The 57457-nt window shown below is 68.6% G+C and carries 49 protein-coding genes, 7 tRNA genes and 1 pseudogene (2 of these 57 cut by a window edge); 39 read left to right on the top strand and 18 right to left on the bottom strand.

Annotated features, from left to right (window positions below):
* On the bottom strand, window positions 1-976 hold the 5' portion of the coding sequence (locus PA27867_RS09760; RefSeq protein ID WP_066595825.1) for a trans-sulfuration enzyme family protein. The gene continues 227 nt to the left of window position 1, outside the view; only the first 976 of its 1203 coding nucleotides appear in the window; the start codon lies at window positions 974-976; the stop codon falls past the left edge of the window.
* Window positions 977-1061: 85 nt separating this feature from the next.
* Here PA27867_RS09760 and PA27867_RS09755 point away from each other — a divergent pair, with 85 nt between their 5' ends.
* From PA27867_RS09755 to PA27867_RS09725, 7 genes are all read left to right on the top strand, one after another.
* A complete protein-coding gene (locus PA27867_RS09755) occupies window positions 1062-2747 on the top strand; it encodes an ABC-F family ATP-binding cassette domain-containing protein (RefSeq protein WP_066595822.1) in 1686 nt (561 codons plus the stop codon).
* 154 nt (window positions 2748-2901) lie between these two features.
* Window positions 2902-3936 (top strand): LLM class flavin-dependent oxidoreductase, encoded by a 1035-nt coding sequence (locus PA27867_RS09750; protein WP_066595817.1) that lies wholly within the window; start codon window positions 2902-2904, stop codon window positions 3934-3936.
* A 118-nt stretch (window positions 3937-4054) separates the two neighbouring features.
* Window positions 4055-6283 (top strand): glycogen debranching protein GlgX, encoded by a 2229-nt coding sequence (gene glgX / locus PA27867_RS09745; protein WP_066595816.1) that lies wholly within the window; start codon window positions 4055-4057, stop codon window positions 6281-6283.
* 5 nt (window positions 6284-6288) lie between these two features.
* Entirely contained in the window at window positions 6289-8634 is a 2346-nt protein-coding gene (gene treY, locus PA27867_RS09740) for a malto-oligosyltrehalose synthase (RefSeq protein WP_066595812.1), read from the top strand.
* Complete coding sequence (gene treZ, locus PA27867_RS09735) at window positions 8631-10418, top strand: malto-oligosyltrehalose trehalohydrolase (RefSeq protein WP_066595808.1); 1788 nt, start codon at window positions 8631-8633, stop codon at window positions 10416-10418. Before treY ends, treZ begins: the two co-directional genes overlap by 4 nt.
* A gap of 44 nt (window positions 10419-10462) precedes the next feature.
* Window positions 10463-11023, top strand: a complete 561-nt coding sequence (locus PA27867_RS09730; RefSeq protein WP_066595807.1) for a hypothetical protein — start codon at window positions 10463-10465, stop codon at window positions 11021-11023.
* A gap of 21 nt (window positions 11024-11044) precedes the next feature.
* Entirely contained in the window at window positions 11045-11617 is a 573-nt protein-coding gene (locus PA27867_RS09725) for a hypothetical protein (RefSeq protein WP_066595806.1), read from the top strand.
* Between the two features lie 24 nt (window positions 11618-11641).
* On the opposite strand, the gene PA27867_RS09720 is transcribed toward PA27867_RS09725, so the two are convergent.
* The gene (locus PA27867_RS09720) at window positions 11642-12529 is read right to left on the bottom strand and encodes an oxygenase MpaB family protein (protein WP_066595804.1); all 888 of its coding nucleotides are present in this window, start codon (window positions 12527-12529) and stop codon (window positions 11642-11644) included.
* Between the two features lie 195 nt (window positions 12530-12724).
* On the opposite strand from PA27867_RS09720, the gene PA27867_RS09715 reads away from it, so the two are divergent.
* Complete coding sequence (locus tag PA27867_RS09715; RefSeq protein WP_066595801.1) at window positions 12725-13285, top strand: YceI family protein; 561 nt, start codon at window positions 12725-12727, stop codon at window positions 13283-13285.
* Window positions 13286-13421: 136 nt separating this feature from the next.
* On the opposite strand, the gene PA27867_RS09710 is transcribed toward PA27867_RS09715, so the two are convergent.
* The 4 genes from PA27867_RS09710 to sepH all read right to left on the bottom strand — a co-directional run bounded on the left by PA27867_RS09710 (window position 13422) and on the right by sepH (window position 17705).
* Complete coding sequence (locus PA27867_RS09710) at window positions 13422-14069, bottom strand: TMEM175 family protein (RefSeq protein WP_066595798.1); 648 nt, start codon at window positions 14067-14069, stop codon at window positions 13422-13424.
* A gap of 105 nt (window positions 14070-14174) precedes the next feature.
* Complete coding sequence (locus PA27867_RS09705; RefSeq protein ID WP_335582752.1) at window positions 14175-15218, bottom strand: FUSC family protein; 1044 nt, start codon at window positions 15216-15218, stop codon at window positions 14175-14177.
* A 41-nt stretch (window positions 15219-15259) separates the two neighbouring features.
* The gene (locus PA27867_RS09700; RefSeq protein ID WP_084020941.1) at window positions 15260-16453 is read right to left on the bottom strand and encodes a winged helix DNA-binding domain-containing protein; all 1194 of its coding nucleotides are present in this window, start codon (window positions 16451-16453) and stop codon (window positions 15260-15262) included.
* Between the two features lie 109 nt (window positions 16454-16562).
* Complete coding sequence (gene sepH, locus PA27867_RS09695) at window positions 16563-17705, bottom strand: septation protein SepH (RefSeq protein ID WP_066595794.1); 1143 nt, start codon at window positions 17703-17705, stop codon at window positions 16563-16565.
* Between the two features lie 196 nt (window positions 17706-17901).
* Between sepH and PA27867_RS09690 the strand changes: the two genes are divergently transcribed.
* Window positions 17902-18195: a DUF4193 domain-containing protein gene (locus tag PA27867_RS09690; protein ID WP_066599570.1), complete on the top strand. Its 294-nt coding sequence runs from the start codon at window positions 17902-17904 to the stop codon at window positions 18193-18195.
* A gap of 6 nt (window positions 18196-18201) precedes the next feature.
* Here the strand turns inward: PA27867_RS09690 and PA27867_RS09685 are convergent, their stop codons facing one another.
* Entirely contained in the window at window positions 18202-18657 is a 456-nt protein-coding gene (locus PA27867_RS09685; RefSeq protein WP_066595788.1) for a DUF3093 domain-containing protein, read from the bottom strand.
* A gap of 38 nt (window positions 18658-18695) precedes the next feature.
* Between PA27867_RS09685 and dut the strand changes: the two genes are divergently transcribed.
* The 5 genes from dut to dxs all read left to right on the top strand — a co-directional run bounded on the left by dut (window position 18696) and on the right by dxs (window position 25976).
* Entirely contained in the window at window positions 18696-19205 is a 510-nt protein-coding gene (gene dut, locus PA27867_RS09680; RefSeq protein ID WP_066595781.1) for a dUTP diphosphatase, read from the top strand.
* A gap of 101 nt (window positions 19206-19306) precedes the next feature.
* Window positions 19307-19927 (top strand): DUF3710 domain-containing protein, encoded by a 621-nt coding sequence (locus PA27867_RS09675; protein WP_066599567.1) that lies wholly within the window; start codon window positions 19307-19309, stop codon window positions 19925-19927.
* Window positions 19928-20000: 73 nt separating this feature from the next.
* A complete protein-coding gene (locus PA27867_RS09670) occupies window positions 20001-20798 on the top strand; it encodes a DUF3159 domain-containing protein (protein ID WP_066599564.1) in 798 nt (265 codons plus the stop codon).
* A gap of 251 nt (window positions 20799-21049) precedes the next feature.
* Window positions 21050-23869 carry an aconitate hydratase AcnA gene (acnA, locus tag PA27867_RS09665; protein WP_066595774.1) on the top strand — a complete coding sequence of 940 codons (2820 nt, stop codon included), beginning with the start codon at window positions 21050-21052 and terminating at the stop codon, window positions 23867-23869.
* 121 nt (window positions 23870-23990) lie between these two features.
* On the top strand, window positions 23991-25976 hold the full coding sequence (gene dxs, locus PA27867_RS09660) for a 1-deoxy-D-xylulose-5-phosphate synthase (protein WP_066595772.1): 1986 nt from the start codon (window positions 23991-23993) through the stop codon (window positions 25974-25976).
* A 114-nt stretch (window positions 25977-26090) separates the two neighbouring features.
* On the opposite strand, the gene PA27867_RS09655 is transcribed toward dxs, so the two are convergent.
* The 4 genes and pseudogenes from PA27867_RS09655 to PA27867_RS09640 all read right to left on the bottom strand — a co-directional run.
* Window positions 26091-28271, bottom strand: coding sequence for a 3-hydroxyacyl-CoA dehydrogenase NAD-binding domain-containing protein (locus PA27867_RS09655; RefSeq protein WP_066595767.1), 2181 nt, complete (start codon window positions 28269-28271; stop codon window positions 26091-26093).
* Window positions 28268-29473, bottom strand: a complete 1206-nt coding sequence (locus PA27867_RS09650; protein ID WP_066595766.1) for a thiolase family protein — start codon at window positions 29471-29473, stop codon at window positions 28268-28270. Before PA27867_RS09650 ends, PA27867_RS09655 begins: the two co-directional genes overlap by 4 nt.
* A 77-nt stretch (window positions 29474-29550) precedes the next feature.
* Window positions 29551-30747: an HRDC domain-containing protein gene (locus PA27867_RS09645; RefSeq protein ID WP_066599561.1), complete on the bottom strand. Its 1197-nt coding sequence runs from the start codon at window positions 30745-30747 to the stop codon at window positions 29551-29553.
* Window positions 30748-31345: 598 nt separating this feature from the next.
* Window positions 31346-31900 (bottom strand): annotated as a pseudogene (locus tag PA27867_RS09640) (DUF3000 domain-containing protein); the annotation flags it as partial.
* Between the two features lie 169 nt (window positions 31901-32069).
* On the opposite strand from PA27867_RS09640, the gene PA27867_RS09635 reads away from it, so the two are divergent.
* Complete coding sequence (locus PA27867_RS09635) at window positions 32070-33266, top strand: alpha/beta hydrolase family protein (RefSeq protein WP_066595763.1); 1197 nt, start codon at window positions 32070-32072, stop codon at window positions 33264-33266.
* A 20-nt stretch (window positions 33267-33286) separates the two neighbouring features.
* Here the strand turns inward: PA27867_RS09635 and PA27867_RS09630 are convergent, their stop codons facing one another.
* A complete protein-coding gene (locus PA27867_RS09630) occupies window positions 33287-33736 on the bottom strand; it encodes a SufE family protein (protein WP_066595761.1) in 450 nt (149 codons plus the stop codon).
* Window positions 33737-33773: 37 nt separating this feature from the next.
* Complete coding sequence (locus tag PA27867_RS09625; protein WP_066595759.1) at window positions 33774-34676, bottom strand: sulfurtransferase; 903 nt, start codon at window positions 34674-34676, stop codon at window positions 33774-33776.
* A gap of 252 nt (window positions 34677-34928) precedes the next feature.
* On the opposite strand from PA27867_RS09625, the gene zapE reads away from it, so the two are divergent.
* From zapE to PA27867_RS09590, 7 genes are all read left to right on the top strand, one after another.
* Window positions 34929-35975, top strand: a complete 1047-nt coding sequence (gene zapE / locus PA27867_RS09620) for a cell division protein ZapE (protein ID WP_066595756.1) — start codon at window positions 34929-34931, stop codon at window positions 35973-35975.
* A 281-nt stretch (window positions 35976-36256) separates the two neighbouring features.
* On the top strand, window positions 36257-37477 hold the full coding sequence (locus PA27867_RS09615) for an ammonium transporter (protein ID WP_066595753.1): 1221 nt from the start codon (window positions 36257-36259) through the stop codon (window positions 37475-37477).
* 359 nt (window positions 37478-37836) lie between these two features.
* Window positions 37837-40644, top strand: coding sequence for a LuxR C-terminal-related transcriptional regulator (locus PA27867_RS09610; RefSeq protein ID WP_066595749.1), 2808 nt, complete (start codon window positions 37837-37839; stop codon window positions 40642-40644).
* A gap of 82 nt (window positions 40645-40726) precedes the next feature.
* Window positions 40727-41149, top strand: a complete 423-nt coding sequence (locus PA27867_RS09605; RefSeq protein ID WP_066595748.1) for a DUF6325 family protein — start codon at window positions 40727-40729, stop codon at window positions 41147-41149.
* Window positions 41150-41211: 62 nt separating this feature from the next.
* Entirely contained in the window at window positions 41212-41541 is a 330-nt protein-coding gene (locus PA27867_RS09600; RefSeq protein ID WP_236900675.1) for an SHOCT domain-containing protein, read from the top strand.
* A 124-nt stretch (window positions 41542-41665) separates the two neighbouring features.
* A complete protein-coding gene (locus tag PA27867_RS09595; RefSeq protein ID WP_066595740.1) occupies window positions 41666-43111 on the top strand; it encodes a flotillin family protein in 1446 nt (481 codons plus the stop codon).
* Window positions 43112-43150: 39 nt separating this feature from the next.
* On the top strand, window positions 43151-43894 hold the full coding sequence (locus PA27867_RS09590) for a YqjF family protein (RefSeq protein ID WP_084020936.1): 744 nt from the start codon (window positions 43151-43153) through the stop codon (window positions 43892-43894).
* Window positions 43895-43927: 33 nt separating this feature from the next.
* On the opposite strand, the gene PA27867_RS09585 is transcribed toward PA27867_RS09590, so the two are convergent.
* The 3 genes from PA27867_RS09585 to PA27867_RS09575 all read right to left on the bottom strand — a co-directional run bounded on the left by PA27867_RS09585 (window position 43928) and on the right by PA27867_RS09575 (window position 46276).
* On the bottom strand, window positions 43928-44593 hold the full coding sequence (locus PA27867_RS09585) for a class I SAM-dependent methyltransferase (protein ID WP_066595739.1): 666 nt from the start codon (window positions 44591-44593) through the stop codon (window positions 43928-43930).
* The gene (locus PA27867_RS09580) at window positions 44590-45828 is read right to left on the bottom strand and encodes an NAD(P)/FAD-dependent oxidoreductase (RefSeq protein WP_084020934.1); all 1239 of its coding nucleotides are present in this window, start codon (window positions 45826-45828) and stop codon (window positions 44590-44592) included. Before PA27867_RS09580 ends, PA27867_RS09585 begins: the two co-directional genes overlap by 4 nt.
* A 157-nt stretch (window positions 45829-45985) precedes the next feature.
* Window positions 45986-46276 (bottom strand): antibiotic biosynthesis monooxygenase family protein, encoded by a 291-nt coding sequence (locus PA27867_RS09575; protein ID WP_066595737.1) that lies wholly within the window; start codon window positions 46274-46276, stop codon window positions 45986-45988.
* 146 nt (window positions 46277-46422) lie between these two features.
* On the opposite strand from PA27867_RS09575, the gene glpX reads away from it, so the two are divergent.
* Window positions 46423-47307 (top strand): class II fructose-bisphosphatase, encoded by an 885-nt coding sequence (gene glpX, locus PA27867_RS09570; protein WP_066595735.1) that lies wholly within the window; start codon window positions 46423-46425, stop codon window positions 47305-47307.
* A 91-nt stretch (window positions 47308-47398) separates the two neighbouring features.
* Here the strand turns inward: glpX and PA27867_RS09565 are convergent.
* Window positions 47399-47471 (bottom strand) — tRNA-Val (locus PA27867_RS09565).
* 159 nt (window positions 47472-47630) lie between these two features.
* Here PA27867_RS09565 and PA27867_RS09560 point away from each other — a divergent pair.
* The 6 genes from PA27867_RS09560 to PA27867_RS09535 all read left to right on the top strand — a co-directional run bounded on the left by PA27867_RS09560 (window position 47631) and on the right by PA27867_RS09535 (window position 48449).
* Window positions 47631-47702, top strand: a tRNA-Gly gene (locus tag PA27867_RS09560).
* 83 nt (window positions 47703-47785) lie between these two features.
* Window positions 47786-47859 (top strand) — tRNA-Cys (locus PA27867_RS09555).
* Window positions 47860-47896: 37 nt separating this feature from the next.
* A tRNA-Val gene (locus tag PA27867_RS09550) sits at window positions 47897-47968 on the top strand.
* A gap of 182 nt (window positions 47969-48150) precedes the next feature.
* Window positions 48151-48222 (top strand) — tRNA-Gly (locus PA27867_RS09545).
* 56 nt (window positions 48223-48278) lie between these two features.
* Window positions 48279-48352: transfer RNA gene (locus PA27867_RS09540), tRNA-Cys, on the top strand.
* A 25-nt stretch (window positions 48353-48377) separates the two neighbouring features.
* Window positions 48378-48449: transfer RNA gene (locus PA27867_RS09535), tRNA-Val, on the top strand.
* Between the two features lie 117 nt (window positions 48450-48566).
* On the opposite strand, the gene PA27867_RS09530 is transcribed toward PA27867_RS09535, so the two are convergent.
* Window positions 48567-49211, bottom strand: coding sequence for a hypothetical protein (locus PA27867_RS09530; protein WP_167550832.1), 645 nt, complete (start codon window positions 49209-49211; stop codon window positions 48567-48569).
* A 185-nt stretch (window positions 49212-49396) separates the two neighbouring features.
* Here PA27867_RS09530 and PA27867_RS09525 point away from each other — a divergent pair, with 185 nt between their 5' ends.
* The 10 genes from PA27867_RS09525 to ruvA form a co-directional block, all read left to right on the top strand.
* On the top strand, window positions 49397-50128 hold the full coding sequence (locus PA27867_RS09525; RefSeq protein ID WP_208857247.1) for an RNA polymerase sigma factor: 732 nt from the start codon (window positions 49397-49399) through the stop codon (window positions 50126-50128).
* On the top strand, window positions 50115-50723 hold the full coding sequence (locus tag PA27867_RS09520) for a hypothetical protein (protein WP_066595733.1): 609 nt from the start codon (window positions 50115-50117) through the stop codon (window positions 50721-50723). The genes PA27867_RS09525 and PA27867_RS09520 overlap by 14 nt, the downstream gene beginning before the upstream one ends.
* Window positions 50724-50867: 144 nt before the next feature.
* Complete coding sequence (thrS, locus tag PA27867_RS09515) at window positions 50868-52901, top strand: threonine--tRNA ligase (RefSeq protein ID WP_066595732.1); 2034 nt, start codon at window positions 50868-50870, stop codon at window positions 52899-52901.
* A 2-nt stretch (window positions 52902-52903) separates the two neighbouring features.
* Window positions 52904-53524, top strand: coding sequence for an HIT family protein (locus PA27867_RS09510; RefSeq protein ID WP_084020932.1), 621 nt, complete (start codon window positions 52904-52906; stop codon window positions 53522-53524).
* Window positions 53525-53615: 91 nt separating this feature from the next.
* The gene (gene pdxS, locus PA27867_RS09505) at window positions 53616-54518 is read left to right on the top strand and encodes a pyridoxal 5'-phosphate synthase lyase subunit PdxS (RefSeq protein ID WP_066595731.1); all 903 of its coding nucleotides are present in this window, start codon (window positions 53616-53618) and stop codon (window positions 54516-54518) included.
* A 10-nt stretch (window positions 54519-54528) separates the two neighbouring features.
* Window positions 54529-55122 (top strand): pyridoxal 5'-phosphate synthase glutaminase subunit PdxT, encoded by a 594-nt coding sequence (gene pdxT / locus PA27867_RS09500; RefSeq protein WP_066595730.1) that lies wholly within the window; start codon window positions 54529-54531, stop codon window positions 55120-55122.
* 31 nt (window positions 55123-55153) lie between these two features.
* Window positions 55154-55738, top strand: coding sequence for a DUF1697 domain-containing protein (locus PA27867_RS09495; protein WP_066595727.1), 585 nt, complete (start codon window positions 55154-55156; stop codon window positions 55736-55738).
* 144 nt (window positions 55739-55882) lie between these two features.
* Window positions 55883-56647, top strand: coding sequence for a YebC/PmpR family DNA-binding transcriptional regulator (locus tag PA27867_RS09490; protein WP_066595725.1), 765 nt, complete (start codon window positions 55883-55885; stop codon window positions 56645-56647).
* A gap of 7 nt (window positions 56648-56654) precedes the next feature.
* On the top strand, window positions 56655-57308 hold the full coding sequence (gene ruvC, locus PA27867_RS09485; RefSeq protein ID WP_066595724.1) for a crossover junction endodeoxyribonuclease RuvC: 654 nt from the start codon (window positions 56655-56657) through the stop codon (window positions 57306-57308).
* Window positions 57305-57457, top strand: the beginning of a protein-coding gene (gene ruvA / locus PA27867_RS09480; protein ID WP_066595723.1) for a Holliday junction branch migration protein RuvA. It continues 492 nt past the right edge of the window; only the first 153 of its 645 coding nucleotides appear in the window; it begins with the start codon at window positions 57305-57307; its stop codon lies off the right edge, out of view. Before ruvC ends, ruvA begins: the two co-directional genes overlap by 4 nt.

Raw genomic sequence — 57457 nt, 5'->3', positions numbered from 1 at the left:
CGTCGCCCGTCACGGCGAAGGCGAGCATGCCCCCGAACCCGTGCTGGAACTGGCGAACGGCCAGCTCATGCTGCGGATGCGTCGGCAACCCCGGGTAGGCGACATATGCGATCCGCGGGTCGGCGGCCAGGAACTCCGCGACCAGTTGGGCGCTCTCGGTGTGCTGGCGCAACCGCAGCGGCAACGTGACCGACCCGCGCATGATCAACCAGGCGTTGAACGGGCTGATCACCCCGCCGACGTCCACCATCGCCTCGGACTTGATCCGCTGCACCAACGTGCTGGAGCCGATCACGGCCCCTCCCATGGCATCCCCGTGGCCGTTGATGTACTTGGTGAGGGAGTGCACGACGAGGTCGGCGCCGAGATCGAGCGGACGCAGCACCGGTGGCGGGGTGAACGTCGAATCGACCGACAGCAGGACGCCGGCCGCCCGGGTGATGGCCGCGATCGCGGCGATGTCGGCAACCCGGGTGGTCGGGTTGGCGATGGCCTCCACGTGCACCAGGCGGGTCTCGGGGCGGAGGGCCGCCGCGACGGCCGCCGGGTCGCTCGTGTCCACGAACGTCGCCGTGATGCCGTACTTGTCGGGCAGGAGCTCGCGGAAGAGCTTGAAGGTGGCCTCGTAGGCGACATCCGAGACGACGACATGATCACCCGTGCGCAGTAAGGTGAAGAACACGGCGTGCAGCGCGGCGACGCCGCTGGCCAGTGCCACGGCGTCCTCGCCGTGCTCCAGGAGCGCCAACTTACGCTGCAGGCCGAGCTGGTTGACGCCGCTGTTGCGGGTGTAGAGGGGAACATCGGTGCCCGACCAGCTGATCGTCGAGGGGTCGTCGGGGAGCGCGTACGAGTTCGCCATGACGATCGGGGTGCGCACCGCACCTGTGCCGGGGTCGATGTCGTTGCCCGCGTGCACGGCGCGGCTGGACTCGGCGAGGGACTGCGGCGCATGCTTGTCTGGTCGAACCGTCATGAGGCCAGCGTAATGACCTCGATGAGCGGCGGGCGAGGGTGTGACGCCGCGCGACGGCCGGCGTCGCGAATGGGAAACTAGAGCCATGACCGCAACACTCGTCGCCAAGGGCCTGGCCGGCGGCTACGCCCACCGCACACTGTTCGACTCCCTCGACCTCACCGTCGCGCCCGGAGACGTCGTGGGCGTGGTGGGGGTGAACGGTGCCGGCAAGTCCACCCTCCTGCGCCTGCTGGCCGGGATCGACGAGCCCTCGTCCGGCAGCGTCTCGCTCTCACCGGCGGATGCCTTCGTGGGCTGGCTGCCGCAGGAACACGAGCGAGTGCCCGGCGAGACCGTCTCGGAGTACATCGCCCGGCGCACCGGATGCGCCGAGGCCACCCGGGAGATGGACGTCGCGGCTGCCGCTCTCGCCGAACCGGCCGCACCCGGCGGCCCTGACCCCGCCGACGTCTACTCGCACGCCCTCGACCGATGGCTGGCCAGCGGTGCGGCCGATCTCGACGACAGGGTGCCGGGTGTCCTGCACGACCTCGGCCTCACGCTGGACGCCGATGTCGCCGCGGACGCCCCGATGACGGCGCTGTCCGGCGGCCAGGTCGCGCGGGTGGGCCTGGCGGCGCTGCTGCTGTCCAGGTTTGACATCGTCCTCCTCGACGAACCCACCAACGACCTCGACCTCGACGGCCTCGAGCGGCTCGAGTCCTTCGTGCGAGGCCTCCGCGGCGGTGTCGTGCTCGTCAGCCACGACCGCGAGTTCCTGTCGCGTTCCGTGACGCGGGTACTCGAATTGGATCTGGCCCAGAACGCCAACCGGGTCTTCGGCGGCGGGTACGACTCGTACCTCGAGGAACGCGAAACGGCCCGCCGGCAGAAGCGGGCCGCGTTCGACGAATTCGCCGACAAGAAGGCCGACCTGGTCGGCCGCGCCCGCATCCAGCGCGAGTGGTCGAGCCAGGGCGTGCGCAACGCCATGAAGAAGGCGCCGGACAACGACAAGATCCGCCGCAAGGCCTCCGCCGAGTCCAGTGAGAAGCAGGCCCAGAAGGTCCGTCAGATGGAGAGCCGAATCAAGAGGCTCGACGAGGTCGACGAACCGCGCAAGGAATGGAAGCTCGAGTTCACGATCGGCCCGGCCCCCCGGTCGAGCACCGTCGTGTCGGTCCTCAACGACGCGATCGTGCGGCAGGGCGACTTCGTCTTCGGCCCCGTGTCGCTGCAGGTCAATGCGGGGGAGCGCATCGGCATCACGGGGCCGAACGGCGCGGGCAAGACCACCCTGCTGCGGGCGCTGCTGGGCCGTCGCGTCCCCGATGCCGGGTCGGCGAGCATGGGCACGAGCGTCGCGATCGGGGAGATCGACCAGGCACGGGCCAGTGTCACCGGTGACCAGAGCCTGGTGACCATCTTCGAGGAGCGCCTGCCCGACCTGGCCGCCGGAGAGATCCGCACCCTGCTGGCCAAGTTCGGGCTGACCGCCGATCACGTCAACCGGCCGGCCGACGCCCTCTCGCCCGGCGAGCGCACACGCGCGGGACTCGCCCTGCTCCAGGCCACCGGCGTCAACCTGCTGGTGCTCGACGAGCCCACCAACCACCTGGACCTGGCCGCGATCGAACAGCTCGAGCAGGCCCTGGACTCCTACACGGGTACGCTGCTGCTGGTGACGCACGACCGACGGATGCTGTCCACTGTGCGCCTCGACAGGCACTGGGCGGTCGAGGCCGGCCAGGTCGTCGAGACCAGCGCCGCCGCATCCGCTGCGCGCTGAACCGGCAGCACTGGAGCGGCAGCACTGAACCGGCAGTACTGGACCGGCAGCGCCGGACCGGCAGCGCTGAACGCACCTGGAATAGAACCGGCCACGCGGCCGTTGGGACGTAGTATGCGTATGCATACAAACTGATGGGAAGGGCGCACGACACATGGCACCGACACTGGAATTGGGTCTCGACACGTTCGGCGACGTCACGTACGCCCCCGACGGAACCCTGCTCAGCCACGCGCAGGTACTGCGGAACGTGGTGGCCGAGGCGGTACTTGCCGACCAGGTGGGCCTGAGCTTCTTCGGCATCGGTGAGCACCACCGGGAGGACTTCGCCGTCTCCGCCCCCGAGGTCGTCCTCGCCGCGATCGCCGGGCAGACCTCCACCATCAAGCTCGGCTCCGCCGTCACCGTGCTCAGCTCCGACGACCCGGTGCGGGTCTTCCAGCGCTTCGCCACCCTCGACGCCGTCTCAAATGGTCGAGCAGAAGTGATCCTCGGTCGCGGCTCCTTCACTGAGTCGTTTCCGCTGTTCGGCCTGGAGCTGAGCGACTACGAGCAGCTGTTCGAGGAGAAGCTCGAGCTCTTCACCGAACTGCTCAAGGAGGAGCCGGTCACCTGGACCGGTACCACCAGGGGCTCCCTGACCGACCAGCGAGTGTTCCCGCCCACCGAGTCGGGCAGCATCCGCACCTGGATCGGCGTGGGCGGCAGCCCGCAGTCTGTGGTGCGCGCCGCCCATTACGGCCTGCCCCTGATGCTCGCGATCATCGGCGGCGAACCGTTGGCGTTCGCCCAGTTCACCGACCTGTACCACCGCGCCCTCGACCAGTTCGGTCGCGAGCGGCTGCCCATCGGCGAGCACTCGCCCGGCTACGTGGCCGCGACCGACGAGCAGGCCCGCGAGGAGATGTGGCCGCACTACCGGGCCATGCAGGACCGCATCGGCCGCGAGCGCGGCTGGGGACCGGCCACCAAGGCCCGCTTCGAGCAGGACGCCGGACCCGACGGCGCGCTGTTCGTCGGATCGCCCCAGACCGTCGCCACCAAGATCGCCAAGATGGCCACCGGGCTGTCCTTGTCCCGGTTCGACCTGAAGTACAGCCTGGGCACCCTGTCGCACGAGAAGCTCATGAACAGTATCGAGCTCTACGGCACCGAGGTGGCCCCGATCGTGCACGAACTCATGGCCTGACCCCGGGCCCGGCGGGCGAGCAGGGCCCCTCGGACGGGGTAGCGTGAACGAGTGGGCCCGGCTCAGGCAAACCGCCCACGTTCCCCCTTTCGCTTATTCATTCCTCGAGGAGTACACCGTGGAAACCTGGCCCGGATCTGCCTACCCGCTCGGCGCGACCTATGACGGCAGCGGCACGAACTTCGCCCTGTTCAGCGAGGCCGCCGAGCGGGTGGAGCTGTGCCTGTTCGACGAGAACGGCGCCGAGACCCCCGTGGAGGTCCGCGAGTCCAGCGCCTTCGTCTGGCACTGCTACCTGCCGGAGGTGCAGCCGGGCCAGCGCTACGGCTACCGGGTGCACGGTGAGTACAACCCCAGCGAGGGCAAACGCGCCAACCCCAACAAGCTGCTGCTCGACCCATACGCCAAGGCCACCTGCGGCGTCATGGACTGGGACCAGGCCCTGTTCTCCTACAACTTCGGCGACCCGGACTCCCGCAACGACGAGGACTCCGCCCCGCACATGATGTTGGGCGTGGTCGTCAACCCGTTCTTCGACTGGACCGGCGACCGCTCGCCGCGCACCCCGTACAACGAGACGGTGATCTACGAGGCCCACGTCAAGGGTCTCACCCAGCTGCAGAGCGAGGTGCCGGAGTCCCAGCGCGGCACCTACGCGGCCGTCGCGCATCCGTCGGTCATCGAGCACCTGCAGAAGCTCGGCGTCACCGCCATCGAGCTGATGCCGGTGCACCAGTTCGTCAACGACTCCACCCTGCAGGACCAGGGCCTGAGCAACTACTGGGGCTACAACACCATCGGGTTCTTCGCCCCGCACAACGCGTACTCCTCCAGCGGCGACCTCGGCCAGCAGGTGCAGGAGTTCAAGGGCATGGTCAAGAACCTGCACGCCGCCGGCATCGAGGTCATCCTCGACGTGGTCTACAACCACACCGCTGAGGGCAACCACCTGGGCCCGACCATCTCGTTCAAGGGCATCGACAACGCCGCCTACTACCGTTTGATGGACGACGACGGCCGTTACTACATGGACTACACAGGAACCGGCAACACGCTCAACGTGCGCCACCCGCACGCCCTGCAGCTGATCATGGACTCGCTGCGCTACTGGGCCATCGAGATGCACGTCGACGGTTTCCGGTTCGACCTGGCCAGCGCCCTCGCCCGCGACCTGTACGACGTCGACAAGCTCTCCACTTTCTTCGAGCTCGTACAGCAGGACCCGATCGTCTCCCAGGTCAAGCTCATCGCCGAGCCCTGGGACGTCGGCCCCGGCGGATACCAGGTCGGCAACTTCCCGCCGCAGTGGACGGAGTGGAACGGGAAGTACCGCGACACCGTGCGCGACTTCTGGCGTGGCGAACCCTCCACCCTCGGCGAGTTCGCCTCGCGCATCTCCGGATCCGCCGACCTCTACGAGCACTCAGGCCGCCGCCCGGTCGCCTCGATCAACTTCGTCACCGCACACGACGGCTTCACCCTCAACGACCTGGTCTCCTACAACGAGAAGCACAACGACGCCAACGGTGAGGGCAACAACGACGGCGAGAGCCACAACCGGTCGTGGAACTCGGGCGTCGAGGGCCCCACCGACGACGACGCCATCCGCACCCTGCGCGGCCGCCAGCAGCGCAACTTCATCGCCACCACGCTGCTGTCCCAAGGCGTGCCGATGATCCTGCACGGTGACGAGCTCGGCCGCACCCAGCACGGCAACAACAACACCTACGCGCAGGACTCCGAGCTGAGCTGGATCCACTGGGACGAGGCCGATGTGCCTTTGATCGAGTTCACCGCCGCCGTGGTGCGCCTCCGCAAGGAACACCCCACCTTCCGCCGCAGCCGTTTCTTCGACGGCCACCCCGGCAAGCGTGGCGAGGGCGACCCGCTAGCGGACATCGTCTGGCTGAACACCGACGGCGAGGAGATGCGGGCGGAGGACTGGGACGAAAGCCGCGCCCGCACCGTGGGGATGTTCCTCAACGGCCAGGGCATCCGCGAGCGCGACTCGCGTGGCCGGGAGGTCACCGACGTCAACTTCATCCTGCTCTTCAACGCGGATGGCGAGGACGTCGAGTTCACCCTGCCCAGCGACGAGTACTCGCCGGCCTGGGAGATTGTGATCGACACCGGGGGAGAGGGCGCCGACTCGCTGCCCCGCCCGGCCGGTGCCATCCACACCGTGAAGGGACGCTCACTGGTCGTGCTCCGCGAGTACCACGAACCCGAGGCCCTGCCGGATCACTCCGTGGCCGCGTCGCTGGCGAGCCACCCGTCCCCGCCGACGGCGACGCTCACGTTGCCGGTGCTCCCTGACCCGTACGCCGCGACCGAAGGACACGCGTAACCCTCATGATCGTTCCCGTCTCCACTTATCGCCTGCAGATCACGTCGGCCTTCGACCTGGATGCGGCGGCAGCCGTGCTCGATTACGTCACCGCACTGGGCGCCGACTGGATCTACCTCTCACCGCTGCTCACCGCCGAGGCGGGGTCCGATCACGGCTACGACGTGACCGACCACGGCACCGTCGACCCGGCCAGGGGCGGGCCCGAAGCGCTCGCGCGGCTCTCCGAGCAGGCCACGACCGCCGGCCGGGGCATCCTGGTCGACATCGTGCCCAACCACATGGGGGTGAACACCCCCCAGGACAACGCCTGGTGGTGGGACCTGCTGAAGCTCGGCCGGGAGTCGCGCTATGCGGAGGCCTTCGACGTGGACTGGCCGGCCGGCCACGACCGGGTGCTGCTTCCGGTGCTCGGAGACGGCGACGCCGAGCTGGAGAAGCTCACCGTCGTCGGCGACGAACTGCACTACTACGACAACCGGTTCCCGCTGGCCCCGGGGACCGCCGACGACGGCGCGAACGCCACGGTCGTCCACGACCGGCAGCACTACGAACTGGTGAACTGGCGCCGCGCCGACGCCGATCTCAACTACCGGCGGTTCTTCGCGGTGAACACCCTCGCCGGCCTCCGCGTCGAGGTGCCGTGGGTCTTCGACGAATCCCACCGCGAGATCCTGCGCTGGGTGCGCACCGGAGCGGTGCAGGGCCTGCGGGTGGACCACCCGGACGGCCTGGCCGACCCGGGCGGCTACCTCGATCGTCTGCAGGCCGCGATGGGCGGCCGCTACCTCCTCGTGGAGAAGATCCTCGAGGGTCGTGAGCAGCTGCCCAGCAACTGGTCGACCGACGGCACCACGGGCTATGACGCCCTCGCCGACTTCGACCGGGTCCTCGTCGACCCGGCGGGCCAGGAACGACTCGACGCCCTCGAAGCGGCTCTGCAGGCCGAGCTGAGCGGCGCCGACGCCCCGGTTTCCTGGAGCGAACTGGTCTACACCGGCAAACGGGCCATCGCGGACACGATCCTGCAGAGCGAGGTGCGCCGCCTGGACCGGCTGATCCCCGAGGTGCCCGACGCTGTCGACGCCCTGTCGGAACTGGTCGCCTGGTTCCCGGTGTACCGCTCCTACCTGCCCGTCGGCCGACACGAGCTGGACACCGCGGTGCGCTTGGCCCGGCAGCGCCGGCCAGACCTGGACGCTACCATCAGCGCGCTGCTGCCCATTCTCACCGACCCCGACCACCCGGCTGCAGTGCGGTTCCAACAGACCTCCGGCATGGTCATGGCCAAGGGCGTCGAAGACACCGCCTACTACCGCTACAGCCGGCTCACCTCGCTCAATGAGGTCGGCGCGGACCCGAGCGAGTTCGCGGTGCCGGTGGACGAGTTCCACCGCCGCCAGCAGACCCGCCTGGCCGTCTCGCCCGCGTCCCAGACCACGCTGTCCACCCACGACACCAAACGTGCGGAGGATGTGCGCAGCCGCATCTCGGTCATCGCCGAGCTTCCGGACGAGTGGGCCGCTGTGCTCGGCACGCTGCGCGGGCTGGCTCCGCTCGGCGACGCGCCCTTCGAGAACCTGCTCTGGCAGGCCGTCGTCGGCTCCTGGCCGGCGTCGACGGATCGCCTCATCGGCTACGCGGAGAAGGCGTCCAGGGAAGCCAACCTCTCCACCACCTGGACCGCGCCGAACGAGGAGTTCGAGAACGCCATGCGCGACCTCGTCCGCAGCCTGGCCGAACCCGGTCCGCTGCGCGACACCGTCACCGCGTTCGTCGACAGGATCCGGCAGGCCGGTTGGAGCAACTCCCTCGCGCTCAAGCTGATCCAGCTCACCGCCCCCGGCGTGCCCGACGTCTACCAGGGCAGCGAGCTCTGGGAGACGTCCCTCGTCGACCCCGACAACCGCCGCCCCGTCGACTACGGGATGCGCCGGGAGTACCTGGCCCGGGTCACCGCGGGCTGGCTGCCGCCGGTGGATGAGACGGGCGCGGCCAAGCTGCTGGTCACCACCCGTGCGCTCCGGCTGCGACGGGATCGACCGGACCTGTTCCGCCGACACGCTCCCGTCGAGGCCTTCGGCTCGGCCGCCGCCCACGTCGTGGCCTTCGACCGGGGCGGCGCCGTCACGGTGGCCACCCGGCTGCCGGTGGCCCTGGCCCGCACCGGTTGGGGCGACACCACGATCATGCTCGCCGGCCATGCCTGGCAGGACACCCTCACCGGCGCCCACGTCGCCGGAGGAGAGGTGCGGCTGGCCGACCTGCTCGCGCGCTACCCGGTGGCACTGCTCATCCCCGCATCCGCCACCCAGCCCGAATCCGCCGCCACCGAGGAGGTCGCCCCGTGACCGAGGACGCCACCAGCTCCGCACCAGACCGAACCGTCCCCGCGCACCGGCCCGTCGAGGTGTGGGCGCCGAACGCCGCCGAGGTACAGCTGGTCAGCGAAGCCGGCCCGGTCGCCATGAGCCGCGATGACTCCGGTTGGTGGCACGCCGGCCTGGCCGACACCTCCGCCGGCGCAGACTACGGCTTCCTGGTCGACGGCGCCGGCCCGTTCCCCGACCCGCGCTCCCGGCGCCAGCCCGCGGGCGTGCACGGTCTCTCCCGCACCTTCGACCCGGCCGCCCACGCCTGGCAGGACGGCGCCTGGACCGGTCGCCAGCTGGCCGGCGGCACCATCTACGAGCTGCACATCGGCACCTTCACCCCCGAGGGTACGCTGGATGCCGCCGCCGCCCGGCTCGACCACCTCGTGGACCTCGGCGTCGACTTCGTCGAGCTGCTCCCGGTCAACGGGTTCAACGGCAGCCACAACTGGGGCTACGACGGTGTGCTCTGGTACGCCGTTCACGAGGGCTACGGCGGCCCGGCCGCCTACCAGCGCTTCGTCGACGCGTGCCACGCCGCCGGCATCGGGGTGATCCAGGACGTCGTCCACAACCACCTCGGGCCCAGCGGCAACTACCTGCCCAACTTCGGCCCCTACCTCAGCGATGCCGAAGGGAACACCTGGGGCGCATCGGTCAACCTGGACGGCCCGGACTCCGACGAGGTGCGCCGGTACATCATCGACAGCGCCCTGATGTGGATGCGTGACTACCACGTCGACGGGCTGCGCCTGGATGCCGTGCATGCGCTCAAGGACCACTCCGCCGTGCACCTGCTCGAACAGCTTGCCGAGGAGACCGCCGTGCTCAGCGCATTCGTCGGCCGCCCGCTCACCCTCATCGCCGAGTCCGACCTCAACGACCCGCGTCTCATCACGCCCCGCGAAGCCAACGGCTACGGGCTGGACGCGCAGTGGAGCGACGACTTCCACCACGCCGTGCACGTCGCGCTCACCGGCGAGACGGTGGGCTACTACGCCGATTTCGCGCCGCTCGGCGCCCTGGCCAAGGTGCTCACCCGCGGGTTCTTCCACGACGGCACCTTCTCCAGCTTCCGGGGCCGGCTGCACGGCCGCCCGGTCGACCTGCAGCGGATGCCGGCCTGGCGCCTGGTCGTCGCCTCCCAGAACCACGATCAGATCGGCAACCGCGCCATCGGCGACAGGTTGAGCGCCCAACTCGACACCGGCCAGCTGGCCATCGCCGCCGCCCTCACGCTGCTCGGCCCGTTCACCCCGATGCTGTTCATGGGCGAGGAATGGGGCGCCCGCACGCCGTGGCAGTTCTTCACATCGCACCCGGAGCCGGAACTGGGCGTGGCAACGGCCGAGGGCCGGATCGGCGAGTTCGCCCGGATGGGCTGGGACCCGGCCGTGGTGCCCGACCCGCAGGACCCCGCCACCTTCGAGCGGTCCAAATTGGACTGGTCCGAGCTGCAGCGACCCGACGCGGGCCGCCTGTTCGCGTTCTACAGCCACCTGGCGGTGCTGCGCCGCGAGCACTGCGACCTGACCGATCCCCGGCTGCTCAGGGTAGCCGTGGAGTTCGACGAGGCCGACGGCTGGGTGAAGCTCACCCGGGGCGCCACCGAGATCCTGCTGAACCTGTCGACGAGCCCGCGCTGGGTTCCGGCGGCGGGGAGCACGGTCGTCCTGGCCTTCGCGAACAACGCCGATGCGGCACCCCGCCTGGACGCCGGTCAGGTCTTGTTGCCCCCGCACTCCGTCGCCGTGCTCGCCTGACCCGACCATCGCGCCCTAGCCGACGCAGAATCGAGGAGAAAACCGTGGGTTCCTTCCTGTCCCAGCAGAGCGCTGAGGCTCTGGCCAGGCTCGTCCGGCTGGACGGCGAAGAGTCCGCGCCGCCCCTCGAACGGATGCGGGCGATCCGCGCCGTGCTACATCACCTCGACGCCGATCCGGCCGCGCTCAGCAGCGTGCGCGACGCCCTCGCGGCCGGGTCAGGCTGGCCGGAGATCGCCGAAGCGGCCGGCCTCAAGCCCACCGCGGCCAAGTGGCGTTGGCAGGGCACCGACGACGAGATCGCCGCCCGGCTGTCCGCTGGCCGCAAGCGCAGCATCCGGCCCAGCAGCGTGCCCACCGATCTCCCGGGCCGCTCGGTGGCCGAGGCGGCGGCGCAGCTCGGGGTGTCCGCGCAGGCCGTCTACCTGCAGGTGACCCGGGGTAGGCTGATCAGCCGCACGGTCGAGCTGGCCGACGGGCGGAGCTACAAACGCGTCTTCCTACCCGGTGACGCGCTACCCTCCACTGCAGGAACATCGGCGCACTCGCTCGATGATTCGCCCGAGGTTCCGACCAACACCGATCGCATCAGAACAGACCGCTAGCCCGACACCGACGGAGTGACCATGACCGATCAGAGCTACGACCCCTTCGACCGCACCCGCCCCGTGCAGACCGCTGGAGCGGACCAGACGCACACCGAACGCCTCGACTTCGACCGCGACCCGGTCACAGGCCCGGCGGAGGCCGAACTGGCGGAGACCGCAACCGAGTCGCGCGATGCCAGGCCCCGCAGCCGCACGCTGATCTCCGACCTGCGCACCGGCGGCCCCCAGCGTGCCGCGCTGGTGGTGCTGGTGGGCATCGCCGTTCTCACGATCGCGTTCATCATCATGATCTTCGTGAACGTGTCCAACGAGTCCATCATCGCCCTGGCCGTGATCGCCACACCGATCGCGTCGATGGTGGCGGCCTACTACGCGGTGACCCTGAGCATCCAGCAGGTCAAGACGGAGCGGGCCGACAAGGAGAAGGCCCTGGCCAAGCTCGAGGCCGTCGAAGCGGCCGCCCGCGAGACCGAGGTGTGGGCCTCCCAGATGGAATCCGGCCTCCGGGTCGCGGTGGCCAAGCTCGATGGCGCCGGACTGTCCAGCGTCGCGGTCACTCGCGCCGCCGGCACGCCGGACGACTTCTTCTAGGCCGGATTCCGGCCGGCGGTGTCGCTAGATCTCGCCGGATGCGGCGCCGAGCCGCTCGGACTCGGAACGTTCGGCGGCCGACCGGGCCCGGGCGGCACGCAGGTAGTGGCGCATCGGCGCGTGCCGCAGTCGCCTCGGCAACCGCGGGTAGACCGCGCGCAGGAGCGTCAGAACAAGGTTGAAGCGCCGTTGCCGCCCCGGCGACCACGGCAGCTCGAACAGGGCGCGTTCCCCGGGCTCGAGCAGCCCCGCCGTGACCAGGCGGGCCAGCGGCATCGCCAGGCGCAGCCAGACCGGCCCTGTCCGCGGATGCAGCAGCGTGTCGGCGACGGCGCGGGTCGTGGCGTCCGTCGACAGCGTTCGGCCGGCGTTCCGCCAGTATTCCGCGAAGGCCTGCCGGGTCGGCGGCCACAACCCGGCCGGCACCTGCAGGGCGGTGCCCAGCACCGCGTAGTCGCGGTAGACCGCCTCCGCGTCGTCGTCGGGGAGCGGGCCGAAGACCAGGTCGTGCATGCGGGTCGCCGACTCGTAGAGGGTGGCGGCCACCCAGAGCTGAAGCGCCGGATCGAACGCGTTGTAGGCGGGGTCCCCGTCAGCAACGGTTCGGGGGCTGTGCACCGGACGGTGCGCCAGTGACACCCGGCGAACCGCCGCCACCCTGTCGATGGGAGTTCCGCAGGTGACCGCGTACACGTATGCGAGTGTGCCCGTCAGTCGGTCGAGCGGCCGGGCGGCGAAGTCGCTGTGCCGGGCCACCCCGTGCCCGACGGCGGGGTTGGCCAGCTGCAGGAGGATCGCCCGCCCGCCGGCGAGAATGAGAATTCCCTCAGGCGCCAGGTCCCGGATGCCCAGGGCGGGGCGTGCCTGAGCGGGCCGGCCAGTCCCTGCAAGGGGACTCTCGTCGTGCGCCATGGCGGCCTCCTTCACGGTGAGCCTACTTCCCCGCACGCCTTCGCCCGCGACAGTTCTCCCGACCGTCCCCTCGAGGAAGCCGTTCCTGACCCGTTCACAGAAATTCTCCCTCACGATGGAATATCCTGAGGTCCTATGCGATTGCATATACCTGAGGGTGACGGATCCGGTCGCCCCACAGACCTGAGGAGCATCATGAGCGACACCGACATCATCACCATCCCCGGCTACAAAGCGGGAACCTGGACCATCGACCCCACCCACAGCGCGGTCGGCTTCAGCATCCGTCACATCATGATCAGCAAGGTCAAGGGCACCTTCGAGTCGTTCGACGCCACGTTCGTCACCACCGAGAACCCCCTCGAGACCAGCGTCACCGCCTCCGCGACGGTCGCCTCCATCAACACCAACGAGCCCAACCGCGACGGCCACCTGCGCACCGGCGACTTCTTCGACGCCGAGACCTACCCGACCATCGACTTCGTGTCGACCGGCGTGCGTCTGGTGAAGGGCGACTACCTCGTCGACGGCAACCTGACCATCAAGGGCGTCACCAAGCCCGTCACCTTCGACTTCGACTTCGGTGGCTTCGGTTCGGACCCCTACGGCAACTACAAGTTCGGCGCCACCGCCAAGGCCGAGATCAACCGTGAGGACTTCGGCCTCACCTACAACGCCGCCCTCGAGACCGGCGGCATGCTGCTCGGCGACAAGGTCACCATCACCCTCGAACTGCAGGGCGCCCTTCAGGCGTAATCCAGTCCGCTGAACGGGGATCCCACCTGGTGGGGTCCCCGTTTCGTGTGTCCGGGCGCACTCCGCCTATAACCGCTCAGCCGACGACCGCTCAGCCGACGACCGCTCAGCCGACGACCGCTCAGCCGACGACCGCTCAGCCGACGACGGCACCGTCCGGGGTGGGCTTGAGGACCCCGAGTCGCCGCAGGGCGAGGGCGATGACCGGGTCGAGGGCGAAGACGAGGAACGCCGCAGAACCCCAGACCGTTGCGAGCAGCACCACGCAGAAGGCCTCCACGAGCGCGGTGGCCGAGTTGACCCTGCCGTTGTGCACGGCCTCGGGCGAGGCACCCTGCACAAGCCTGCGGCGGGGCGAGCTGGCGTGGAACCACTGCCAGGTGCTGATGAAGAGGATCAGGAAGAAGTTCACCGGGAGCAGGGTGCGGCCAAGCAGGTAGCGGCTGAACTCGTCGTTGAGGCTCGTCGTGAACGGCACGAGCACCACCCCGAGCAGTCGCAGATTGTTGAGCCAGATGATGGTGGTGTCGACGCGGGGGATGAACTCGAACTGTCGCACGTGGATGAGCCAGAGCAGACCGAGCAGCAGAAAGCTGATCACGACGTTCAGGACGCTGGGCAGCAGGGCCAGCACCTGCTGCACGAGCTCGGCGTTGGAGTGCACCACGCCGATCCCGCTCACCGACAGGTTCAACACCAGCAGCGTGGCCGCGATGGCGAAGACGCCGTCCGTGTAGGACTCCAGCCGCCGGGTGGCGAGCACGGTGCGCCGGTCCGGGCCCATCCTTGGCGAGCGGGCGTTCCGGTCCCCAGCACCCCCTGGCGGGCCGGAGAAGCCGTCTGAGTCGTTCGGCTCGGCTGGGGGAGGCGCGCTCGGCATGCCGGCAGCCTACTCGCCGGTGATCTCCTCGCGCACGCGCCGCAGGTCCTCCATGAGGGCCCCGATCAGGATCCAGTGCTGCGGATGCGGTGTCGTGATCATCAGCGGAGCCGTGAGTGCCGGCGGCTCCACGGTTGGCGCAGCGGACGCTGCGGCGGCCGATTCCGGCAGCACGGTCAGCAGGCGCAGGTCGTGGGCCGCGCGCTCCAGCTCGATGGAGAAGGCCTGCACGGTGGGCTCGAGGTGCAACGAGTCGTCGTAATGGTCACGCAGCGCGCGGGTCATCCCCAGGGCACGGGTGACCAACGGCACCAGCCGCTTGTAGAGCTCGGTGTCGGCGTCGAGCACCTCCCGGTGCCTGGCCTGGCGCGGATTGAGGGTGAGGCTTTCCTCGGCCTGGCTGATCGCCCGTTCGGCCTTGGCCAGCATCGGCCGCAGCAGACGCGCCTGGATCATCAGCGACTCGAGGTCGGAGTACTTCTGCGGACTCAGCAACGCGTTGGCAACCCGGTCGAAGGTTGCGGCGATCTCCAGGGTGAGCCGGGTGACGGCGTCGTGCGCGGGGGTGAGGAGCACCGGCGGCACGATGAGGGCGTTCACGATGACGGCGATGGCGGCGCCGAGGATGGTCTCGATGATGCGGTCCCTGGCGTAGGTCGGCGTCGCCGCCCCCAGGGTGAGCACGAGCATCGCGCTGATCGGGATCTGGTTGGCGGAGCCCGGCGAGAGCTTGAGCGCCCAGGCGAGCAGGATGCACAGCACGATGGCGGAGAGCACGATCCAGCTGGACTGACCGAAGAGCAGGCCGATGGCCAGGGCCACCAGGACTCCACCGACGACACCGAGGCTGCGTTCCAGTGCCCGCCCGAGGGACTGGTTGACGCTGGGCTGCACCACGAAGATGGCCGCCATCGCGGCGAAGATGGGAAGCTCACCCGGTAGCAGCCACTGCGAGATGATCCAGGCCAGGGCAACCGCGACCGATGTCTTGAGGGTCTGCAGAAGAGGGATCCGTCTGGACACTCGCAGGTTGGCCGTTATTCGCACTGTCATAGGGTACAAGCCGGCCGGGGTCGAACCGGTCCGCCAATGCCTCAGCCGGCCGGCGCCGGCGGTTGCGGCGGGGTCGCTGCCGGGAGAACGTGCACGGGACGGCCGAGGAACCGCGCGTATTCGTGCAGGGCGCGGTCGGCGCTTCGTGCGGACACATCGGAGAACGGGAGAAAGGGCTGCGGCTGCACGGTCACCTGTCGTGGGTGCCACTCCCGGCGCCAAGTGCCGATCACGCGCCCGGACCGAACCAGGATCGGCAGGAAGATCCCGTTCTTGCCGGGAACGACCGAAGTGAACCTCTCGGGCTCGATGGCCAGACCGCGCTCCCGGTAGCCGAGCAGGTACTCGTCGAAACCGGCCAGCGCCAACACGGCCGCCGGGCCCCGCCCTGGCGCGGCGCGCGGGATCGCTGACGTGTCGCTGCTCCGCGGCAGCAGATGACGCACGCCGTCCACCTCGAACTCCACCAGGTGCGGGGCTGCGACGGCGAGGGCGACCTTCGCGTCCGCGGTGGTGAGTTGCGACCACCAGATGAAGTCGGTCAGCGGGGCGGGGCCGTGGCCGGTGAGGTAGCGCAGCAGGTACTCGCCGAGGGCCTCGTCGCGTTCGAGCCGACGCGGCTGGGGAACCCACTCGTCCAGCAGGACGAGCATCTGTTGGGAGTCGAGTTGGCGGCCCCAGCACAGCGTGCCCGACTGGGCCAGGTGCCAGATGAGGTGGTAGCCGCGCTGCCCGGCGGCGCTGATACCGTGCTGTTCCAGCAGTTCTGAGAACTGCGCCCGGGACAGTTCCCGTCCACCGGTCAGGGCGTCGACGGCCACCTGCCTGGCGTGCTCTATGACGGCCTCATCCAGGCCGAGGTCGCGTCGGCGAGTGGCCGCACCCGACCAGAGCCTGGGCGTGGTGAGCGCCTGCATCCAGCCCAGGTCCCGCCCGGGGACCAGGTGCAGCGTGCCGCGCATGGGCCAGGACCGCACGATGCGGCCCGAGTCGATCATCCGGTCGATGTCAGCACTGGTGGTGCCGGGGGAGCGGACCGCCACGGCCCATTTGGCCCAGCGCAGGTCCTGGGCCTGCAGGGCGAGCATCCGCTCGACGACGGCGACCGCACCCTCCCCAGCATCCCTCTGGCCGGCATCCGGCTCGCCAGAGGAGTCCGGGACCGCCGCCGCCCCGGTCAGCGACTGGCTGACCAGGCGCCGCCGCACTATGTCTGAACTCGAGGCTCGCGTCATAGCTCGGCAGTCTAGGGCCGATCGCACCGGGAGTCAGGACAGCGACCGGTTCGGTCCGTCCTGGGTGGGGCTTGCCGCTAGGCGGGCTCGTCTTTAAGTGGGGTCGTCCTTAAGCGAGGTCATCGTCGGTACGGGCACCGAACACGATCTCGTCCCAGCTGGGCATCGAGGCCCGGCCGCGCCGACCGGTCTGACCGGTGCGTGGTTGTCCCGTTGCGGCCTGGGTGGCCCATACATTGCGTGCGGCATCCGGCCGGGCGGGAACGGGGTCGGGCGCACCAGCCGCCGGCGGCTGGGGTGCCGGGGCCGTGGCGGCCTCGTCGACCAGACGGATGCCGGTCGCCAGGGGTGCGCGGTCAACCGGGCGGTGCTCCGGCGTCGCCGCAGCAGTGGGTGCCTCGACCGCGGCAGCCTCGCGTTCGCCGCGGCGACGCCGCAGGGACTCCAACAGGTCGGCCGTCTCGCTCAAACTCTGGGCCGGTTCGTCGGCACGCTTGATGGCGGCTTTGGACACGGCTTCCGTCGTGCCGGCGGAGCGGGCATAGGGCACCAGGTCGTGCAGCGGTGCGGTGTCGTTGAGGATGTCGTCGGCCAGGGACTCCTTGAAGGTGAACGCGCCGCTGTCGAAGCGGCTGACGTCGGCCAGGCTGGTCTCGGCTCCCACGGCGCGCAGCCGGGGAATCAGGGCGCCCTTGAGCTCACCCTGCTGGGAGAGCGCGATGGCCTCGCTTCCGATGGGGGCGAGAGCGTTCTTCTTCGGTTCGAAACCCCAGCGGGCGTCGTGATCGATGTCGTCGGCCGTGAAGGCCAGCTTGACGATCCAGCCGGCACCCGGTTCCTTCCAACTCGCCCAGCGCTCGTTCGAGGCGCCGAGTGAGGCGAGGCGTTCGCGGATGACGCTGCCGAAGGTGGCAGGCTCGTCGCCCGGGTCGGGTTCGAGCGCCGTGTGCACGGGCACGCCCAGAGCCGACGAGACGATGTACTCCCGTTCGGCGACCACGGGGCCCTCGAAGCGGCGCACGAAGTCCAGCGACGCACCGGTCACGGCGGCCACATCCTCGGCGGACATGCCGGCCCGGATGTGCGATTGCACTTCCCGGGGCGACAGCTTGGGTCGAACGGACGAATCCGTTTGGGTTTGGCGAAGCCGGGACTGGAGAACCGCGTCGATGGGAATCCTGAAACGATCACCATCCTCTGACGCTGCAAGCAGCGCGCCGTTCTCGACTCCGATAACTTTCAAATCCTGCATGGCGAAAGCCCTCTCGCGATCACTGATGGCCCAACCATGCCATGCCAAGTGGTCATTTCGGGGGAATACTGCGGGCGTGCCGGAAGTTGCTCCCATTGCCAACCTGAGAGGTTGGTGATTGGTTTGCTATTCCGAACGGATTGTTGCAAACTATGGCCGCCGATTTCGTTTATCGGCGTTAATGAAATGGATGGGCATGGCAACCGACTACGACGCACCGCGAAAGACCGAAGACGACTCAGAGTCGATTGAGGCCCTCAAGGAGCGTGTACCCGACAAGATGTCCGGTGTCGTTGATGTTGACGACTCCGACAACCCCGGTGGTTTCGACCTCCCGGGCGCCGATCTGTCCGACCTCGACCTCGACGTCGTCGTCCTGCCTCCGCAGGCCGACGAGTTCACCTGCGTGGAGTGCTTCCTCGTGAAGCACCGTTCGCAGATGTCGCACGAGACCAAGCTCGGCCCGGTCTGCCTGGAGTGCGACGCCTAAGCGCGCTTAGTTACTTGATGCTGGCCGTCGCGATCGATTGATCGCGGCGGCCATTTTCTGTGGCTGGCGACTGGAGACGAGCCAGTACGGCGCCGGGTCCGTGGGGTCCTCGAGCGGAATCCGCACGACCCCGGGCACCCAGCCGCGGATGAGCAACCACGCGCGGGCGTCGAGCCGCGGCCCGCGCTCGGCCGTGGCATCCGCCCCGTCGAAGGCAACGGCCTCGCCCAGAAGCGAGGTGTCGATGGTGGCGCGGCCGGCCGTGAGCGTGCCGCCGGAGACCTGCACGGTGGGGGACGCGAGCACCACGAGCAGTGCGCTCCCGATGTACAACCCCGCCGCCGTCAGGACACCCGCGAGCATCGAGATCGGGAGGAAGACCAGCAGGCTCGCGGGAATCACGAGAGCGATGATGACGAACAGCCAGGGGGACGGCCGGAGTTTTTCGCGATATTCGGGCATGGCTCTATTCGATCAGACTTCTGCACTACCCTCGACACGTGTCTGAAAGCGTTGAAGTCCTGATAGCCGCGCCCGTTCTCCCCACCTACGCCCACCCCGGCGACGCCGGAGCCGATCTCCACTCGGCCGAGGCCCTCGTCCTGGCTCCCGGCGAGCGGGCCCTCGTGGGTACCGGTGTGTCGATCGCGCTGCCCGACGGTTATGCCGCGTTCGTCGTTCCGCGCAGCGGGTTGGCCGTCAAACACGGCATCACCATCGTCAACTCGCCGGGCACCGTCGACGCCGGCTATCGCGGTGAGATCAAGGTGTGCCTGCTCAACACCGACAGCACCGCCTCGTTCGAGATCCAGGCAGGTGACCGGATCGCCCAGCTCATCGTGGCGCCGGTCTCGCGGGCCGTGTTCGTGCCCGTGGAACGCCTGCCAGGTAGCCTGCGCGGCTCCGGCGGTTTCGGTTCCACTGGAATCGCCCAGCAGGCTGCCGACCTGGCCCCCCATTCCTCTGCGTCCGCACCGGCGGATGCCCACCTGAGCGGAGAAACCCTGTGAGTGACAACGTGAATCCCGGCACGGGCTCTAAGGCCGACAAGCTGGCCGCGACCGAGCCGGCTGAGACGGAGCTGGCTGAGACCGAACCGGCTGAGACCGAGCTGACGGATGCCGAGCAGGCCCCTGACCCGCACGCCAAGTCCGCCCCCGACGACCGCGACGTCGACGGCCCCCTCGACGAGTCCGAGGCCAACCCGGTGCGCCCGTATGTGGACCTCGGTGGCGTGAAGATCCTGCCCCGCGAGGGACTGCACCTCCGTCTCGAGATCGAAGAGGGCAGCAAGCGCGTCGTGGCCATCGGCTTGGACTATGCCGGTTCGACCCTGCAGGTCCAGCCCTTTGCGGCGCCGCGCTCGAGTGGGCTGTGGCACGAGATCCGCAGCCAGATCGCCGACCAGATCGCCCGTCAGGGTGGTTCGACCACCCCGCGTGAAGGCCCGTTCGGCCCTGAGCTCGTCGCCGAGATCCCCGTGGCCGCCGGCCAGGGCCCGAGCGGCACCACCCGGCTGGCGCGCTTCATCGGAGTGGACGGCCCGCGCTGGTTCCTCCGCGGTGTCATCGCCGGCGAGGGCGCCATCAACCCGGACGCCGCTGCACAGATCGAAGACCTCTTCCGCAGCATCGTCGTGGTGCGCGGTTCTGCGCCCATGCCGCCGCGTGATCTGATCCCGCTGCGGATGCCGGCGACCCCGGCCGGCACCCCCGAGCCCAGCGGCGCCTAAGCACCCGGTCGGAGCCGACCGGCCTGCGGCCTCCGTTCGACACACCATCCGACACCTCACCGAAAGCCCCATGATGACGGATTCCACTTCCCGGCCCGAGCCAGACCCGTCCGCGCCCGACGAACGGACCGGCTCCGACGCCGGAGCCACACCGGCCTCAGCGCCGGCGGAACCGACGGCAGGCAGTGCCCTCGCCGACGGGATGGCCGCCGCCGCCCGGCGCGCCGGATTCAGTCCGGCCGCCGACGGGGAGCCGATCAGTGGCCATGCCCTGCTGGCGGCGATGGGCGGAATCCGCGGCCTGGTCGAGGCCGTCCTGCCCGGACTGGTCTTCCTGGTCACCTACACGTTCACCCGGGAGCTGATCCCGTCTCTGGTCGCTCCGGTGCTCATCGGCTTGGTCTTCTTCGCATTCCGGCTGGCCCGCAAACAGACCGTCGCGCAGGCCCTCGGCGGGCTGGTCGGCATCGCTATCAGCGCGGTGCTCGCCCTCCTCACCGGCCGCGCCGAGGACTTCTACCTGCCCGGTTTCTGGACCAACGGTGTGTACGGCGCCGTGCTCCTGGTGTCGGCCCTCGTCGGCTGGCCCCTCATCGGAGTGGCCGTCGGCTTCCTGATGGGGGAGCAGCTTGCATGGCGCTCCGACCCGTCCAAACGCCGGGTGATGACCATCCTCACCTTCATGTGGGCCGGTCTGTTCATCCTCCGGCTCGCGGTGCAGCTTCCGCTGTACTACGCAGGGAATGTCGAGTGGCTGGGCGCGACCAAGCTTCTGATGGGCATTCCGCTCTATGCGCCCCTGCTCGTGCTCTCCTGGTTGATGGTGCGCTCGGTCTATGCCGCGACGGCCGCGCGGGAGTCCAGCGACTAGTCCCGCCGCAGCCGTGCCGGACGAACCTGTCGGGGCGCCGTGTCGCCCGGGTGGGGGATGCCATCGGTGCTATTGTTATCTCGACGTCAAGATAGTTTGGCGAGGATGACAGCCCGGTGCGCCCGTGGCTCGGCCCTGCGCCGCCGACACCAGGCGGTAAGGCTACCCTTGCTGGCAGAAGCGGGCGTCACTTGGTCAGGATTGAGGATTGCGGACGGGATCCCGTCGGTTTCCACGAAGGAGAGGACATCGTGTCTGCTGTAAATAGTTTTGGAGCTCGGGACACCCTGCGCGTCGGTTCGACGGACTACGAGGTCTTTCGCCTGGACGCCGTCGAGGGATTCGAGAAGCTGCCGTTCAGCCTCAAGGTCCTCCTGGAGAACCTGCTTCGCACCGAAGACGGTGCCAACATCACCGCGGACCACATCCGCGCCCTCGGCTCCTGGGTCCCCACCGCCGACCCCGACACCGAGATCCAGTTCACGCCGGCCCGGGTGATCATGCAGGACTTCACCGGTGTTCCCTGCATCGTCGACCTCGCCACCATGCGTGAGGCCGTCGCCGACCTCGGTGGCGACCCCAACACGATCAACCCGCTGGCCCCGGCCGAACTGGTCATCGACCACTCCGTCATCGCCGACCTCTTCGGCAGCGACAACGCCCTCGAACGCAACGTCGAGATCGAATACGAGCGCAACGGCGAGCGGTACCAGTTCCTCCGTTGGGGCCAGACCGCCTTCGACGACTTCAAGGTCGTCCCGCCGGGAACCGGCATCGTGCACCAGGTCAACATCGAGTACCTGGCCCGCGTCACCTTCACCCGCGAGGTCGGCGGCGTCCTCCGCGCCTACCCGGACACCTGCGTCGGCACCGACTCGCACACCACCATGGTCAACGGCCTCGGCGTGCTCGGCTGGGGCGTCGGTGGCATCGAAGCCGAGGCGGCCATGCTCGGCCAGCCCGTTTCCATGCTCATCCCCAAGGTCGTCGGCTTCAAGCTCAACGGCTCCATCCCCGCCGGCGTCACCGCTACGGATGTCGTGCTCACCATCACGCAGATGCTGCGGAAGCACGGCGTCGTGGGCAAGTTCGTCGAATTCTACGGCGAGGGCGTCGCCCAGGTCCCGCTGGCCAACCGCGCCACCATCGGCAACATGAGCCCGGAGTTCGGCTCCACGGCCGCCATGTTCCCCATCGACGACGTCACCCTCGGCTACCTGCGCCTCACCGGCCGCAGCGAGGACCAGGTCGCCCTGGTCGAGGCCTACTCCAAGCTGCAGGGCCTCTGGCACAACCCGGCGCAGGAGCCTGTCTTCAGCGAATACCTGGAGCTGGACCTCGGCACCGTCGTGCCCTCCATCGCCGGCCCGAAGCGCCCGCAGGACCGGGTCGAACTCAGCAACGCCAAGAGCCAGTTCGAGATCGACCTGCAGAACTACGCCACCCACGACCTGTCCATGGTGGACGCGGCCGTCGAGGCGTCGTTCCCCGCGTCCGACCCCATCGGATTCACCGCCCAGGACGAGCAGACCGCTCACCAGATCTCCCACCAGCACGTGAGCCACGCTCCCGTGTCGGTGTCGAGCCCGGTGCCGATCACCACCGCGGACGGGGCCACGTACACCCTCGACCATGGCGCCGTTGCCGTCGCGGCCATCACGAGCTGCACCAACACCTCCAACCCCTCGGTCATGCTCGCCGCGGGCCTGCTCGCCCGCAACGCCGTCCGGAAGGGCCTCACCTCCAAGCCGTGGGTCAAGACCACCTTGGCTCCCGGCTCCAAGGTCGTCACCGACTACTACGCAAAGGCCGGCCTCACGGGCGACCTCGAGGCTCTCGGTTTCTACACCGTCGGCTACGGCTGCACGGTGTGCATCGGCAACACCGGTCCGCTCATCGACGAGGTGTCCGCCGCGATCAACGAGAACGACCTCGCCGTCACCGCGGTGCTCTCCGGCAACCGCAACTTCGAGGGCCGCATCAGCCCCGACGTCAAGATGAACTACCTGGCCAGCCCGCCGCTGGTCATCGCATACGCCCTGGCAGGGTCGATGAACTTCGACTTCGACACCGACGCCCTCGGCGTCGGCAGCGACGGCACCGAGGTGTTCCTCAAGGACATCTGGCCCGACTCCGCCGAGGTGCAGGCCACGATCGACAGCTCGATCGACACCGCCATGTTCACCAAGGAATACGGCGAAGTGTTCGCCGGTGACGAGCGCTGGCGCTCCCTGCCCACGCCCGACAGCGAGGTCTTCCAGTGGGACCCCGAGTCCACGTACGTGCGGAAGCCCCCATACTTCGACGGCATGACGCTGGAGACCACCCCGGTCTCCGACATCGTCGATGCCCGCGTGCTGGCCAAATTGGGCGACTCGGTCACCACCGACCACATCTCCCCGGCCGGCAACATCAAGGCCGACAGCCCGGCTGGCGCGTACCTGATGGAGCACGGCGTCGAACGCGGCGACTTCAACTCCTACGGATCGCGTCGCGGCAACCACGAGATCATGATCCGCGGAACCTTCGCCAACATCCGGCTGCGCAACCAGCTGCTCGACGGCGTCGAGGGCGGGTACACCCGCGACTTCACCAAGCCGGATGCTCCGCAGTCGTTCATCTACGACGCCAGCCAGAACTACCAGGCGGCCGGAACGCCCCTGGTGATCTTCGGCGGCAAGGAGTACGGCTCCGGGTCCTCCCGTGACTGGGCGGCCAAGGGCACCAGCCTGCTGGGCGTCAAGGCCGTCATCACCGAGAGCTTCGAGCGCATCCACCGCTCCAACCTGATCGGAATGGGCGTTGTCCCGCTCCAGTTCCCGGCCGGCGAAAGCTGGGCGTCGCTGGGCCTGGACGGCACCGAGAGCGTCTCGATCACGGGCCTCGAGGAACTCAACGCGGGCACGACGCCCAAGACCGTGCACGTCGTCGCGACCCCCACGGCGCACTCGGCACCGGACAAGGCCGTCGTCGAGTTCGACGCGGTCGTGCGCATCGACACCCCCGGCGAGGCTGACTACTACCGCAACGGCGGCATCCTGCAGTACGTGCTGCGTTCCCTGGTCGTCTAACCGGGAATTCGCAGAGACGGCGGCGAGCTGGCGCGTAGACTCGGGGAATCCGAACTGCGCGCCAGTTCTGCGTTGTCGTGGCGGGTGATTCGTCGCACCAATATCGTGAAAGGCTGGCCCAATGACCCTTCTGGAGACGATCCACGGTCCCCGGGACCTCGACGGTCTCACGAAGGAACAGCTCGTCGAGCTGGCCGCCGAGGTCCGCGCCTTCCTGGTCGCGGAGATCTCGAAGACCGGTGGGCATCTGGGGCCGAACCTGGGCGTGGTCGAGATGACCATCGCCATCCATCGCATCTTCGACTCGCCCCGTGACGCCATCGTCTTCGACACCGGTCACCAGTCCTACGTGCACAAGATGCTGACCGGTCGGCAGGACTTCAGCCGGCTCCGCCAAACCGGTGGCCTCGCCGGCTACCCGCAGCGGTCGGAGTCCGAACACGACATCGTGGAGAGCTCGCACGCGTCGAGTTCGCTGTCCTGGGCCGACGGCATCTCCCGTGCCTTCGAGATGACCGGGCAGAGCGACCGCAACGTCATCGCCGTCGTCGGCGACGGCTCCCTCACCGGCGGCATGACCTGGGAAGCGCTGAACAACATCAGCGACGACAACAACCGCCGGCTCATCATCGTCATCAACGACAACGGCCGCTCCTACGCGCCCACCATCGGCGGCATGGCCCGCTTCCTCAACACGGTGCGGTTGCGCGCCAGCTACAAGGCGGCCTACATCACCAGCCGGCAGGCCTTCGACCACATGGGCGCTCCGGCCCGGGCGATCTTCCGCGGCGTGCGCGGCGGCCTGCACGGCTTCCTCAGCCGGTTCTCCAACAACGAGGCCCTCTATTCCAACCTCGACATCAAGTACATCGGGCCGGTCGACGGCCACGACATGGAAGCCATGCTCGAGGCGCTCACCCAGGCCAAGGAGTACGGCGCCCCTGTGATCGTGCACACCATCACCCAGAAGGGCAAGGGCTACGACCCGGCGGTCCAGGACGTGGCCGACCAGTTCCACGCCGTCGGCGTGATCGACCCCGAGACGGGCGAGCCCACCGAATCCGCCGGCGCCCCCTCCTGGACGTCGGTCTTCGCCGACGAACTGTTGAACCTCGCCACCGACAACCCCAAGCTGGTGGCCATCACGGCCGCGATGTTGCGGCCCACCGGCCTGCACAAGATGGCCGAGCGCTTCCCCGAGCGGGTACACGACGTCGGCATCGCCGAGCAGCACGCCGTCACCAGCGCCGCCGGCCTCGCCTTCGGCGGCCTGCACCCCGTCGTGGCCCTCTACGCCACCTTCATCAACCGCGCGTTCGACCAGGTGCTGATGGACGTCGCCCTGCACCGCGCCGGCGTGACGTTCGTGCTCGACCGCGCCGGTGTGACCGGACCGGACGGACCCAGCCACCACGGCATGTGGGACCTCGCGATCCTCCAGGTCATCCCGCACATCCGCCTGGCCGCGCCGCGCGACTCCACGCGCCTGCGCGAGGAACTCGCCGAGGCCGTCGTCGTCGATGACGGCCCCACCGTGCTGCGCTTCCCCAAGGGCAGCACCGGCGTCGAGTTCGACGCGGTTGAGCGGCTCTCCGACGGCGTCGATGTCCTGCTGCGGAGCGCGCAGCAGGATGTCCTCATCGTGACGGTCGGCCCCATGGCCGGCATGGGCCTCGAGGTCGCCGCCCGGCTGGCCGCACAGGGCATCGGCGCGACTGTCGTCGACCCACGCTGGGTGGTGCCGGTTCCGCAGAGCATCATCGGGCTCGCCGCCTCGCACCGCATCGTGGTGAGCATCGAGGACGGCGTCCGGGTCGGCGGGATCGGAACCCGCATCCGCCAGGACCTCCGCGAGGCCGGCGTGGACACCGCCGTGACCGAGCTGGGTCTGCCCGACGAGTTCCTCGACCACGGCACCCGCGCCGAGATCCTCGAGCGAGTGGGACTGACCCCGCAGCACATCGCCCGCGACGTCGTGGCGATGGTGCTGGGCAGCAAGCTGCCGCACGCCAGGGCCCTGCCGGCGGATGACGATCGCAGCGAGGCCGGCTCAGAAACGGGCTCAGACACGGGTTCCGTGCCCGTGCGGCGCGCCCCCCGCGACTAGTCCTGCTCAGTCCCGCGCGAGGGCAGTTCCACCCGGAACTGTTCCCGAAACGGACAAATGCGGCCGGTACACCGGCCGCATTTGTCCGTTCGGGTAACGGTTGAGCTGGTTGGGCTAGTTCAGGACGGCCGGGGCGGCGCTCACGCCTCGGATCATCGGGGTGTGGAAGGTGCCGCCGAAGACCCGCTCACTCGCTCCCACCCGGTCGAGGTAGGGCGTGACGCCGCCCATCTGGAACGGCCAGCCGGCACCGAGGAGCATGCACAGGTCGATGTCCTCCGGGGCGTGCACCACGTCGTCGTCGAGCATCCGCTTGATCTCGTCGGCCAGGCCGTCCTCGACCCGCCGCAGGATCTGTTCTGCGGTCATCGGCGTCGTTCCGCCCGCCACGATCTTCTGGGCGCCCTTGTTGAACCCGGTTACCTGGCCCTTGGCGTTGCGGTCCAGGATCGTGCCGTGCTCCGCGAGGCGGTGCAGGTTGGTGCTTTCGAAGAAGCGGTCGGGGAAGGCCGCGTGGTGGGTGTCCAGCACGTGGGCGCCCACCTTGAGGCCGACCAGCTCGAGAAGCTCGAACGGCGTCATCGGCAGGCCGAAGGGCGACAGGGCGCCGTTGACGACCTCGAAGGGGGTGCCGGTGTCCACGGCGTGCATGGCCTCGCCGAGAAGCTTGGCCAGCACCCGGTTGACCACGAACCCGGGGGTGTCCCGGGTGATGACGGCGTTCTTCCGCAGCTTGGCCGCGATGACCATCGCGGTTGCGAGAGTGACCTCGTCGGTCGCGGGCGTGTTGACGACCTCGATCAACGGCATCACCGCGACAGGGTTGAAGAAGTGGAACCCGACGAGCCGTTCCGGATGCTCAAGCTTCGCTCCGATCTGCTCCACCGAGAGGGACGACGTGTTCGTGGCCAGGATCGCGGTGGGGGAGATGTGCTTCTCGATCTCGGCGAACACCTCCTGCTTGACGCCGAGTTCTTCGAACACGGCCTCGATGACCCAGTCCGCGCCGGCGAAGTCGGCCTTGTCGGTGGTGCCCGTCACGAGGGCCCGCAGCCGGTTGGCCTCGTCGGAGCTGATCCGGCCTTTGTCCTGCAGAGTCTTGATCTCGCCGTGGATGTAGGCCACGCCCTTGTCGACCCTGGCCTGATCGAGGTCGGTGATCACGACGGGAACGCGCAGCCGCCGCACGAAGAGCAGCGCGAACTGGCTGGCCATGAGTCCGGCCCCGATCACGCCGACCTTGCCGATCGGTCGGGCGAGCGCCTTGTCCGGAGCCCCCGCAGGGCGCCTGGCGCGCTTCTGCACCAGGTTGAACGCGTAGATGCTGGCCGGCAACTGGTCGCCCGAGATCAGGTCGGCGAGCACGTCGTCCTCCCGGGCAAAGGCCTCGGCTTTGCTGCCGCTCTTGGCAGCCTTGAGCAGGTCAAGGGCTGCGTAGGGGGATGCGGCCACCTCGCCGATGCGGGAGGTCAGCATCTTGCGGGCGATGCCGATGGCGGCATCCCACTTGACCAGGCGCTCGATCTTGCCGGGGACATGCGGGCGCGAAACGGCCGTGGTGCCTGCGATGACACCGTCGGCCCACGCGATCGACTCCTCCAGGAAAGTGACCGAACGGAACATCACGTCGGCGATTCCCAGCTCCAGGGCGTCGGCGCCCGTGAGGGTGCGGTTGTTCTTGAGCGGGTTCTCGATGATCACCTTGAGGGCGTTCTCGATGCCGACGAGGTTGGGCAGCAGGTAGGAGCCGCCCCAGCCCGGAATCAGCCCGAGGAAGACCTCCGGCAGGGCGATGGCTGGCGCCGTCGCGTCCACCGAGCGGTAGTCGGCGTTCAGGGCGATCTCCAGCCCGCCGCCGAGCGCGAGTCCGTTGATGAAGACGAACGACGGCACACCGAGGGTGCTGAGTTTGCCGAGCGCGTGGTGGCCGAGTTGGGCGAGTAGCTTGCCCACCTCGCGGGAGGGGATCTCACCCACCTTGCTGAGGTCGGCGCCGGCGGCCAGGATGAACGGCTTGCCGGTCACGGCCACTCCGTGGATCTCCCCGCGGGAAGCACGCCCGGCCAGCTCGTCCAGGGTCGCGGCGAATTCCAGCAGGGTGATGGGCCCCAGGGTATTGGGGCGGGTGTGGTCGCGCCCGTTGTCCAGGGTGAGCAGGGCGAGCGTGCGGCCGCCGGACAGCGGCACGTCGCGCACCAGGGAGTGGGTGACGACCTCGTCGGCGGAGATCGCCACGAGCGGGCTGAAATCCACGCCGGCGTAGTCGGTGGACATGGCGGAGGTGGTGTCGGTCATCGCTTGGCTGCCTTCTTGTTGAAGTGCGGGTTTTCCCAGATCACTGTGCCGCCCTGGCCGAGCCCGATGCACATGGCGGTGACGCCGTAACGCACTTCGGGGTGATCGGCGAACTGGCTGGCGAGCTGGTTCATCAGGCGCACACCCGATGAGGCCAGCGGATGCCCGATGGCGATGGCGCCGCCGTACTCGTTCACCCGGGGATCGTCGTCGTCGATGCCGAAGTGGTCGAGGAAGGAGATGACCTGTACGGCGAAGGCCTCGTTGAGTTCGAACAGGCCGATATCGGTGATGGACAGGCCTGCCTTGCGCAGGGCCTTCTCGGTGGAGGGAACCGGGCCAAGTCCCATCACCTCGGGCTCGACCCCGGCGAAGGCGAAGCTCACCATCTTCATCTTCACGCTGAGGCCGAGTTCCTTGGCGGTCGCTCCGCTGGCCAGCAGGCACGCGGTGGCGCCGTCATTGAGCCCGGAGGCGTTGCCCGCCGTGATGCGCCCGTGCGGGCGGAACGGCGTCTTCAGGCCGGCCAGACCCTCGAGGGTGGTCTCGGGCCGGGGAGCCTCATCGCGGGTCGCCAGGCCCCAGCCGGAGTCGCTGCGGGTGGCAACCGACACCAGGTCCGGCTGGATCTTGCCGGCAGCGTACGCGGCGGCGACCTTCTGCTGGCTACGCAGCGCATACCGGTCGGAGCGGTCCTTGGTGTACTCGGGGAACCTGTCGTGGATCCGCTCGGCCGTGGCGCCCATGTTCAGGGCATACTCGCTCACCAGCCGTTCGCTGAGGAACCGCGGGTTGGGGTCGACACCGGCCCCCATGGGGTGCCGGCCCATGTGCTCGACACCGCCGGCGATGGCCAGGTCGTAAGCGCCGAAGCCGATCGCCGAGCCCATCGTGGTGACCGACGTCATCGCACCGGCGCACATGCGGTCGATGGCGAAGCCGGGCACCGAGACCGGCAGGCCCGCCAACAGAGCGGCGGTTCGGCCCAGCGTGAGTCCCTGGTCGCCGGCCTGCGTTGTCGCGGCTATCGCGACATCGTCGATCCGTTCACCCGGCACGTTCGGATTGCGTTCCATCAACCCGGTGATCGCCTTGACCACCAGGTCGTCGGCGCGGGTATTCCAGTACATACCCTTCTCGCCGGCCCGACCGAACGGGGTGCGAACCCCGTCCACGAAGACGACATCAGTTCTCTCGGCCACTTTGCCTCCATCACTCAAAACAGGTATCGCACGATCCTAGGGTGAGGGATTAACCGGTGTGAATCCTTTGACTGTTCCTACGAATCCGCGTCCGAGGGCACGGCGGTCGTTTGGTGGACTTCCACAAAGGCATCCGCGATTAGTTGTGCGGTGGCCTCAATCTGCCACGCCCGGGCACCGAGCAGCGCGAGTGTGTCGCCCACGGTCGCCGCATCGGCGGGTTCCGGCGGCTGCCAGGCCACGCGGCGCAGGTGATCCGGGGTGAGCAGGTTCTCGAGCGGAACCATCCGCTCCTCGGACACGGCCACGAGCGCGGCCCTGGCCGCCTTGAGGCGGAGGTCGGCGTCTGGGTTGCGGTCGGCCCAGGCGCGCGGCGGTGGCAGGGCGTCGCCGTTCGGTTTGGCCGACGGCAGGTCGCCGCTGGCCAGGCCGGCTTGAATCGCCTTCCACCAGCGGTCGAGTTCAGTCCGGCTGGCACGGCCGTTGAATTCACGCAGGTCAGCCAACGCATTCCGGGAGGCCGGCAGGATGCGCGCCGCGGCCACCAGGGAGGCATCGGGAACCAGCCGTCCAGGCGAGACGTCGAGTTCCTGGGCGAGGGCGTCCCTGGCTACCCACAGTTCGCGGGCGACGGCCAGGTTGCGCTGGCCCCGAACGGCGTGCAGGCCGGACAAGCGGCGCCACGGTTCGGCACGCGCCGGCTTGGCCTCACGGGCCAGCACGGCAGCGAACTCTTCGTCGGCGATGGCGGTCTTGTCCGACTCGACGAGCAGTTCGGCCATCCGCTCACGCAGGTCAGGCAGCAGCTCGACGTCGAGGGCCGCGTAGACCAGCCAGCTCTCCGGCAGCGGCCGGGTCGACCAGTTGGCGGCGGAGTGTTCCTTCGCCAGGTGGATGCCGAGGAGTTCTTCGACGACGGTGCCCAGTCCCACGCGGGGCAGGCCGAGCAGCCGCGCCGCGAGTTCGGTGTCGAAGATGCGGGCCGGATCGAGTCCGACCTCACGGAGGCAGGCCAGGTCCTGGCTGGCGGCGTGCAGGATCCACTCCTCGTCGGCCAGGGCCTCGTTGAGTTCGCTGAAGTCGCCGATGGGTGGGGGATCGAAGAGGAACGTGCCCGCACCGCGGCGGTAGATCTGGATGAGGTAGGCCCGTTGCGAGTACGTGAACCCTGACGCACGTTCGGCGTCGATGCCGATCGGACCGGTACCGGCCAGCAACTCATCGATCGCCGCGAGGTAGGCCGCGCGGGTATCGATGACGCTGTGGTCACCCACGAGCGGCACGGCGGGCCGAGAGATCGGCGACCGCCATGGTGGGGGCGCCGGCGGGGCTTCCAGCGGTGCCCAGCCCAACGGAGTCCAGCACATCGGAGCCCAGCACATCGGAGCCCAGCCCAGCCGAACTCAGCCCAACGGCCTTCAGCCTGACGGTGCCACGTCCCACGGCGTTGATTCGTACGGCGTTGATTCCTACGGCGTTGCTGTCAACGGCGTTCATTCCCACGGCGTTCATTCCCACGGTCTCCCTGCCGGCACCGGGAGTGCCGAGCGGATCTGGGCCGGCGGTATCGACACCGACCGTTTCCATGCCTCCGGAATCGGGCCCGGTGGCGGTCACTCCCAGCGTAGGGAGTCCGGAGCCGCTTCGCCGCATCGACGTGATGGACGGACCGATCGAATCGAGGGGGCCGACGCTGATTCCGCCGGTGCCGGACGCCTCGTCGTGACGGGCGTCGTGCGGTTCAGTGCTGGCTTCATGCGTCCCTGGGCGGTGCGATCCGGCTTCGTGTGCGCCGGGCTGGTGTGTGCTGCCGTGATGGGAGCTGCCGGGATTCGACCCCGCAGGGTGGCTGCGGCGGGGCAGTGTGGGCAGGTCCGTGGTCGGCGGCAGGCCGGCCAGCATGCAGAGCAGTTCCCCCCAGCCCTCGACATGCGCGCCGAGGTCGTTGTCGAGAGGACTCCAGGATGCCCTCAGCTCGATCTGGGCGCCGTCGCCCTGGTGCGCCAGCTCGCCGAATCCGGAGGAGAGGATCTTGGTGGCCGTTCCGGACGCGGCGGTGTACCGGGCGCCGCGGGCGTCCAGAGCGTCGACGAGCCAGGCCCAGGCCACCTCGGCGAGGAACGGATCAACCCCGATGTCGGTCTCCAGGGGAGCTTGGGCGAAACAGACCACCCGGAACGGTCCTCCCCAGCTCTCGGGCTCGTCGGGGTCGTAGAGCAGGATGAACCGTCCGGTGCCGAAGTCGGAATCGCTTCCGTGCCGCACCGGAGTCACGTCGGCGGAGAGCGCGACGGAATAGGGAGCGAGGTTTCCGGGAGCTGATATCTCGGTGACGATGAGCTCGGCCCGCGGGGTGGCGTGACGGATAGCGTCGAGCGCCGCGGCAAATTGCGCAGGGCGCTGGGGCTGATCCTCTGAATCGGGCACGTCTGCAGACTAGAGTTTTTTCCGTGCGCTGGTGCGAGGCACGCCGAACAACCGGAGGTCAGGCATGACGGGACGCCAGCCGGGACACCCCCGGGCACGCCGCAGCAGCAGAGGGAGCCTCGCGCCGGGCAACGGCAGGACGGGACGAGGGTCCTCTGGGCGACGTCCGATGAGCGGTCTTGCCTCCGCCGCACTGGTGGTTGCCGGGGGAGCCGTGGCTGTCGCTGCGGCCGGCAGCCTCGCCGTGGCGGTGCTGGCCGGTGTGATGGCGCGGCGTGTGGTGACGCCGTCCTCCAAGCGCGCCGACGACACCCGGGTGTTCGACGTCGACCTCGCGGCGGGCACCATCACGCTGGAGGCCACGGCCGACGCCGTGTTGCCCGGTGACTACAGCTTCTGGTTCGCGGCCGACTCGGGCCACGCCAGGCTCGGTCGGATCGTGTCCAGGACGCCGGGCACCGTCACGCGGCGCATCCTGGGCGTGGATTTCGGCGACCTGGCCACCGTGCGGTCCGGCCGCTTGGGCGGATACTCCTTCCTCGGCCCGTGGGACCTCGGGCTGGACTTCACGAACGTTTCCGTGGCCACCGACAGGGGCGACGCCCCCGCCTGGCTCATCCCTGCCGCGGAGCCGTCAGGGCTCTGGGTGATTCAGGTGCACGGGCGAGGCGTGCGGCGGCAGGAGACCCTGCGTGCCGTTCCGGTCTTCCACGCGGCGGGCTACACCGCCCTGCTCGTGTCGTACCGCAACGACGGCGACGCTCCGGCCAGCGCCGATGGGCGGTTCGGCCTGGGCGACACGGAGTGGCGCGACGTCGAGGCGGCCATCGCCTTCGCCGCCGGGAACGGGGCCACCCAGATCGTCTTGATGGGTTGGTCGATGGGCGGTGCGATCGTGCTGCAGGCGGCCACCAGGGCGGTGCACGACGGCCGGCTCACCGGTATCGTGCTCGATTCCCCGGTGATCGACTGGGCGGACGTCGTGGCCTACCAGGCACAGCTCCTGCACCTGCCGCAGGTTGTGGTCAGGGGAGCCCTCGCGGTGATGGGCCGCAGGTGGGGCCGCGCCGTGACCGGGTTGCACTTCCCGATCGATTTTCCCCGGCTGGATTTCGTCTCCCGGGCGGCGGACCTGAACCTGCCGATCCTCATCCTGCACAGCGACGACGACGGGTACGTCCCGTCCGCCCCGTCGCGGTCCCTGGCGGCGAGGCGTCCCGACATCGTGACGCTCGTGCCGTTCTCGGTCGCCAGGCACACCAAGCTCTGGAACTACGACCCCGCTGCCTGGAACTCGGCCATCCTGGGCTGGCTGACCCGCCTCGGAGCGGAGCATCCGGCTGTCGAGGCCACCCACACGAGCTGAACGGGCCGCGCCGGGGACGATCAGGCCCGCTCGGCCACACGCTCCCGCAGCTGCCGTTTCGTGCGGCCGAGCATGGCCGTCATGCCGCGCAGCCGCAGCGGCGACACGGCCTGAGTAAGGCCGATCGACTGCGGGTAGTCTTCGGGGACGGCCAGAACCTCGGCGACGCTCAGGCCGTCGAGGCCCTGAGCCAGGATCGACGCGAATCCGCGCGTCGTGGGCGACTCGGCCGGTGCGGTGGCGTACAGGTGCACAGCGCCGGTCTCGTCCACCTCCACGAAGATGAAGACGGGGGACTGGCATTCCACGACCCGTTCGAAGAGGTCGGGGTGGTCCCGGTAGCGTTCGGGAAGCTCCGGAAGCGAATTGGAGAATTCGAGCAGGAGGAGCAGCCGGTCGCTCTGTTCGAGCGCCAGGAAGTCTTCGCGGATCTCGGCCAACGGCTCGGGAAGGTCGGTGGTGGTCATCATGTCAATTCTGCCATGGCGGTGGGCGCCAACCGGGAGGTCATCGCGGCGTGGGGACTGAGCCGGGGTCGCTGCCCTGCACGATGGGCACCCGCACGGCGCTTCCCCACTCGGTCCAGGAGCCGTCGTAGTTGCGCACATCCTTCAGGCCGAGGAGGTGGGTGAGCACGAACCAGGTGTGGCTGGACCGCTCGCCGATGCGGCAGTACGCGATGACCGGCTCCGCGCCGGTGAGTCCGGCTTCGTCACGGTAGATGGCATCGAGTTCGCCGCGCGGCCGGAACGTGGCGTCGTCCGCCGCCGCCCGTGCCCAGGGCACCGAGACCGCCGAGGGGATGTGGCCGGCCCGCAGGGACCCCTCCTCGGGGTAGGCGGGCGCCGTGGTGCGTGCACCGCTGTATTCCTCCGGCGAGCGCACATCCACCAACGGACGCCCGAAGTGCGCGAGCACATCCTCCTTGAAGGCCCGGATGGGGGCGTCGACCCGCTCCACCACGGGGTAGTCGACGGGCCGGGCGGATTCCCGGTCCGTCGTCACCTCGCGGTCTTCGGCGAGCCATTTCTGTCGGCCGCCGTCGAGCAGGCGAACGTCCTCATGGCCGAAGAGGGTGAACACCCACAGCGCGTAGGCGGCCCACCAGTTGCTCTTGTCGCCGTAGATCACCACGGTGCTGTCGCGGCTGATTCCCTTCCGGCCGAGCAACGCGGCGAAGGCCGTGCCGTCGATGTAGTCCCGTTCCACGGGGTCGTTGAGGTCGGTGTGCCAGTCGATCTTGACCGCTCCGGGGATGTGGCCGCTCTCGTAGAGGATCACGTCCTCGTCGGACTCCACGACGACCAGGCCGGGGGTGCCGAGATGCGCCTGCAGCCACTCGGTGGACACCAGACGTTCCGGATGCGCGTAGTCGGCGAACGCGGGAGTGGGGTCGGTCGGGACGGTCATGATTTCCTCCTGGTGGTCGGGCAACGGTCGAACGGTGGTCCGCTCCGCTCTGGTGGCGGCGCCATACCTGCGTGACTGCATTTAGGCTGGTGGACATCCCGCGACCCGAATCTACCGGCGTGACCCGGCTTGCGCCGGTTCCGGCGCCGATAGACGCACGCGAGGCGCATGTCCCCGAGGTTTGCAAGGACGAAGACCCCACCGTTATTCCGCCAGGATGCCGGTTGCACAGACAGGAACCGGATGCCAGACATGGTCGACCAGACCCCGAAGAGCGCTGTTCGGTTGATCGACAGGTCGCCGTCGATCACGGGCGCCGAGATCGTCGCCGAACTGGTGCCGCCGCCGCAGTTCGAACACGCCTCCTTCGAGTCCTACCGCCCGGACCTCGACTACCCCTCCCAACTCGCCGCCGTCGAACGGTTGAACTCCTTCGCCGCCTGGCGGGCGCGGCCGGGCGGGTTCTTCTCTCGATCACGGCGGACCAAACCCGAGCTTCCGGGCGTCTACCTCGACGGCGGTTTCGGAGTCGGAAAGACCCACCTCCTTGCGGCACTCTGGCACGGCGCCCCCGGGCCCAAGTACTTCGGCACGTTCATCGAGTACACCGCGCTGGTCGGGGCGTTGGGCTACGCCGACACCGTGGCTCAACTCACCGGGGCCAAGCTCATCTGCATCGACGAGTTCGAGCTCGACGACCCGGGCGACACCATGCTGATGACCCGGTTGCTCGGCGAGCTCATCGCCTCTGGAACCCGTGTCGCGGCCACCTCGAACACGCCGCCGAACTCGCTGGGGGAGGGTCGCTTCGCGGCTGCGGACTTCCTGCGGGAGATCCAGGCGATGTCGGCCAACTTCGAAACCGTGCGCATCGACGGGCTCGACTACCGCCGCCGTGACGCGTCGGGGCATGCGCAAACGGTGCTCCCGGAGGAACTCGACCGGATGAGCACGGCTCTGGCCGCTCGCGGCAACCGGGTGTCCGTCGACGATTTCGGCACCCTGATGAGACACCTCAGCACCGTGCATCCATCGAAGTACATCAAGATGATCGCCGAACTCGACGTGATCGCGCTGCGAAACGTCTACCTGCTGACCGACCAGACGGATGCCCTGCGGCTCGTCGCGTTCATCGACCGCGTCTACGACGCCGAGATCCCGATCATCGCCAGCGGGGTTCCCCTGCACGACGTGTTCGATGCCGAGATGATGCAGGGCGGCTATCGCAAGAAGTACCAGCGGTCGCAATCGCGCATGGTGGCGTTGACCACAGGCGAGTTGCCACCGCACGCCGACTGACCGCACGCCGACCCTTCGCTCGCCGACCCACCGCATGCCGGTTCGTCCCACCGGGCGAGGCGTCACGCCCACCCGCGTTCTGCAGGGAGGTTCGCGGCCGTTGGAAACACGTTCTTAACGTTGCGGGCGGTTGCGTAACCTGCCTGAAACACGACGGTGCGGCTCTTGAAACGTCCTGGTCGGAGACTGAGTGGCGTACCCGGGACCGATACAGCACCCAGCACGCTCGTCATGAGGCTTCGCGGTACACCCAGCTAACTCGAGAGGTGTGAGGACAATCTATGGATACGGGAAGCATTGCATGGGGGTTGACGGCAACCGCACTGGTGCTGTTCATGACTCCGGGAGTCGCGTTCTTCTACGGCGGACTGGTCAAGGCCAAGAGCGTCGTCAGCATGATGATGATGAGCTTCGGAGCACTCGGGCTCATCAGCGTTCTGTGGATCCTCTACGGATACAACATGAGCGCCGTGGACGGGCCAACGCAGTTCGCGGGTAACCCCTTCTCGGACTTCGGTCTCGGAGCCCTCGCCACCGGCGAGACCGGCAGCACCGATCTCCTCGGCGCCACCTACGGCGCCACCTTCGCGATCATCACCGTCGCGCTGATCTCCGGTGCCGTCGCCGACCGCGCCAAGTTCGGCTCCTGGATGATCTTCGCCGGTATCTGGGCCACCTTGGTCTACTTCCCCGTCGCCGCCTGGGTCTGGGGCGGTGGCTGGATCATGAGCCTCGGCGAGACCCTCGGGCTGCCGGGAGTCATCGACTACGCCGGTGGTACCGCTGTGCACATCAACGCCGGTGCTGCTGCGCTGGCTCTCGCACTCGTCCTGGGCAAGCGCATCGGCTTCCAGAAGGGCATCACCAAGCCGCACAACGTGCCGCTGGTCCTGCTCGGCGCAGCCATCCTCTGGTTCGGCTGGTTCGGCTTCAACGCCGGCGCCGAATGGCTCAACGGCCTCGCCAACGTCGGCCTCATCGTGGTCAACACCCTCGGCGCAACCGCTGCGGCCATCCTCGGCTGGATGATCGTGGAGAAGATCAAGGACGGCAAGGCCACCTCGGTCGGCGCCGCATCCGGTGCCGTCGCCGGTCTCGTGGCGATCACCCCCGCCTGCGCCAACCTCGAACCCGGCTGGGCCCTGCTGCTCGGTGTCGTCGCGGGTGCCGTCTGCGCCATGGCCATCGAGATGAAGTTCAAGTTCGGCTTCGACGACTCCCTCGACGTCGTGGGCATCCACCTCGTCGGTGGCATCATCGGCACTCTGTACCTCGGCTTCTTCGCCATCGGCACCGGCCTCTTCGTCGGTGGCGACCTGGGCCAGCTCGCCGTGCAGGCCATCGCAGCCTTCGCCGTGTTGATCTACTCGTTCGTCATCGCCTACGTGCTGGGCCTCGCCATCGAGAAGACCCTGGGCTTCCGCATCAAGAACGAAGACGAAGTTGCCGGCATCGACACCGTCGTGCACGGTGAAGAGGGTTACGCGCTCGACCGCGTCTAACCTGACTGCGGCCGACCAGGCCGACAGGCTCACGCTTGCGGGGCGGTGAGGAAGTGTACGGGTGCGTCACGCACCCGACGCCTTCTCACCGCCCTTCGTCGTTGCCCAGGGGAGGACGAGGGGAAAGGAGCCCCGGGTCGCGCCCCTTGACCGTGGGCACGGGCCGCGGCATCATCACCTCACTGGCGGTGACCCGAACACCGCGAGAAGCTCCGTCAAGGTCCCGGGAATCCGGGACCTTGACGGTGCCGGTGAGTTTCACGCACCTCCCCGCACATTCGAAGCGCCGCAGCCGGCGCCCCCAGGATCGAGACTTCGGCACCACCTATATCCAGGACGCAAATCGAGGACACTTCCCGATGGATCCCGCACCCACTCCGTTACCCCGTGAGCCGTGGGGACCTCCGGGGCTCGCCTCCGAGCCGGAGTGGTACCTGCACCGGTCGCGTCTGGATGACCTCGTCATCCGGCTCCAGGGCACGGATGCCCGCGTCCTCCAGCTCTGGGATGCCGCCGGATCGGGCAAGACCACCCTGCTGGCCGGGTGGGCGCGCCGGTTGGCCGCCGAGGGCGCCGAGGTGCGCTGGATGACCGGACCGGATCTCGTCACGGCTCGTGACCCGGATGCCGTGTGGCGGCTATTCGCTGAAACCCGGGACCTCCAGGCGCTCCGGGGCCGGCCTCCCGACGTCCCTCAAACGCACACGGCGCTGCGCTACGTGTTCATCGATGACGTCGACCTTCCCGCCGGGCCCGGCGAAACCGGACCGGCCATCCCGGACGGGTGGTGGCCGATGATCTCGCTGGCGCCCCCTGAGCTCCGCATCATTGTGGCGGGCCGCCGCCGCCCCGGCACGGGCACGGCACCGCTGCTGGCCGCCGGAGTGCTGCTGGACTGCCCGGAGGACATGCTCGCGTTCACCCTCGACGAGACTCTCGAACTGGCCGGGCGACGGCATCTGCGCGTGTCCCCGGAGGACGCCGCCGTACTGTGGCGCAACACCGGAGGGTGGGCCACGGCCCTCACCTTCGCTCTCGCCGGACAGGGACAGGACCGCGAACACACGGACCCGAGCCCGGCCGGCGACTCTGGCATCGCCGCCTCCGGGATCACGCACACCGAGGTCGGACCGGCCGGATCCACCCTCACCGACGTCGATGGGGCCACTCCCGCCATCGCCGACTACGTGGCCACCGAAGTGCTCGACGGCCTGGACGACGACGAACGGGACATCCTCATGCGCTCGGCCGTATCGTTCGTGGTGCCCCTTGACCTGGCTGTCCGGGTCACCGCCCGAAGCGATGCCGGCGATGTCCTGGAGCGGGTGTCCCGGAACAACGGGATGCTGGTGCGGGTGCCGGATGTTTCGCACAGGAGCGGGGCCGGCAGGAGTGGGGCTGGCGGTTCTGGCAGGACCGGCACGGGCTCGGTCGATTCGAGCGCCGAGACAAGCGTGGCGGCAGGGGAGGCCTACAGGTTCCATCCGATCTTGTTGAGCTACCTGCAGGCTGCGGCCCGCGGGCACGACGCCGATGCGACCAACGATCGGCATGTCCTGGCCTGCCACTGGTTCTCCGACAGATCCGAAGGCGCGGCGGCGCTGGACCAGGCGTTGCAGGCACGGGACGCCGCCCTCGTGGGAGAGGTACTCGATCGGTTCGGCCTGACGCTCGTTCTCTCCGGCGACACCGACCTGGTGGGGCGGGCACTCCGGCGTCTCGACACCCCGGTCCCGTCTACGGCGGCATTGGCCCTGCGGGTTCTGCTGGACGCACCGGCGTTCGCCGCCAGGCGGCGTGCGCACCAGCTCCTCGCCGCCGCGGGCGATACGGCGGGCGGGTCTGGGTTGAGCCCGCAGCGTCGTCCCGGGCTGTGGCCCGCCGTGATCGAGATCCTGCATGCCCTCCTCGCGGTAGAACCCGCTGACGTGGCGAAGCGGTTGCAGGCCCTGCAGGGTCATCGAGTGGGCGAGGCGGCTCGGCTCGACCTCGCAATCGACCTCCTCACCGGGATGGCGGAGGGGCGCTGCCTCGACAGACTCGGCCTCCCCGGGCCGGCGGAGGACATCCTGCGGGACGTCGCCGAGGCGGCTCGCATGGCCGACTACAGCTGGCTGTTCCTGGTCGCGAGCGACCTGGCGGCCACGGCGGCGGCCCACGCCGGCAGATGGTTGCAGGTGGCGATGTTGGAGAGCCAGATGGCGGAGTCCCCGGCCCCGCCCTCCGCGGCCGACCAGGTCAGCAGCCGAGCGGTTCTCTACACGATGATCCGCCGCTACGAACGCTGCCAACCGCTCGACGTCGACGCCGTGGAGAGGTTGAGCGCGCATCCGCACCTCGCCTACGACGCCGGCCTGAGCGTGCCAGCCCAGGTGCTCCTCCTGCTGAACGGTTTCGACACCGACCCGCACTCGCGGCGCACCATGGACACGTTGATGCTGCTGATGCGTGAGGTCGGTTCGGACCACCCCCGGTCACTCAGCCTCTGTTGTGTGCCTCTCCTCGAGGTGAGCGGTGCGCTCGACGGCCGACCGGAGACGCAGGCCGTGGTGCGATTGGTGGAATCGGTCCTGGGGGAGGAGTCTCTCGAGGCGCTGCTGCTTCGATTCCTGTCGGTACCGCCCACGCGGGCGGGGCATCCGGCCGAGGAACGCCTGCGCGAGGCCGCGCTCGACGAACGGACCGCCTGGCGCGGGTCGACCATCGTGAGTGCGTGGATTGCCCTCGCTCACGTGGCAGAGCTCTCGGGGCGGCACGTCGAGTCGGATGCGCGGCTGCTCCGGGCCCTGCGCCTGGCCAGCCAATTCGGTACCGAGCGGGCGTTCCTCGCCGTGGGCGGCCAGGGCACGGCCCTCATCCGCAGCCGCCTCGGCCGGCTCGGCGATCTCGACGAGTTCGCCCGGCACATCCTGCGCTGCGCTGCGCGCGTGCGGCCCAGCCCTCGCGGTCCCGGTACAGAGGCCGGCAGGAGCAGCCCGCAGCTTACCCAGCGGGAACGAGAGGTGCTGCGGGAGCTGCCTGTGCACCAGTCGGTGGCTGACATCGCGCGCAAGCGCAACGTGAGTCCGAACACCGTCAAGACCCATCTGCGCAACATCTACCAGAAGCTCGAGGCGGCGAACCGGGCCGATGCTGTGGCGATCGCCCAGGAGCGCGGCTTGCTCTGAGCTAGATTCACCCGGATCGGGTGACTCGACTCCGTGCGCCCGCGGCGACACTGCAGCCACACGACATGCGAAGGGATCTGCCATGGAGGAATACACGTACGGACCGGTGGAGCTCCTTCTCATCTCGTTCGACGGCGACCGCCCGGGGCCTGCCCTGCGGCAGGCGCTGCTCGACCTCATCGAGGAGCGAACCATCACCCTGCTGGACCTGATCTTCGTCAACCGCACCGCGGACGGGGAGGTGCTCATCGTCGAGATGGAGGACCTGCCGGAGAAGGCGCAGCTTCCTGACCTCGACCTCGGTGAGCTGGGCCTGGCCGGTATCGACGACGTGGAGGAACTCGCCACGCAGCTGGAGCCGGGCACCTCGGCCGCGGTGCTCGTTGTCGAACTGACCTGGGCCCGGCATTTCGCGTCGGTCCTGGCCGCCTCCGGGGGCGCGGTCCTGCACCAGGAGCGCATTCCAGCCGCCGCGGTGAACGCCGTGCTCGAGGCCGCGCGCTGACCCGCGACCCGGCACACGCTCCAACACCCATACCCACACCGATACCCACTGAGGAGTCGAACATGTCCCCACGTCGAATGGGCCGCCCGGGCCTGATCGGAATGGCCGCCCGCACCGCCGTCGTCGCCGGCACGGCCACCGCCGTCAGCGGCAATGTGTCCCGCAGGCAACAGGCCAAGGCGCAGGAAGCGCAGTCCCAGGCCGACGCGCAAGCGCAACAGGCGCAATATGCCGCCCAACAGCAATATGACGCCCAGCAGGCCCAGCAGCAGGCTCCGGCCTCCGATGATTCGGGCATGCTGGCCCAACTGAACCAGCTGTCGCAGCTGCACAACGCCGGGGTGCTCAGCGACGACGAGTTCACCGCGGCGAAGGCGAAACTTCTGGCCTGATGCGACGAGAAATCCGTCGAACAGCCCACGTCGGCGTGCCGGGACGCTAGCCTACTGGGAGGTTCGGGGGCCCTTCTGCCTCGCGCGCCGAGACGTTCGCTCCGCGCGGACCGGAAGGAAGCCCATGTTATTCGATCTTCTCAGCCTCCCCATCGTCGGAATCGTCTTCCTGGTCCTGGTGGTCGGAGTGGTCGTGCTCGTCTACGCCCGCACGATCTACAAGAACGCCGGCCCCGATGAGGCACTCGTCATCACCGGGAAGAAGTCCAAGAAGACCATCGTCGACGGCGCCACCCTCGAGGAGTCCGGACAGCGTGTCGTGCACGGCCAGGGTGTGTTCATCACCCCGTTCTTCCAGAAGGCATTCAAGATCAGTCTGCGCAGCCGCGCCATCGAGATCACCGCTGTCGCACAGGACCGCAACGGGATCACCCTCACGGTCGAGGCCGTCGCCATCGTCAAGGTCGGGGACGACCCGACAGCCATCCGCGCAGCCGCCCAGCGGTTCCTCGGCCAGGACAAGAACATCGACAACTTCGCGCAGGAGGTCCTCAGCGGATCGTTGCGGTCGTCGATCGGCGCCACGGACGTCATGACCATCATCCAGAAGCGCGATGAACTGGGTTCGTCCGTACTGGCCACGGCCCGCGAATCCCTGGCCAACCAGGGCGTGGACGTCGACTCCTTCGAAATCAAGGGCATCACCGACGAGAACGACTACATCCGCGACCTCGGTCGCGCGGAGCAGGCCAAGGTGCGCCGCCAGGCCGAGGTCGCCGAGCACCAGGCCAACCGGGAAGCCCAGGAGGCGTCGATCATCGCCGAGCAGGCCGTCGCCGAAGCGCAGAACACCCTGGCGCTGCGCAAGGCCGCCCTGCAGCTCGATACCGACAAGGCGGCCGCAGAGGCCGCGGCGTCGAAGCCGCTCGCCGAGGCCAAGGCCCAGCAGGCCATCGTGCAGGAGCAGGAGCTGACCGCCAAGCGCCGGGCCAGCCTCCGTAAGGCCGAGCTCGACTCCGAGGTCAACGCCGTGGCTGACGCCGATGCGTACCGGGTGCGGGTGTCCGCGAACGCTGCCGCCGAGGCCCGGGTCTCGGCCGCCAACGCGGACAGGGACAGCCGCGTGGCATCCGCCGAGGCCATCCGCGCAGAGGGACAGGCCAATGCCGATGCCATCCTGGCCCGCGGTTCGGCCGAGGCCGAGGCCACTCGCTTGAGCGCCCAGGCCGTCGCCGAGCAGTCGGAGGCTCTCATCCAGCTGCGTCTGGTGGAGATGCTGCCGAAGATCGCCCACGAACTCGCCGCCCCGATGGGCAACATCGACCAGCTCACGGTCATCTCGACCGACGGTGCGAGCCAGCTCAGTAAGAACGTCGCCTCGGGCTTCTCCGAGGTCGACGCCGTCCTGGCCTCCACCATGGGAGTGGGCATCAAGGACCTGCTGGGCGGGCTCATCGGCGGAACCGCCGCCGGAACGGCTCTGGCCCGGACGCGCGCGACCGAGGGCTTCCTCTCCGCGGACGACGCTTCTGGCGTGCCGGACGCCACTGTCGGCGCGGATGCCGTCTAACCTGACATCGTGAACGGTACGGGGATTGACGGTACGGGGATGAGCGCTGCCGGCATGGGCGAGGCCTGGCCGGTCTCCGCCGTGGCGCCCCCGCTGGCCGGCCGGGCGACAGCCAGCCAGCGGTGGTCCCACCTCGCCTTCCTGCACTGGCGGGTGGATGCCGCGTTGGTCGCGCCGCTCCTCCCTGCCGGGCTCCGGCCCGATGAGTTCGGCGGCTCGAGCTGGGTAGGTCTGATCCCGTTCGTGCTCGACCGGGCCACGGTGTTCGGCAGCCCGCCGGTGCCGTACTTCGGCAACTTCGTCGAGGTCAACGTGAGACTGTACGCCGTGGATGAGAAGGGCCGACGTGGCGTCGTCTTCGTCTCCCTCGAGGCGTCCAGGCTTGCGGCGGTCCTGGCGGCGCGTGCGCTGTTCTCGATTCCCTACATGTGGTCGCGCACCCGGCTGCAGGTCACGGCGGGAGACTTCCACTACTCGTCGACCCGCCACTTCGCGGCAGACGCGCACAGTGACATCGTGATCCGGCCAACCACGACACCCGTGGTGGGCGATCCCGTCGCCGACTTCCTCACGGCCCGCTGGGCGTTGTTCACCCGGGTCCGCGGCCGCACCGTACACCTCCGCAACCACCACGAACCCTGGGCGCTCTTCACGGCTGAGCTCGTCTCGCTGGACGACTCTCTGCTGGCCACGGCAGGATTCCCGGGACTGGCCGGCAGCCGGCCGCCGGACTCCGTGCTCTATTCGCCGGGTGTCACCACCTGGTTCGGCACCCGGGGATAGTTGGGCTCTACCACCAGCTGCGTGACGCGCAGCTCACCGGCGCGTGGCTTTGAGCACGGCGTCGGCGACGGTGACCGCCGTGCCGACCGGGTCCTGGGCCACTCGTGGCCGCGTTTCGGCGATCTCGATCTGCCACCGACGCGTGTCCAGGGCGGCGGCGAGCTCCCGCGCGGTGAAGAATAGGTCGGGGTCGGGCATCCGGTGCACCGTGGTGTGCACATCGGACACGTCATGGCCGACGATCAGCAGCGTCCCGCCGGGCGCCACCGCGTCGGCGAGCCGAGCGAACAGGCCCGTGCGCGCCGAGGAGGGCAGGTGCATGAACTGCGCGGTCACCAGATCGAAGGAAGCGGCCGGGGGAGCCCACTCGGTGAGGTCGTGCTGCTCCCACGTCAAGCGGCCGGCGATCGTACCTCCGGTCGCCGGGTCGTGTGCGGATACCGGATCGTCGCCGGCCTGCCTGGCGCGCTCCGCGGCTCGCGCCAGGGCGACACCGGAGAAGTCCACGCCCGTCACCTGCCACCCCCTGGAGGCCAACCAGATGGCATCCGCACCCTCGCCGCAGCCGATGTCCAACGCTCGTCCGGCCGGCAGGGCCAGAGTCTCGGTCATCAGCACCGGGTTGGCCAGGCCGCTCCAGACCCCGTCCCTGCTGCCGTAACGCGTGTCCCAGTACTCCTGGCCGAATTCTTCGCTCATCGGGTGAGTCCCGTCTGATCTGTCGTGACTGATTCACGTGTGGTGCCTGACTCTGACGTCGCGCCCCCATCATCCCGCACGTCGGTCGGGAGTCCGTGGCGGCGGTCGCCGAGCAGCCTCCGCGCGTTGCCGGCTTCAGCGGCAACCGAGAACGGACGCCGGTAGGCCGCCACGGCGGACTCTACCTCGTCGCCGATCAGATGCGAGTTGATGGCGGCGGCCACGGATATTCCCGCGGCGGCGGCGACCATGACCTGGGCCATCGGGTTGGTGGCATTTCCGGCCGTCCAGAGACCGGGCACCACGCTGCCGCCGCTGAGCACCTGTCCGGTCGCGTCCGCGTCGAGGTGCGTGCCGACGCCGAGCGGATGCGCCGTGGCCTCCACCCCCAGACCATCGAGGAACCCGGCGCGGGCGTTGAGGCCCGTAGCAACGACCAGAGCCTGAATCGGGATCGAGTGCCCACCGGCCAAACGGACGCCGGTCAGGGCGTCATCGGTCACCTCCAGGGCGTCGACCGGTCCGATCGCCACTCCGATTCCGCGAGCCGCAAGCTGCTCCCACTCGGCGTCCGTCGGCCCATGGTCGGTGGAGAGGGCGCCGTCGGCGTCGAGCATCTCCGTGTGGAGGAACAGGGTGACGTTGTCGCTCCACTGACGGAACAGGAGCGCTTGGTGTACGGACCTGGGGCTGGTGCCCAGGATGCCGATGGCCTGATCCCGGACCTCCCAGCCGTGGCAGTAGGGGCAGTGCAGCACATCGATGCCCCAGCGGTCCTGCAGGCCGGGCACCTCGGGCAGGGCGTCGACGAGCCCGGTTGCGACCAGGAGGCGGCGCCCGGTCGCCCGGGTGCCGTCCTCGAGCACGACCTCCAGGCCGGCGTCGGTGCGCCGGGCGTCAGCGGCCCGACCGCTGAGGATCTGCGCGCCGTAGGCCTGAGCCTCGGCGCGACCGAGACGGACCAACTCTGCAGGGCTGAGCCCGTCCCGGGTGAGGAAACCGTGCACACCCTGAGCGGGTGCGTTGCGTGGTTCACCGGCATCGATGACGAGCACCGAGCGGCGGGCGCGGCCCAGTACCACAGCGGCGCTGAGGCCGGCAGCGCCCCCTCCGACGATCACCACGTCGTAGACCTTCGTGTGTTCCGAACCGGCCGCCGCCGGGTCTGGCAGGGCAGGATTCGCGGCGCGGGGGGAGGTGTCGGGGGAGGCTTGTGCGCGTTCAGGTCTGGTCATAGGACCATGGTGGGATGCCGGCGAGCAGATGACAAACGGAATTGCCGATCCGGCAAGTTGATCCGATCGTCGAGGCGCTGGAACCGGCAGCGCGACCACGAACGGGGTGTGGGAAGACACCCCGACCGGGCGGGTGTGGAGGTGGAGTGGTGCCTGGTCAGTCGATCTCCACGAAGTGCCGCACCTCGGGGAACGGATCGTAGAACGGGTGCAGGAGCGCCTTCCAACGCGTGTACTCGGGGGACCAACGGAAGCCTTCGGTGTGGTCCTCCAGCCGGTCCCAATCCACGAGGAGCAGGAAAGTCGTCGGTTCCTCCACGGACCTCGACAGGCTGAGCGCCCGGAATCCGGGCATCGACTCGATGAGTGGCCGTGCTGTGCGGAATGCCAGCAGGAATTCCGCCTCGCGGCCGGCCAGCACGGGAAGCACAGCGTGTTCTCTGATCATCCGTCGAGACTAACGGCCGCCGTGAGGCCGGAGGCTGTCGCCTGAGCTCGGCGAGTAGCATCGACCGGGTGCGCCCGGCGACGGGTCGACCCGAACCCGGCAGCGCGCCCGTCGCCGGATCCCACCGAGACGGGACACCACTTCAGATGAACACCTCAGCAGCAGCAGGCGACACCAGGGCGAGCACCGTGCTCGGCGCCGACCACTACTCCGACGAACTCGTCTCCGCCGTGCGGGCGGCGACGGAGGCGGCGGCGCACGCCGCCGGGGCCTGGTTCGGACGTGGGGACAAGAACGCGGCCGATGCGGCAGCCGTCGCGGCGATGCGTGAGGTTCTCCTCCCGGCCCCGTTCGCCGGAGTCGTCGTGATCGGCGAGGGCGAGAAAGACGAAGCCCCGATGCTGGCCAATGGCGAAGAACTCGGATCCGGCCGGGGACCGGCCTGCGACATCGCCGTCGACCCGCTCGACGGCACCCGGTTGGTGCAGGAGGGCTTGCCCGGGTCGGTGAGCGTGATCGCCCTGGCCCCGCGTGGCACGCTCTTCGACCCCACTGACGTCTTCTACATGGACAAACTGATCTCCTCGGCGGCGGCGCGCGGAGTGTTGGACCTGAGAGCGAGCCCGGCAGTCAACGTCGTGCGCCTGGCAGCAGCCCTGGGAAAACCGGTGCACGACATCACCGTGGCCGTTCTCGACAAGCCGCGGCATCGGGCGCTGATCGCCGAGCTGCGGATGGTGGGAGCCCGCGTCCGGCTCGCGGGGGAAGGGGACGTGTCAACGGCGGTCACCGCGGCAACGCCCGGCAGTGACATCGACGTCGTGATGGGTATCGGGGGAACACCCGAGGGAGTGCTGACGGCTTGCGCCGTCCGGGCGCTGGGCGGGTTCATGGAGGGCCGACTGGCACCCCAAGGCGACGACCAGGTGCGCACCGCACTGGCCGCCGGCCACGACCTGACGCGCGTTCTCTCGCTCGACGACCTGGTTTCCAGCGACCGAGTGCTCTTCGCATCCTCGCCGATCCGGTAGACAGCCGCTCCGGGGCGGTGCCCGTCCAGAGCCATCGTGGACACCGGACGGCTTGGGCACAAAAAAACCCCGCCGGAAGCGGGGAATTCTGTGGGCGATGCGGGACTCGAACCCACGACCTCTTCCGTGTGAAGGAAGCGCGCTACCAACTGCGCCAATCGCCCGAACCACATTCGAAACCCTCTCGACTGCGACATCTGATACTAGACCAGACCGGGTGCCCAGCGCACATCGAGAGGCCGCGACACGCGGCATTCGCTCGGTTTGAATTCGCGTCGCACTATCGGCTAGAGTCTTCAAAGCACGCAGGAATGCGAGCAGTTGCGGATGTGGCGCAGTGGTAGCGCATCACCTTGCCAAGGTGAGGGTCGCGAGTTCGAATCTCGTCATCCGCTCGAATTGAGTCGGCCGAAAGGCCGGCTCTCTTTGGTAGTAACCCACGCATGATCGGGTGCTGCAGGCACGGTTTTACAAGCACGGTGGATTGGCCGAGAGGCGAGGCAGCGGCCTGCAAAGCCGTATACACGGGTTCGAATCCCGTATCCACCTCCAGCCTGAGAAGTACTGCAATCGAGTACTCGCAGGATCTGGGCGATTGGCGCAGCGGTAGCGCGCTTCCCTGACACGGAAGAGGTCACTGGTTCGATCCCAGTATCGCCCACAGAGAGTCATCTGAACGGCATGAAAACCCCCGGTAAACCCGGGGGTTTTTTGTTTTTCCCGCGTAATCACTGGGCAGAACGGCCTATTTGAGGCCAATCGGAAGTCCTGCGACGCGTCATGTGCACACGAGGTCCCTGAGATCGGGTAGAGTCTTCCAAGCACGCAGAAATGCGCGTAGTTGCGGATGTGGCGCAGTGGTAGCGCATCACCTTGCCAAGGTGAGGGTCGCGAGTTCGAATCTCGTCATCCGCTCGAAGTTGATCGGCCGAAAGGCCGATTTTCTTTGGTGTACACGTTTGACCGAACACGGTGGATTGGCCGAGAGGCGAGGCAACGGCCTGCAAAGCCGTCTACACGGGTTCGAATCCCGTATCCACCTCCAGACCGCGAGAATTCTCTGCGGGCCTGGGCGATTGGCGCAGCGGTAGCGCGCTTCCCTGACACGGAAGAGGTCACTGGTTCGATCCCAGTATCGCCCACACTCACACCCCCGCCCACAGCGGGGGTTTTCGTGTTCCAGGGGCCGGACCGCGAGCATGCTTGCGCGAACCCAGTGCGGCTCCGATAGGCGGCTCCGATAGCGCGGCTCCGACAGTTCAGTGCACGCTCCACGAACTCGCCTGATCGTTCAGACCACCCAGCCCACTGGCGTTGGTGGTGTACCCGGTGGACGAACCGGCGTAGTTCTCATTGGCGAAAAGAGCCGTGGTGCAGCCGTTGAAGCTGCGGTAGGACGAGGCGCGGTCATTCCAGCCGATCGACCCCAGGCTGGCAACACCCCAGCCGCAACCGCTCGAGATCGACAGGGCGTAGGAGCCGCCGCCGTATCCGCTGTTGTCGTAGATCACCGAAATCACGGTGGACGCCACGGCAGCCGTTCCGGTGGTCGCCGCGCCGGTGCTCGCTGACCGCGCCGACGCGGGCAACGAGCCCGGGATGGCACCATCGGGAACCGTCAAGAGCACGCCGCGCTCACGGGCCACGGCGGCGACCAGATCGACACCCCGGTCCACGCACAGGCTCGCCCCGGTGCCGAGGTCGGCCCAGCAGGCGTAGTCGGCCGTCGGCAGGCCGGCGGCGCCAGCCGGACCGGCTGCACCCGCACAGGCGGCCATCAGCCCGAGGGCTACTGCCGCTACGGCCCCTCTGGCTCGCCAGCCGGGGCGCTGGAGCGGGCCATCGGCACGTACCCCGGTGGCGTGTCCGGACGGCCTGCAACGGCTGGCGGTGTGATGGTCCATCGGGAGCTCCTCGCGTCGTGGCCACCCGGGGCGGGCGACGACGCGCTCACTCAACACGGCCCCGGCCGACGGCGTCAAGACGTTTCGGGATGATCGACCCGAATTGGGGTGGGACGATCATGGTGCGCACCCCCGACCCTGAGACGATGGAGCGGCCCGCGGACACTACCGGGTAAGGGACCGCGGTGACGCGGGACCCATGGGGGGACCGGCACGGCGAGAGCCAGGGTGAGAAGGGGGAGCAGGTGGGGGACCAGGTGAGTGAGCAGGCCGGTGCGGTTGCGGGTGCAGACTCGTCGCCTCGCTCCGACCTGCCTCCACCCGCTGTGTCTTCATCCGGCCTGTCGACCACCACAACCGACGTCCTCCTGTTCTCGCGTGTGCAACAGGGCGACCGTCGTGCGTTCCAGGAACTCTTCCGGCGTCACCAACGCGCCGTCTATTGGGCAGCGTTCTCGGTGCTGCGGTCGCGGCCCGACTCCGAGGAGGCCCTGCAGGACGCGTTCCTGACGCTGTGGAACAAGCGGCTCGGCGTGGACCTGGTAGGGGAGTCGGTGCTGCCCTGGCTCGTCACGACGGCCCGGTATCTCGCTCTGAACCGGCGCCGCTCCGAGACTCGCCGGCCACGGGACAGCCTCGATGATCGCGCAGATCTCGCCGACCCTGCTCCCTCCCCGGAGAGTGCAGCGATCGCCGCCGAAGCCCGGCGGCATATCCAGGACATCATGGCCGCGCTGCCGGAGGTCGACCGGCGCATCTTCGACCTGTGCCTCATGGACGACCTCAGCTACGAACAGGCCGCCCAGCGTCTGGGGATCACTCACGCCACTCTCCGCAACCGGCTGTCCCGCCTCAAGGGGCGCCTCCGCGCCGAACTCACTCTGCTGAAGGGAGAACCGCACCATGCTGCCCAGTGACCTGCTCACGCCCACCGACGACGAATTCGAACGCGTCGAGGCGCGCCTTCTCCAGACGATCGACGCCCAGCAGACTCATCGGATGCACCGGCATCGCGCCGTCGCGGTGGTCTCGGCCGTTCTGCTGGTCGCCGGTGGCGGAGCCACGGCCTGGGTCACCTTGGCCACCCCCGAACTCCGCACCACCTCGGCCTACTGCTACTCGGCCCCCAGTACCGACTCCGCGTTCACGCAGGTCGGCTCCCCCAGCGACCAGATCGCGCCGGACGGCACCGTCACTCCCGCCGTCCCGATCCCCGATCCAGCGGATGCGGCGCTGTCGAACTGTGCCGCAGTCTGGGCGATCGACTTCTTCGGCGGCGGCACCCCGGTCGTCCAGCCCCCGATCGACGGCGAACCGGCCACCGACGGCACCCCATCCGGCACCGAGACCGGCGCCGACAGTGCGCCGGAGTTCGTGGTGCCGCCCCTGCGGGCCTGCCTGCGCCCCGACGGTGTTGTCGCGGTCTTCCCCGTCCCTCCCTCCGACCCGAACACGGACGACGCGGCCGGCTTCTGCGCCGAGCTCGACCTGCAACTGCCCTATCGTCCGTAGCCGCCCACGGCCCGCCCTGAACCCGCCAGGACCCGCCGCCGAACCGGTCGAGGCGTGCCGGAGGGTGTGCCCCGGCCACCCCGTCACCGCGCGCACTCCCGCCCGCTAAAGTTGAATGATTCGTAATTCAAGGGAGCTATACACGTGGTTGACGGTTTCGAGCTATTCACCGACCGATCCGTTGTCGCCATGCGCGTCAACGGTGTCCTTACGGACCTCGCCGCGCAGGTGACCCCGACGGATGACGTCACCCCGGTCACCATCGATTCTCCCGACGGCCTGAGCATCCTGCGCCACTCCGCCGCGCACGTTCTCGCGCAGGCCGTGCAGACCGTCAACCCGGCAGCGCGCCTGGGCATCGGCCCGCCCGTCACCGACGGCTTCTACTACGACTTCGACGTGGCCGAGCCCTTCACCCCCGAGGACATCAAGTCCCTCGAGAAGGCCATGGACCGCATCATCCGGCAGGGCCAGCGCTTCGTGCGCCGTGTCGTCACCGACGATGAGGCACGTGCCGAGCTCGCCGCTGAGCCGTACAAGCTCGAGCTGATCGGTCTCAAGGGGGTCTCGACAAGCTCGAGCACCGACACCGGAGACAACGAGTCCGTCGAGGTGGGCGGCGCCGAGCTGACCATCTACGACAACGTCGACCCGAAGACCGGCGAAACCGTCTGGAAAGACCTCTGCCGCGGCCCGCACCTGCCGAACACTCGCATGATCGGCAACGGCTACTCGCTCACCCGCCTGGCCGCCGCCTACTGGCGCGGCTCGGAGAAGAATCCGCAGCTGCAGCGCATCTACGGCACCGCGTGGCCCACCAAGGACGAACTGCGCGCCTACCAGGCGCGCCTGGCCGAGGCCGCCAAGCGCGACCACCGCAAGCTCGGCCAGGAACTGGACCTGTTTTCGTTCCCCGAGGAAATCGGCTCCGGCCTGGCGGTCTTCCACCCCAAGGGTGGCATCATCCGTGCCGAGATCGAGAACTACATGCGTGAGCGCCTGCTCGCCAACGGTTACGACCTCGTCAACACCCCGCACATCACCAAGGGACACCTCTTCGAGACCAGCCAGCACCTCAACTGGTACCGCGACGGCATGTTCCCGCCCATGCACCTCGACGAAGAGGTCGACGCCGAGGGCAACGTGACCCGTCAGGGCCAGGACTACTACCTCAAGCCCATGAACTGCCCGATGCACAACCTGATCTTCAAGGCCCGCGGCCGCAGCTACCGCGAGCTCCCGTTGCGCCTGGCGGAATTCGGCACCGTCTACCGCTACGAGAAGAGCGGCACGTTGCAGGGCCTCACCCGGGTACGCGGCCTCACCCAGGACGACGCGCACATCTACGTCACCCAGGACCAGGTCAGGGCCGAGGTCGCCAGTCAGCTCGAGTTCGTCTTCGAGACGCTCCGCGGCTACGGCCTCACCGACTTCTACCTGGAGCTGTCCACCCGCGACCCCAAGAAATCCGTCGGCACCGACGAGCAGTGGGAGGCCGCAACCGACACTCTGCGCCAGGTCGGACTGGACTCGGGTCTGGAACTGGTTGCCGACCCCGGGGGAGCGGCGTTCTACGGTCCGAAGATCTCGGTGCAGGCCCGCGACGCGATCGGTCGTACCTGGCAGCTGTCCACGGTTCAGCTCGACTTCAACCAGCCGGAGCTGTTCGGCCTGGAGTACACGGCACCGGACGGCTCCCGTCAGCAGCCCGTGATGATCCACCGCGCCCTGCTCGGATCCATCGAACGTTTCTTCGCCATCCTGCTCGAGCACTACGCCGGAGCGTTCCCCGTTTGGCTCTCTCCGGTGCAGGTCATCGGTATCCCCGTGTCCGAGCAGTACGAGGACTACCTCTGGGAGGTCCTGGCCACGCTCAAGACCGCCGGGGTGCGCGTCGAACTCGACTCCTCGAGCGACCGGATGCAGAAGAAGATCCGCAACGCCACCCTGCAGAGGATCCCGTTCCAGCTCATCGTGGGTGAAGAGGATCGTGCCAACAACGCGGTCAGCTTCCGGTTCCGCGACGGGACCCAGGAGAACGGTGTGCCCATCGACGACGCCGTCCGCCGGATCATCGCGTCCATCAAGACCCGTGCCCAGGTTCTCGGCGACGCTGACTTCTCCGAAGCAGACGCCTCGCTCGCCCCGGTCGGTGTGGCCGCGCCGGAACTGGCCTGACGATGACGGACACCTCCGGCACAGGACCGAGAGACACCCCCTGGGATCGGCTGTCCGGCAGCCCGCAGGACGCCGCCGAGGGGGTCCAGGTGGAGAACTCGGGCGACTTCGCCGCGGTCCCGGATGCGTTCCAGCGGCTGTGGACGCCGCACCGGATGGTGTACATCCAGGGTGGCCAGCAGCCGCATCCCGATGACTGCCCGTTCTGCATCGCACCGTCGATGGACGACGAGAAGGCGCTCATCGTGGCGCGCGGCACGCACGCCTACGTGCTGCTGAACCTGTTCCCGTACAACAGCGGCCACCTGCTGGTATGCCCGTACCGGCATGTTGCGACGTATGACGAGGCCACGCCGGAAGAGGTCGCCGAAATCGGTAGCCTGACCCAGACGGCCATGCGGGTGCTCAAGGCCACCAGTGGCTGCGACGGGTTCAACCTCGGGATGAACCAGGGACGCATCGCCGGTGCCGGGATCGCGGAGCATCTGCACCAGCACATCGTGCCGCGGTGGGCGCTGGACTCGAACTTCTTCCCGATCATCGCCGGCACCAAGGCGATACCGCAGCTCCTGGGCGACGTGCGCCGCTCGGTCGCGGAGGGCTGGCCCGCCGGGGAGTCCTGACCCTTCACCGCTTGGGCGTCGGTTTATCAGCAGTATCCCTCGTGCCGGCACCCGAACGGCGGCACCCCACTCAAGGAATAGAATCGAAGTTATGACTGACACCACAACTCCTGAGCAGTTCGGCTCGAGCCGCGTCAAGCGCGGACTCGCTGAGATGCTGAAGGGCGGCGTCATCATGGACGTCGTCAACGCCGAGCAGGCCCGCATCGCCGAAGACGCCGGCGCCGTCGCCGTCATGGCGCTCGAGCGCGTTCCCGCCGACATCCGCTCGCAGGGTGGTGTCGCCCGCATGAGCGACCCCGACCTGATCGACAGCATCATCGCCGAGGTCTCCATCCCGGTGATGGCCAAGGCCCGCATCGGCCACTTCGTCGAAGCACAGGTGCTGCAGGCACTCGAGGTCGACTACATCGACGAGTCCGAAGTGCTCAGCCCGGCCGACTACGTCAACCACATCGACAAGTGGAACTTCACGGTTCCGTTCGTCTGCGGTGCGACGAACCTGGGTGAGGCGCTTCGCCGCATCACCGAGGGTGCCGCGATGATCCGCTCCAAGGGCGAGGCCGGCACCGGCGACGTGTCGGAGGCCACCAAGCACATCCGCACCATCAAGGGTGAGATCGCCCGGCTCTCCTCACTCACCAAGGACGAGCTGTACGTGGCCGCCAAGGAGCTGCAGGCGCCGTACGAACTGGTCGCCGAGATCGCCGCGACCGGCAAGTTGCCCGTCGTGCTCTTCACCGCGGGCGGCGTGGCCACCCCGGCCGACGCGGCCATGATGATGCAGCTCGGCGCCGACGGCGTCTTCGTCGGTTCGGGCATCTTCAAGTCCGGCAACCCGCAGGAGCGCGCCAACGCGATCGTCAAGGCCGTCGCGTTCTACGACGACGCCAAGATCATCGCGGACGTCTCCCGCGGCCTCGGCGAAGCGATGGTCGGCATCAACGTGGCCGACCTCCCCGCACCGCACCGCCTCTCCGAGCGCGGCTGGTAACACCCGCTTCATGGCCGTTGGAGTACTCGCCCTGCAGGGCGACTTTCGCGAGCATGCCGCGATGCTGAGTTCGCTCGGCAGCGAGGTGCTGCTCGTCCGCCGCCCGGAGGAGCTGGCCGTCGTCGACGGCCTGGTGATCCCGGGCGGCGAGTCCAGCGTGATGGACAAGCTGACCCGCCTGTTCGGCCTGGCCGAACCGCTGCGGGCGGCCGTGGGCGCCGGGCTGCCCGTGTACGGCACCTGCGCCGGACTGATCATGCTGGCCGACACCGTCCTCGACGGCATCTCCGGGCAGCAGAGCCTGGGCGGGCTCGACATCAGCGTGCGCCGCAACGCCTTCGGCTCGCAGACCGCCTCGTTCGAGACCGACCTGGATGTGCCCGTGCTCGGAGGCCCGCCCGTGCACGCCGTGTTCATCCGTGCGCCCGTCGTGGAGAGCGTCGGACCGAACGCCACGGCCCTGGCCACGGTCGCCGACGGCCGCTGTGTCGCGGTGGAACAGGGCAACCTGATCGGCACGTCCTTCCACCCCGAGATCACCGGGGAGCACCGATTCCACGAGTACTTCCTGCAGAAGGTCCGAAGCGCCGGCTTCCGGTCGTGACGAACCGTTCCGGCTGCGCCAGACTGAGCGCATGACCCGTTACATCGCACTGCTGCGCGGCATCAACGTCGGCGGCATCAACATCCGCATGGCGGACCTCGCCGAGACCGTGCGCGGCCTCGGCCACACAGCGGTGACGACGGTCCTCGCCAGCGGAAACGTGGTCCTGGAGACCTCCGAGACGGATGCCGCCGCCGTCAAGACCGGCCTGGAACGCGCGCTCTCCGAGCGGTTCGGCTACGAGGCTTGGGTTGTGCTCGTGGACTGGCCGCGACTGACCGGCACCGTCGCGGAGTACCCATTCGAGGATCGCGTCGGCTGGCATTCCTACGTTCTGTTCGGCTCCGAGCCGGCCAGGCTCGACGACCTGCTTACGGCCGCACCGGAGCTGGATCCGAACGACGAGAGGGTGCAACGGGGCACGGACGTCGTCTACTGGCAGGTGCGACGGGCGGTAGGTATCAAAAGTCCCTTCAGTCTTCTGTCCGGAAAGGCGCGTTTCAAGTCCACCACCACCACGCGGAACCTGCGGACGCTTCGGAAGATCCTCGCTGTTCCCGACGGCGCTGCACCTGAACCCGCCGTGTCCAAAGCCGGTCCCAACCCCGCGGGCTAGACTGGGATCGCACCAGCGTTCGAGGTCGTTCGCTGTGCCACCACGCTTGATGAACAGTTCAACACCAGGCAGTGCAGCGATGCACCGCATCCACCCTGCGGCGCGCGAACAGCGTCGCACGACTAAGCGACACACGGGAGATTCATGTCCGGGCACTCCAAATGGGCGACAACCAAGCACCAGAAGGCCGTCACCGACTCGCGTCGGGCCAAGGCGTTCGCCAAGCTGATCAAGAACATCGAGGTCGCGGCCCGCATGGGCGGCGCCGACCTGTCGGGTAACCCCACTCTCGTCGACGCCATCCAGAAGGCCAAGAAGACCTCGGTCCCCAACGACAACATCGACCGCGCCGTCAAGCGCGGCGCCGGCCTCTCCGGCGAGGTCGTCGATTACACGACCATCATGTACGAGGGCTACGCCGCCAACGGCGTCGCGATCATGATCGAGTGCCTCACCGACAACAAGAACCGCGCGGCCGCCGAGGTGCGCACCACAGTCAGCCGCAACGGCGGCAACATGGCCGACCCGGGCAGCGTCGCCTACAACTTCCACCGCAAGGGCATCGTCGTCGTCCCCAAGGGCAACGATGTCACGGAAGACGATGTGCTCGCCGCCGTGCTCGATGCGGGAGCCGAGGAAGTCGTCGACGACGGCGAGAAGTTCGAGGTCTTCAGCGAAGCCCACGACCTCGTCGCCACCCGCACCGCGCTGCAGACCGCGGGCATCGACTACGACTCCGCCGACATCGCCTTCGTTCCGCAGCTGAAGATCGAGGTAGACGCCGAGACCGCCCGCAAGGTGTTCCGGCTCATCGACGCCCTCGAAGAGCTTGACGACGTGCAGAACATCTACAGCAACTACGACATCACGCCCGAGGTGCAGGCCGAACTCGAATCCGAGAGCGAATAACACACCCATGACGGTCAGGGTGCTGGGCATCGACCCCGGCCTGACCCGCTGCGGCGTCGGCATCGTCGACGTCGCAGCGAACCGCTCGGCGACCCTGGTTGACGTGCAGGTACTGCGCAGTTCCCCCGACCTGAGCCTCGAGCGACGACTGCTGCTCATCGGCGAAGGACTCGAGGAACTGCTCGACCGGCACCAACCCCAATTCGTGGCCATCGAGCGCGTGTTCGCCCAACAGAACGTGAGCACGGTGATGGGCACAGCCCAGATCAGCGGCGTGGCGCTCATGCTCGCCGCCCGTCGTGGACTCACCGTGACCCTGCACACCCCCAGCGAGGTGAAAGCGGCCATCACCGGATACGGCTCCGCGGACAAGAAGCAGGTGGGCACCATGGTGGCCCGGGTACTCGGCCTGGCCGAGATCCCGAAACCGGCGGATGCCGCCGACGCGCTGGCCCTGGCGATCTGCCACGCCTGGCGCACCGGCGCCGGCGGCGGAGTGCTGCCCACCAGCGGCACCGTGGCGGCCGGCAATAGATCCACCCCGGCCCGCACCCCCGGCGCGCTCACGCCGGCGCAGAAGGCCTGGCGGGACGCCGAGCGCGGCAACGCGCCGGGTGCGGCGGCGGCAACGTCGGCGGCGCACCGTAGGCTGAATAGGTGATCTCTTCAGTGCGTGGCCCCGTCTTGTCCGCCTTGGGTTCCACGGTGGTCATCGAGGTCGGGGGAGTAGGGCTGGCCGTGCAGGTCACCCCGCCGACGGCACTGGCCGCCCGGGTCGGCACCGAGACCCGGCTGTCGACGACTCTGATC

Source organism: Cryobacterium arcticum (assembly GCF_001679725.1).
GTDB classification, from domain to species: Bacteria; Actinomycetota; Actinomycetes; order Actinomycetales; family Microbacteriaceae; genus Cryobacterium; species Cryobacterium arcticum_A.
Note: the sequence above shows the minus strand (reverse complement) of the source record. Positions and strands in the feature narration are given on the sequence as shown.

Excerpts from the sequence above, each read along its gene's own strand:
- PA27867_RS09615 (WP_066595753.1), top strand. The coding sequence starts at position 36,257 with ATGGATACGGGAAGCATTGCATGGGGGTTGACGGCAACCGCACTGGTG.
- PA27867_RS09715 (WP_066595801.1), top strand. The coding sequence starts at position 12,725 with ATGAGCGACACCGACATCATCACCATCCCCGGCTACAAAGCGGGAACC.
- PA27867_RS09625 (WP_066595759.1), bottom strand. The coding sequence starts at position 34,676 with ATGACCGTCCCGACCGACCCCACTCCCGCGTTCGCCGACTACGCGCAT.
- PA27867_RS09585 (WP_066595739.1), bottom strand. The coding sequence starts at position 44,593 with ATGAGCGAAGAATTCGGCCAGGAGTACTGGGACACGCGTTACGGCAGC.
- pdxS (WP_066595731.1), top strand. The coding sequence starts at position 53,616 with ATGACTGACACCACAACTCCTGAGCAGTTCGGCTCGAGCCGCGTCAAG.
- ruvC (WP_066595724.1), top strand. The coding sequence starts at position 56,655 with ATGACGGTCAGGGTGCTGGGCATCGACCCCGGCCTGACCCGCTGCGGC.
- PA27867_RS09710 (WP_066595798.1), bottom strand. The coding sequence starts at position 14,069 with ATGGGCCCGGACCGGCGCACCGTGCTCGCCACCCGGCGGCTGGAGTCC.
- PA27867_RS09750 (WP_066595817.1), top strand. The coding sequence starts at position 2,902 with ATGGCACCGACACTGGAATTGGGTCTCGACACGTTCGGCGACGTCACG.
- treY (WP_066595812.1), top strand. The coding sequence starts at position 6,289 with ATGATCGTTCCCGTCTCCACTTATCGCCTGCAGATCACGTCGGCCTTC.
- zapE (WP_066595756.1), top strand. The coding sequence starts at position 34,929 with ATGGTCGACCAGACCCCGAAGAGCGCTGTTCGGTTGATCGACAGGTCG.
- PA27867_RS09630 (WP_066595761.1), bottom strand. The coding sequence starts at position 33,736 with ATGATGACCACCACCGACCTTCCCGAGCCGTTGGCCGAGATCCGCGAA.
- PA27867_RS09605 (WP_066595748.1), top strand. The coding sequence starts at position 40,727 with ATGGAGGAATACACGTACGGACCGGTGGAGCTCCTTCTCATCTCGTTC.
- PA27867_RS09530 (WP_167550832.1), bottom strand. The coding sequence starts at position 49,211 with ATGGACCATCACACCGCCAGCCGTTGCAGGCCGTCCGGACACGCCACC.
- PA27867_RS09685 (WP_066595788.1), bottom strand. The coding sequence starts at position 18,657 with ATGCCCGAATATCGCGAAAAACTCCGGCCGTCCCCCTGGCTGTTCGTC.
- PA27867_RS09520 (WP_066595733.1), top strand. The coding sequence starts at position 50,115 with ATGCTGCCCAGTGACCTGCTCACGCCCACCGACGACGAATTCGAACGC.
- PA27867_RS09490 (WP_066595725.1), top strand. The coding sequence starts at position 55,883 with ATGTCCGGGCACTCCAAATGGGCGACAACCAAGCACCAGAAGGCCGTC.
- PA27867_RS09655 (WP_066595767.1), bottom strand. The coding sequence starts at position 28,271 with ATGACCGACACCACCTCCGCCATGTCCACCGACTACGCCGGCGTGGAT.
- dxs (WP_066595772.1), top strand. The coding sequence starts at position 23,991 with ATGACCCTTCTGGAGACGATCCACGGTCCCCGGGACCTCGACGGTCTC.
- PA27867_RS09610 (WP_066595749.1), top strand. The coding sequence starts at position 37,837 with ATGGATCCCGCACCCACTCCGTTACCCCGTGAGCCGTGGGGACCTCCG.
- pdxT (WP_066595730.1), top strand. The coding sequence starts at position 54,529 with ATGGCCGTTGGAGTACTCGCCCTGCAGGGCGACTTTCGCGAGCATGCC.
- PA27867_RS09600 (WP_236900675.1), top strand. The coding sequence starts at position 41,212 with ATGTCCCCACGTCGAATGGGCCGCCCGGGCCTGATCGGAATGGCCGCC.
- glpX (WP_066595735.1), top strand. The coding sequence starts at position 46,423 with ATGAACACCTCAGCAGCAGCAGGCGACACCAGGGCGAGCACCGTGCTC.
- PA27867_RS09575 (WP_066595737.1), bottom strand. The coding sequence starts at position 46,276 with ATGATCAGAGAACACGCTGTGCTTCCCGTGCTGGCCGGCCGCGAGGCG.
- sepH (WP_066595794.1), bottom strand. The coding sequence starts at position 17,705 with ATGCAGGATTTGAAAGTTATCGGAGTCGAGAACGGCGCGCTGCTTGCA.
- PA27867_RS09510 (WP_084020932.1), top strand. The coding sequence starts at position 52,904 with ATGACGGACACCTCCGGCACAGGACCGAGAGACACCCCCTGGGATCGG.
- PA27867_RS09725 (WP_066595806.1), top strand. The coding sequence starts at position 11,045 with ATGACCGATCAGAGCTACGACCCCTTCGACCGCACCCGCCCCGTGCAG.
- PA27867_RS09595 (WP_066595740.1), top strand. The coding sequence starts at position 41,666 with ATGTTATTCGATCTTCTCAGCCTCCCCATCGTCGGAATCGTCTTCCTG.
- PA27867_RS09590 (WP_084020936.1), top strand. The coding sequence starts at position 43,151 with ATGAGCGCTGCCGGCATGGGCGAGGCCTGGCCGGTCTCCGCCGTGGCG.
- PA27867_RS09580 (WP_084020934.1), bottom strand. The coding sequence starts at position 45,828 with ATGACCAGACCTGAACGCGCACAAGCCTCCCCCGACACCTCCCCCCGC.
- PA27867_RS09670 (WP_066599564.1), top strand. The coding sequence starts at position 20,001 with ATGACGGATTCCACTTCCCGGCCCGAGCCAGACCCGTCCGCGCCCGAC.
- PA27867_RS09700 (WP_084020941.1), bottom strand. The coding sequence starts at position 16,453 with ATGACGCGAGCCTCGAGTTCAGACATAGTGCGGCGGCGCCTGGTCAGC.
- PA27867_RS09495 (WP_066595727.1), top strand. The coding sequence starts at position 55,154 with ATGACCCGTTACATCGCACTGCTGCGCGGCATCAACGTCGGCGGCATC.
- PA27867_RS09690 (WP_066599570.1), top strand. The coding sequence starts at position 17,902 with ATGGCAACCGACTACGACGCACCGCGAAAGACCGAAGACGACTCAGAG.
- PA27867_RS09635 (WP_066595763.1), top strand. The coding sequence starts at position 32,070 with ATGAGCGGTCTTGCCTCCGCCGCACTGGTGGTTGCCGGGGGAGCCGTG.
- PA27867_RS09755 (WP_066595822.1), top strand. The coding sequence starts at position 1,062 with ATGACCGCAACACTCGTCGCCAAGGGCCTGGCCGGCGGCTACGCCCAC.
- PA27867_RS09720 (WP_066595804.1), bottom strand. The coding sequence starts at position 12,529 with ATGGCGCACGACGAGAGTCCCCTTGCAGGGACTGGCCGGCCCGCTCAG.
- PA27867_RS09705 (WP_335582752.1), bottom strand. The coding sequence starts at position 15,218 with ATGACAGTGCGAATAACGGCCAACCTGCGAGTGTCCAGACGGATCCCT.